Source organism: Arthrobacter hankyongi (assembly GCF_022012395.1).
In the GTDB taxonomy this organism is placed as follows: Bacteria; Actinomycetota; Actinomycetes; order Actinomycetales; family Micrococcaceae; genus Crystallibacter; species Crystallibacter hankyongi.
Map to the genome: position 1 here is coordinate 55,523 of NZ_JAKLTQ010000009.1, position 55,890 is coordinate 111,412.

The following is a 55,890-nucleotide window of genomic DNA, read 5'->3' on the forward strand; positions in this document are numbered from 1 at the left end:
CTGCGCCGCCTGAACCCGGAACTGTTCCCCAACTCCTTCGCCGGTTTCTCCGACCCCAAGGACGTGGCCCGGGTCGAGGACCGCACGTTCATCTGCTCCGAATCCAGGCGCGACGCCGGCTTCACCAATAACTGGATGGATCCGGGCGAGATGAAGGCGATCCTCAAGGACCGTTTCAACGGCAGCATGCGCGGGCGCACCATGTACGTGATCCCGTTCGTGATGGGTCACCTGGATGCCGAGGACCCGAAGTTCGGCGTCGAAATCACCGACAGCGCCTACGTGGTCGCCTCGATGCGCATCATGGCGCGCATCGGCACGGACGTGCTGCGCAAGATCGAGCAGACGGATGCGTTCTTCGTCCCGGCGCTGCACTCCGTGGGCGCCCCGCTCGAGCCGGGCCAGGCCGATGTGCCGTGGCCGTGCAGCGACGAGAAGTGGATCGTGCACTTCCCCGAGGAGCGCTCCATCTACTCCTACGGCTCCGGCTACGGCGGCAACGCACTGCTGGGCAAGAAGTGCTACTCGCTGCGCATCGCCTCGGTGATGGCCCGCGACGAGGGCTGGCTGGCCGAGCACATGCTCATCCTCAAGCTCACCAGTCCGGAGCAGAAGGTCTACCACATCGCTGCCGCCTTCCCTTCGGCCTGCGGCAAGACCAACCTCGCGCTGCTGGACCCGACCATCGACGGCTGGAAGGCCGAGACGCTGGGCGACGACATCAACTGGATGCGCTTCGGCAAGGACGGTGAACTGCGCGGGGTCAACCCGGAGTTCGGCCTGTTCGGCGTGGCGCCGGGCACCGGCTGGGGCACCAACCCCAACGCCATGCAGGCGATCGCCAAGGGCAACTCCATCTTCACCAACGTGGCGCTGACCGACGACGGCGGCGTGTGGTGGGAAGGCATGACCGAGGAGGTCCCGGCGCACCTGACCGACTGGCAGGGCAATGACTGGACCCCGGAGTCCGGCCGTCCCGCCGCGCACCCGAACTCGCGCTTCTGCACGCCGATCAGCCAAGTCGACATGCTCGCCGCCGAGTACAACGACCCGGAGGGCGTGGAGATCAACGCGATCCTCTTCGGCGGCCGGCGCAAGACCACGATCCCGCTGGTCACCGAGGCCCGCGACTGGACCAACGGCATCTTCATGGGCTCCACGCTGTCCTCGGAGACCACTGCCGCGGCCACCGGTGCGGTGGGCGTGGTCCGCCGCGACCCGATGGCGATGCTGCCGTTCATCGGTTACGACGCCGGCGACTACCTCAAGCACTGGATCACGCTCTCCGGCGAGGGCAACCAGGCCCGGCTGCCGAAGATCTTCCTGGTCAACTGGTTCCGCCGCACGGCCGACGGCGGTTTCGCCTGGCCGGGCTTCGGGGACAACTCGCGCGTGCTCAAATGGGCCATCGAGCGGATCGAAGGCAAGGCGGACGCGGTGGAGACCCCGATCGGCTTCATCCCGACCGGCGACTCGATCGACCTGACCGGCCTGGACATGACCCCGGCCAACGTCGAGGAAGCCGTGAAGGTGGATCCGGCCGAGTGGGTGGAGGAACTCAAGGGCATCGAGGAGTGGTACGCCCGCTTCGGCGGCTCGCTGCCGCAGGAGCTGGCCGACCAGCTCGAGGAGCTGAAGAAGCGCTTCGCCGCCTAGCAGCAAAGAGCTACCAACGGGGAGGGGTCCCGGCCGCACGGCCGGGGCCCCTCCCCGTCTCCGTCCGGTCCATAGCTCACGGCAGAACTGGTGGCTGAGGCTGTGTGGGATCCGGCGGCAGCGCTGTCCATCCGCTCCGGTTGCGCCGGCCTTGCTCCGGCGGTAGCAGCTTCTGCCGCCGGAAGTCGGTCGTGAGAGACTCGGTGCATGGCAAATTCCCCCACGGGTGATTCGGTCATCACCCGGGTGGTGCGCCTGATGAGCGCCTTCGACCGGGACCTGCCGTCGATGACCTTGTCCGGCCTGGCCCGCCGCGCGGACCTGCCGCTGACCACCGCCCACCGGCTGGTCGAGGAGCTGGTCAGGCACGGGCTGATCGACCGGCTGCCTGGAGGGGAGCTGCGCCCGGGCATGCGCATGTGGGAGCTGGCCGCCCGCGGCTCGCAGGCGCTCACGCTGCGCGAGATAGCTCTGCCCTTTATGGAGGACGTCCAGGCGGCCGTGCACCAGCACGCCACCCTGGCGGTCCTTGACCATGGCAGCGTGCTGTATGTGGAACGCCTATCGTCTCCCGATTCCCCCTTGGACGCAGCGCATATAGCCCAGCGGATGCCGCTGCATGCCGCCTCCTCGGGGCTGGTCCTGCTGGCCTACTCCTCGCCGGAATTCCAGCGCGAAGTCCTCGCCGGGCCGCTGGAAAAGGTGACGCCTGAAACCCTGACTGATCCGCAGTTGATCCGGAAGTATCTGGCCGAGATCCGGCAGCGCGGCTATGTGGCGCTGCCGGGCATCGGGGTCACCGAGTGGACCGGCATTGCGGTACCGGTTCTGGGACCCGGCAACGGGATTGCCGCGGCCCTGAATGCCATTGTGCCGCGGGCAGAAGCCAACGTCCCCTTTGTCGTTCCGGCGCTGCTCACGGCGGCCCACGGCATTTCCCGCGCACTCGGCGCAGAAAGCCGGCATCCGGCCAGACGGCCCTAGCCACCCCACTTCTTCCGTTCAACGGAAGCGTGCTGGGGCTGCGGGCAAACTGCCAGCATGCTTAAACGAGACGTGGATCACGTCATCGCGGGGCCGGCCGAGCCGGTACCCGTTTCCGCACAGACTCACCCATTCCTCCCTCAGGGCTGCCCTGCGCCTACTTCGGCGCGGCTGGGAACAGCCTGGAAAGCAGGACAACGATGTCTCTTACCACTACCGAACGCAGCGCGGTACAAGGGCTTTCCCGCCCCGGTCTGGACCGCGGCCTGCCCCCGTACTCCCATGAGTTGGCCTGGCCCGAGGGTCTGGAGCCCTTCAAGGTCGTCGACGACGGAAGCCAAGGCGATCCGTACGCGCACTATGCCTGGATGCGGGAGAACGCCCCGGTGCTCCGGGCCCACTCTCCGGTCTCCGATGTTTGGTTCCTCTCCCGCTTCGACGACGTGCGCAAGGCCATGCGTGCCCCGAAGGTCTTCTCCTCGCAGGTCGTTGATCCGGTGCCGCTGACCTTTTTGACGCTCTTCGACGCACCGAACCATACCCGGCTGCGCCAGGTAGTCGCCCAGGCCTTCACTCCCAAGGCCATCGCCAGGTTCGAGGACCGGATCCGCGACAACGCCAACCTCTACCTGGACCGGATGATCGCCCGGGGCGGCGGCGACGCGGTGGACGATTACGCGATCCCGCTGAGCATGTCCACGATCAGCGCCCTGCTCGATGTTCCCGCCGCGGACTTCGAGAAGATGAAGTTCTGGTCGGACGAGACCTTCAGCTACTTCGGCCGGCTGGCCCGCAACGCCCCGGGCACCGGGACGGATGAGCAGAGCACCTTCGAGTTCTTCGCCTATCTGCAGGACACCATGGAGCGGCTCTACGCCGAGGCGAACGAGTCGGTGGGGGGCCACATCGCCCGGATGTGGAAGGAGGGCCTGCTCAGTGAGAAGGAAGCGAAGGAACTGTGCGCCTTCGTCTTCGTTGCCGGCCACGACACCACCACGATCCTGCTGGCCAATGCCTTCCGCATGTACAGCGAGCAGCCGGACCTGCTGGCCAGGATCCGGCAGAGCCCTGAGGATGCCAACCTGTTCGTCGAAGAACTGGCCCGGTACCGTGGTACCGTCCAGCGCGTCAGCCGGATCACCACCGAGGAAGTCGAGGTAGCGGGCGTCACGATCCCGAAGGGCGCGATCGTGCGCCTGCTGCCGGCCGCAGCGAACCGGGACAGTGCCAAGTACCCCGATGGCGAGCAGTTCGACATCGACCGCGACACCAGCGGCCACCTGGGTTTCGGCCATGGCGTACATGCCTGCCTCGGCGCCCCGCTGGCCCGGCTGGAAACCCGCGTGACGGTGGAACTGCTCGCCGCCAGGCTGGGATCGCTCGCCCTGGACCCGCACCAGTCAATCGAGTACGTGCGTGGCAATAACCTGACCAATTCCGGACCGGAACACCTGCACGTCGTACTGGAGAAGTCCAATGGTTGAGCCCGGCATCACCGAACCCGTCGTCATCGTCGGAGCCGGCCACGCCGGCGTCGCCGTCGCTGCCGCCCTGCGCACCCGCGGCTGGAACGGAAGGATCCTGTTGATCGAGGCCGAAAAGGAAATTCCCTACGAGCGTCCGCCGCTTTCGAAGGACCTGCTCAAGCCCGGTGCGCCGGAACAAGCCAGCCCGCTGCGCACCGAGAAGTTCTACGTGGACAAGGGCATCGAGCGGCTCGCCGGGCTCAGCGTCGATTCGATCGACCGGGAGGGCCGGGCCATCCTGCTCGCCGACGGCAGCCGGCAGGGCTACTACCGGCTCGTCATCGCCACCGGCTCCCGGGCCCGGCCGCTGTCTGTTCCCGGCGCCCAGCTGCCCGGTGTCCTGGCCCTGCGCACGCACGACGACGCCGTGGAACTCAAGCGGTCCCTCATGCCGGGCACCCGGGTGGCCATCATCGGCGCGGGCTACATCGGTCTGGAGGTCGCTGCCGCGGCCGCGAAGATCGGCTGCGACACCACCGTGCTGGAGTTTCAGGACCGGGTGATGAGCCGGGTGACCTCCGCGCCGGTTTCGCGCTTCTTCGAGCGGCTGCACCAGGGCAACGGCGTGCGCTTCGTCTTCGGCGCCGCTGTCACCGCGGTGGAGGGATCCGGGCGGGTCGAGCGCCTGCTCACCGCTGACGGCAGCTCCTACCGGGCCGACGTCGTCATCGCCGGCATCGGGGTGCTGCCGGCCCAGGACCTGGCCGAAGCTGCCGGACTGGAATGCCGCGACGGGATTCTGGTCGACGACGCCTGCCGCACCTCCGATCCGCTGATCTACGCGGCCGGGGACGTCACCCGTTTCACCGGCAGCTTTGACGGCACCAGCCAGCGGCTGGAATGCATCCAGAACGCGCTGGCCCAGGCCGAGCGGGTGGCCGAGGATATCACCGGCAGCCCGGCCCGGAGCCCGGAAGTGCCTTGGTTCTGGACCGTCCAGCACGGAGTCCGGCTGCAGACCGCCGGTGTCCGCCATCCTGAGGATGAGGTGATCGTCAGGGGCACCCCGGCCGAGGGAAAGTTCTCCGTTGTCTACCTCCGGGACGGACGGCTGGCGGCCGTGGATACCATCGCCGGGCTGGCGGACTTCCGTCCAGCCAAGAAAATCATTGCATCCGGGGCCCAGATCGATCCGGCAGCCGCCGCCGATCCTGCCATACCGTTGGCCGACGCCGTCCGGGCCCCCATACCTGTCCGTTGAAAGGAACTGCCATGAGCAAGAACGAAGTCACCGTCATTGACCGCGAGGGTTCCGCACAGACCATCGCGTGGGAACCGGAACAGACGCTGATGGAAGCGCTGCGGGACAACGACCTGCCGGTCCTGGCATCCTGCGGCGGGACCGCCTCCTGCGCCACCTGCCACGTCTTCGTGGAGAAGGAGGTCTTCGACAGCCTGGGCGAGCGCAGCGAGGACGAACTGGAACTGCTGGTTGAAGCCGAAGGTTACCGTGAGTGCGGTTCCAGGCTCTCCTGCCAGATCGGGTTCGACTCCGGGCTCAGCGGGGTGACCGTCACCCTGGCTCCCGAAGACTAGGAACCGCCGGCCCCGGCGCAGAATCCGGCCGGCCGGCGCCTTGGCCGGGGTGCACGAAACGGCACTCCGGCCGCGGATACTGATCAATCCGCGGCCGGAAAGCCTAGACCGGTCTACTCCGAACCGTGCCTTGGCTCGCAGCCCGCCGGGGCATAGCGTGGAGGCAGCCGTGCACGCTCCGAGCCGCCGGGAGGCCAGATGTCGATGCAGAAGATCACCGGGAGGCTGGCGGAGTTCGGCGCCTCCGACCTGGCCCGGGCAGGCGGCAAGGGCGCCAACCTCGGCGAGCTGGTTCGCCGGGACTTCCCGGTGCCGGAGGGCTTCGTGGTCACGACGGATGCCTACCGGGCGCTGCTGGCGGGCACACCGCTGGGCCGGCAGCTGGAACAGGCGCTGGAGGCCGGGGCGGACGGGGAGCGGATCCGCCGGCTGTTCGCCGCAACCGCCATGCCGGTCCCGGTCCGGGACCAGATCAAGGCCGGCTACGCGGAGCTGGGCGGCGGGCCGGTGGCGGTCCGTTCCAGCGCCACCGTCGAGGACCTGCCCGGTGCCGCCTTCGCCGGCCAGCAGGACACCTTCCTGAATATCGACGGCGAGGACGCGCTGCTGCGCGCCGTCGCGGACTGCTGGGCATCGCTGTGGACGGACCGGGCCATCGCCTACCGGAAGCGGCAGGGCGTCGGCGAGCACGGGCTCGCCCTCGCCGTCGTCGTGCAGCGGATGGTGCCGGCGGACGCCGCCGGCGTCATGTTCAGCGCCAATCCGGTCACCGGGGCACGGGACGAAACGGTGATCGACGCAGCTGCCGGACTGGGCGAGGCGGTGGTGTCCGGGTCCGTGACGCCGCAGCATTACGTGCTCGACGGCGCGGGGCGGCTGCGCGCGGCGCCGGACGGGCCGGCCCTGCTCCCGCCGGCCCAGCTGCGCACCCTGGCTGCGCTGGCCCGCCGCGCGCAGGAGCATTTCGGCCGGCCGCAGGATCTGGAGTGGGCCCGCGCCGGCGGGCGCCTCTACCTGCTCCAGGCGCGGCCGATGACGGCGCTGCCGCCGGCGCCGCTGCGGCTGCACCGGATCCAGCGGCTGGTCGGGCCGTTCCTGGCCGAGATGTTCCAGCAGCGGCCGTATCCGCTGGATGTCAGCGGCTGGCTGGAACATGGCATCGGAGCGATGCTGCGGCGGATGGCGGGCAGCGTGGGGGTGCGCTTCCCGCCCATGGCCCAGCTGCTGCCGGAGGAGGACGGCGTGGTGGTCCGGCTGGTGCTGCCGGTGCCGCGTCCGACGCTGCGGGTGCTGGGGGCGCCGGCGGCCGTGGCCCGCCGGGCGCGGCGGTACGACCCGGCCCGCTGGCGGCAGGACCCGCGCTTCGCCGCCTTCGAGGACGCGGTGCGCCGGCTGCGGAGCGCCGACGTCGCGGCCCTGTCCTGGTCCGGGCTGCTGGCCCAGGCCCAGGACTGTTTCGCGGCCATGGCCCTGATTTCCGGGCTGCGGGTGAGCTATCTGCCCGGCAGCTTCGTCCCGCAGCTGAAGCTGCGCCTGCTGTTGCTGCTGCTCGGGCTGCGGCGGCTGGCTCCGGCGTTGATTGCCGGGGCCGAAACCCGCACCAGCCAGGCCAACCGGGCGCTCGCGGAGCTGGCCGCGCTGGCCGGCCGCGATCCGGTGCTGCGCCGCGCCGTCGAATCCCTCGAGCCGGCAGAGCTGCTGCTGCGCCTCGAGGCCACACCCCGCTTTGCCGGTTTCAACGCCCGGTTCCGGGACTTCCTGGCCGAATACGGGCACCGTGAGACGGTCAGCGTGGTGCTCTCCAGCGCGCCGACCTGGTCCGATGCGCCCGAGGTGGTGCTGGGGCTGGTCAAGGCCCTGCTGCACGGTCCGCCGCCGGCGGAGGAGCAGACGGGCACGGCTCTGCGGCAGCTGGGCGCGCATCCGGCACTGCGCTGGGGCTGGCTGCGGCGGCAGGTGCTCGACGCCGCCGGCCGATCGAAGACCGGGATGGGCTTCCGCGAGGACACCCATTTCCATGCCACCGCGGTGCTGCCGCCGCTGCGCCACGCGTATCTGGAGATGGGCGCGCGGCTGCACGCGGCCGGGGTCCTGGACGCGCCCGGCGAGGTGTTCCACCTGAGGCTGGGGGAGCTGGCCGGGGTGCGCCCGGACGGCGTCGGGAGATTGCCCGCTGCCGAGGTGGAGCGGCTGCGGACGGCGGTGCGGGCGCGGGCCGTCCGGCGGCGGGAACTGGCGGGCGTGCCGCTGCTGGATATCGCCGCTCTGACGGCCGGGCAGGATGCGGCGCCGCACGCGCTGGTGGCCGGCCGGGGCGCCAGCCGCGGTACCGCGTCCGGGCCGGTGCGCGTGGTCCTCGGGCCGCAGGAATTCGGGCTGCTGCAGCCTGGGGAGGTGCTGGTCTGCCCGTACACCAACCCGTCCTGGACGCCCTTGTTCCAGCGTGCCGCCGCCGTCGTGGTGGATACCGGCGGGATCGGCTCGCATGCGGCCATCGTGGCGCGCGAGTACGGGATTCCGGCGGTGATGGGCACCGGGGGCGGGACCACACTGCTGACCGATGGCCAACGCATCATCGTCGATGGGACGCGCGGGCTGGTGTTCAAGGCCGGCGGCGAGCGGTAGGGGACCGGCGTTTGATTCGGGTCTCCACGCGGCGCTGGCGCGTCTTGGCCGGCCGCCGAAGGGCCTTGGGCCACGAAGCGTTTTTCGGCGCCGCACGGACAAGGCAGGCCCGTGGAAGGCATGAGGGCTTTGACTTATGTCAAGTAAATTGTTCTGATGAAAGGGCGGCCCGCCGGCTGGCCCTTGTCCCGGCGGACCGCCCGTGACCGTCAGGACCCGCCGGAGCTCCTGTCCTGACAGGTTGTGGCTGCCCGATCCCGCGATGGACGCGGCCGAGCCTTTGCGCGGTGAAGTTGCCGCCGCCTGTTTGCCGTGATGGCACTGTTTGCTCGGTGGTATGGTCGGGGCGGCATCGGCGCCCACCGGCAGGCGCCGCTTTGCTACGAACGGAGCTCCATGATGAAGGAGTATTGTGACGCTACGCGTTGGAATTATCGGTGCCGGGCCCAGCGGAATGGCGCAGCTGCGCGCCTTCGAATCCGCCCGCAAGCTTGGCGCGGAAATCCCCGAGATCATGTGTTTCGAGAAGCAGCCGGACTGGGGTGGCCAGTGGAACTACACCTGGCGCACCGGCCTGGACGAGTTCGGCGAGCCGGTCCACTCCAGCATGTACCGCCACCTGTGGTCCAACGGACCCAAGGAGTGCCTGGAGTTCGCGGACTACACCTTTGACGAGCATTTCGGTCAGCCGATCTCGTCCTTCCCGCCGCGCGCCGTACTGTTCGACTACATCCAGGCCCGGGTGGCAAAGAGCGACCTGCGCCGCTACGTGCGCTTCAACACCGCGGCGCGGTGGGTCGACTACAACGAACAGATGCAGGAATTCACCCTGACCGTCGAGGACCTGGCCACCCAGACCACCGAAACCCACGTCTTCGACAAGATCGTCGTGGCCACCGGCCACTTCTCCACCCCCAACGTACCGGCCTTTGAGGGCATCGAGACCTTCCCTGGCCCGGTCCGGCACGCTCACGATTTCCGCGGCGCGGAGAACCTCGCCGGCCAGGATCTGCTGCTCATCGGCAGCAGCTACTCCGCCGAGGACATTGGCATGCAGGCCCACAAGATGGGCGCCAAGTCCATCACGTTCAGCTACCGCACCGCTCCGATGGGCTTCGGCTGGCCGGAATCGGTCGAGGAGCGCCCGCTGGTCAGCCGCTTTGACGGCCGAACGGCGCACTTCGCGGACGGTACGAGCAAGGATTTCGACGCGGTCATCCTGTGCACCGGGTACAAGCACAAGTACCCGTTCCTGCCCGACACGCTGTCGCTGAAGTCCCGGAACGTGCTCTACCCGGGCAACCTCTACAAGGGCGTGGTCTGGCAGGGCAACACCAGCCTGTTCTACCTGGGTGCCCAGGACCAGTACTACACCTTCAATATGTTCGACGTGCAGGCCTGGTTTGCCCGGGACGTCATGCTCGGACGCACTGCGCTGCCCTCGTTCGAGGCGCGCGAAGCGGATGTCCGGGACTGGCTGCAGCGGTTCGCGGCCCTGTCGACCCACGACGACGAGGCGGACTTCCAGACCGCGTACCTGAAGGACCTGATGTCCCACACCGACTACCCCGCCTTCGACCTGGACGCCGTGGCGGTCCTGTTCAAGCAGTGGATGAAGGACAAGGAAGAGGACATCCTGGGCTACCGCGACCGGATCCACCGCTCCGTCATGACCGGCACGATGGCCGTCAACCACCACACCCGCTGGCTCAACGCGATGGACGACAGCCTGGAGCGTTATCTCCACGGCCCCTCCGAAGATGTTGATACCGGCACGCTCGCCATGCTCACCGAGGGCGAGCGGCAGGTTTCCGGCAGGTAGCAACAGTCCGGGTTTAACCGCCAACGACGGCGCGGGCCGGGGGGGCGCCTCCCCGGCCCGCGCCGTCGTCGTTGGCCCAAGTCGTTGGTCCAAGTGGACTGCCAGCAGTCCGTGGACCGCTAGTTGGCGCCGGCGAGCCAGAGGTCGGGGCCGAAGACCTCGTAGTGGATGTTGGTCGCGGGCACGCCCGCGTCGATGGCCTGGCTTCGGATGGACTTCATGAACGGCAGCGGGCCGCACACGTACACGCTCGCGTTGGCCGGCAGGTCCACATCCTGCAGCGACATGAACCCGGAGTTGTGGCCCTCGGCCGGTTCCTCCAGCCACAGCTGCAGGCCGGCGCCGTCGAGCCGGTCGATGTCGGCGGTCATCTGCTCGCGCAGTGCCCAGGCCTCCAGGCTCCGCTCGGCGTGCAGCACCATAACCTCGCGGTCCGAGCCATGGTTGGCCAGTGCGCGCAGCGCCGAGGCCGAGGGGGTGCAGCCGATGCCGGCGGTGGCGAAGACCAGCGGGCCGTCGCCGTCGTCCAGGGTGACATCGCCGTAGGGGTTGGACAGTTCCAGGACGTCGCCCACCTGCACGTCGCGGTGCAGCACGGGGGAGACCTCGCCGCCGTCGTCGAGCTTGGTCGTGAACACGCGGCGCGCGGCGGACTCGGCATCGGCCGAAAGCGAGTACTGGCGGCACTGGCGCAGCCCGTCCGGCAGGGTCACCTTGACGCTGACGAACTGGCCGGGCACGCCCGGGGTGGCCGGGGTGTCGTCGGCCGGCTCGAGCACGAAGGTGGCGCAGCCGGCGCCGGCGAAGGTCTTGGCCACGACCTTCCACGGGGTCCACATCTTGTCATTGGCCTGCCGGGCGTACAGGCCCTTTTCGATCTTGATCAGGGCCTCGGCCATCAGCCAGTAGACCTCGGTCCAGGCCTCGGCGATTTCGGCGGTGATCACGTCCGCGAGCTCTTCGGCGATGGCCTCGAAGAGGTACTTGTAGACGATCTGGTACTGGTCCTCGGTGATGCCCAGGGAGGTGTGCTTGTGGGCGATCCGGCTGAGCACCTGCTCCGGCACGGTGTCGGGGTTGGCGACCAAGTGGGAGGCGAAGGCGGCGATGGACCCGGCCAAGGCCTTCTGCTGCTCGCCGTTGCGCTGGTTGGCGCGGCTGAAGAGCCCGTCCAGCAGCTCCGGGTGGGCGGCGAACATCCGCCGGTAGAAGTTGGGGGTAATGCTCCCGAGCCGCTCGCCGACCAGCGGCAGGGTGGCTTCAATGATGGGACGGGATTTCTCCGAGAGCATCGTTACTCCTTGAGTGGAAGGGGTGCTTACGCGCTCAAAAGTAGCATTTGAAATACTGGTTTAAATCCATGTTTCTACGGCGTGTAGAAAACTTCCTTGAACTGGCGCGGTCAGGCCGGCCGGCGGGTGAGCAAGGTCACAAAAACCGGCTCCATTTGTGACTGATGCGGCAGAGAGGAGACGACGAGATCGTCCAGTTCGTGGTAGAAGGCCTCGCGGGCCCGGCGCAGTGCCCCGCGCAGCCCGCAGTGGTTGTTCATCGGGCAGTCGCCGTTGGGGCTTTCGCAGTCCACCAAGTCCTCGCGCCCGTCCAGTTCGCGCAGCAGCGCGCCCACGGTCACGGCCATGCCGGCCTGGCTGATCCGCACGCCGCCGGCGCGGCCGCGCACCGCCTCGACCAGGCCGAGGGAGCGCAGCTTCAACACGGCCTTGCTGACGTGGTTGTAGGGGGTGCCGACGCCGTCGGCGATGGCCTGGGTGGTGAACAGTTCGCCCTCGGGTGCTGCGCAGAGCAGCATCAGTGCCCGCAGGCACACATCGGAGAAGGCATTGATCCGCATCAGTCAATTTTACCCGTACCCCAAACTTGGGCGGGATAGATGCTGTTTTCGGGCTCCAAAACAGCATCTATCCCGCCCAAGTTGCACGGAAAGGGGGCTGGGGCGGCTACAGGCTGCGCAGGGCCTGGTCGATCGGGGTGTCACCGTTGTTGAACGCGATGAACCTGCCCACGGTTTCGGGCATGTCCAGCACCGCGGCGGCAACGCGGGCCACGTCCTGGCGGCTGACCCGGCCCGGCGCCAGGTCCTCGCCCACCTCGATCCGGCCGGTGCCCGGGTCCAGGGTCAGCGCGCTGGGGCCCAAAATGGTCCAGGACAGGAAGGTGCCCTCCAGGTAGCTGTCCGCGGCGGCCTTGGCCTCGGCATAGGCATGGAACGGGTCCTCCCGCGGCACGCCGTGGTCCAGCCGGGCGCCGAAATAGGAGATCATCACGTACCGGGACACCCCGGCCTCCTGTGCCGCGTCCATCGAGCGGATGGCCGCGTCCCGGTCCACCGCGTAGGTGCGTGCCGGATTGCCGCCGCCGGCGCCGGCGGACCAGATCAGGGCATCGTGCCCCTCGATCCGGGTGGCCAGCTCCTCGATGCCCAGCTGTTCGACGTCGGCAACCACCGGCGTCGCGCCCGTCCCGGCGACTTCCGCGGCATGCTCCGGGTTCCGGATCAGCGAGCTGACCTGGTGCCCCTGGCCGGACAGCAGGCGGGACAGGTGCAGGGCCACCTTGCCGTGGCCTCCGATGATGGCGATGCGGCTCATGCGTGGTCCCCGGTTTCTGGCCAGACGATCCGTTCCTGCGGATCGAGGAACGGGTCGGGATAGTTCCAGTGGCCGTCGTCGTCGTGGTTATAGGGCTGCACGGCGGAGATGGCGGTGCCGTCCGCGTGCTCGACCGACATCTGCACGGCGTCCGTGTCCGAATCGGGCAGGAAGACGTCGCTGATCACCGCGATGGCCCGGAAGCCGTCGCGTTCCTGCCGGAGCACCGCGTAGAGTTCGGCGATCATCGCGTCCACATCCACCTCACCCACTTCGGCGGACTCGTCGTCCAGATCGTCCGGGGTGACGGCGATCAGCCGCAGTTCGCCGTCGACCGTGGTGGCCAGCGCCACCGGCAGGAAGGCTCCGTGTTCCAGCAGCTGTTCCTGCGCCATGCCCAGCGCGGTGCCGAACAGCGTGTCGATGTCCTCCAGCGTGCGGGGGTCGACGCCGTCCCGCCAGGAGCCGCTCATGCCTGCTGCCTGACCAGGGCCAGGACCTGGTCGCGGATGCGTTCCATCACGGCCTGCTCCTTCGCTTCGCCGTTGTAGCGCAGGTAGGGTTCGGTGTTCGACGGGCGCAGGTTGAACCAGAAGGACCCGTCGGTGGCGGCCACGGTGGTGCCGTCCACGGTCTGGATCGACACGTCCTGGCCCAGGCAGGCATCCAGCACCCGCTCGATGGCGGCGTCCTTGTCCGCGACGGAGGAGTTGATCTCCCCGGAGGCGAAGTAGGGCTCGTATTCCGCGGCCAGCACCGACAGCGGCTCCTCCTGGCTGCCGAGCGCGGCGAGCACGTGCAGGGCTGCGAGCATCCCGGTATCGGCGTTGAAGAAGTCCCGGAAGTAGTAGTGCGCCGAGTGCTCCCCGCCGAAGACCGCCCCGGTTTGGGCCATCACGGCCTTGATGAACGAGTGCCCGACCCGGGTGGCCACCGGCACCCCGCCGGCGGCCGCGACCGCCTCGGGCACCGCCCGGGAGGTGATCACGTTGTGGATGACCGCCGGATGCTCCTCGCCGGCGGCCCGGACCCGGGCGATCTCGCGCACCGCCACCAGCGCGGTGATGGCGCTGGGCGAGACCGGGGCCCCGGCCTCGTCCACCACGAAGCAGCGGTCCGCGTCCCCGTCGAACGCCAGGCCCAGGTCCGCCCCGTGCGCCACCACCGCCGCCTGCAGGTCGCGAAGGTTCTCCGGCTCCAGCGGGTTGGCCGGATGGTTCGGGAACGTCCCGTCCAGCTCGAAGTACAGCGGCACGATGTCCAGCGGCAGCCCGTCCCCGAGCACCGCCGGGGCGGTCAGCCCGGCCATCCCATTGCCCGCATCGACCACCACCCTCAGCGGCCGGATCCCGGACAGGTCCACCAGGGCGCGCAGGTGCCCGGCATACCCGGCCAGCACATCGGCCTCGCCCGCGGTGCCCGGCACGATCCCCGCCGCGGCCGGATCCGGGATCCCGCCGGCCAGGTAGGCCGCCGCCGCGTCCCGGATCTCATACAGCCCGGTCTCGGCCGAGACCGGCACCGCGCCCGGACGGGCCAGCTTGATCCCGTTGTACTGCGCCGGGTTGTGGCTGGCGGTGAACACCGCCCCGGCCGCAGCCCGGATGCCGCACGCGTAGTACAGCTCGTCGGTCGAAATCCGCCCCAGCATCACCGGGTGCGCCCCGCGCGCGGCCGCCCCGGCCGCAAAGGCCCGCTCGAATTCCGGCGAGGACGGGCGCGCGTCCCCGCCCACCAGCACCTCGGCCCCGGCCAGGCCCAGCACATCCACGAACGCCGCCCCGGTCGCCTCCGCCGTCGCGGCCGTAATCGTCTCGCCGACAATGCCGCGCACGTCGTAGGCCTTGAAGGCCGTCTGGAAGGAATCGATGAGATTGGGGCTAGTCACCGCACCAGTCTATGCAGGGCTGGCCTGTGGACAAGCCGCCCCGCTGTCGGAGCCGGCTGGGATACTGGGGGAATGGCCGATTTCCAGGACACCGCCCTTCAGGACACCACCGACGCCCCGAGCACCGACAATCCACTGCGGGCGGAGGCCACGCAGATCCTCCGGCGACTGGTCGGCAATGACGCGGCGCAGTTCCATCCGGGCCAGTTCGAGGCCATCGAGGCGCTAGTGGCCGGCGGCCGTAGGGCGCTGGTGGTGCAGCGGACCGGCTGGGGCAAGTCCGCCGTGTACTTTGTCGCCAGCCTGCTGCTGCGGGCCCGCGGCGCCGGCCCTACCCTGATCGTCTCGCCGCTGCTGGCGCTGATGCGGGACCAGGTGGCCGCCGCCGAGCGCGCGGGGGTGCGGGCCGCGGCGATCAATTCGGCCAACCAGCTGGAGTGGGACGAGGTGTCCGGGCAGCTGGCGGCCGATGCCGTGGACGTGCTGCTGGTCTCCCCGGAGCGGCTGAACAATCCGCGTTTCCGCGACGAGCAGCTGCCCGAGCTGGTGCGGCGCTCGGGACTGCTGGTGGTGGACGAGGCGCACTGCATCTCGGACTGGGGGCATGACTTCCGTCCGGACTACCGGCGGATCCGGGACCTGATCGGGCAGCTGCCGGAGAGCGTGCCGGTGCTGGCCACCACTGCCACGGCCAACTCCCGGGTGGTGCATGACATCGAGGAGCAGCTCGCCGGGCGGGCTGACGCGGGCGACGGCGGCGGGCCGGCGGGGCAGGGCGTGCTCACCATCCGCGGCCCGCTGGCGCGCGAGTCGCTGCGGCTGGGCGTGCTGCGGCTGCCCAGCCCGCGGGCCCGGCTCGGCTGGCTGCTGACCCATCTGGCCGAACTGCCCGGCAGCGGCATCATCTACACGCTGACCGTCTCGGCGGCCGAGGATACCGCGCGGCTGCTGCGCGAGGCCGGACACGCGGTGCTGGCCTACACCGGACGCACCGACCCGGCGGACCGGGAGCAGGCGGAGGCCGCGCTGAAGGAGAACCGGGTCAAGGCGCTGGTGGCCACCAGCGCGCTGGGGATGGGCTTCGACAAGCCGGACCTGGGCTTCGTGGTCCATCTGGGCGCGCCCAGCTCGCCGGTGGCGTACTACCAGCAGGTGGGCCGGGCCGGGCGCGGAACGCCCAATGCGGACGTGCTGCTGCTGCCGGGTACCGAGGATCGGGAGATCTGGGAGTACTTCGCCACCGCCTCGATGCCGGACGAGGCGGTGGCGCTGGCCGTGCTGCGCGAACTGCCGGCTCCGGGCACGGTGCTGTCCGCCGCAGCGCTGGAAACCCGGGTCAACCTCAGGCGTTCCCCGCTGGAACTGCTGCTGAAGGTGCTCTCGGTGGACGGCGCGGTGCGCCGGGTGGGCGGCGGCTGGGAAGGCACCGGCATGCCGTGGACGTACGACGGCGAACGCTACGGGCGGATCGCCCGCGCCCGGGTGGCCGAGCAGAACGCGATGCTGGACTACGAGAACACCGCCGGCTGCCGGATGGAGTTCCTGGCCCGCGAACTGGATGACCCCGCGGCGGCCCCCTGCGGGCGCTGCGACAACTGCGCCGGCGCCTGGTACCCGCAGGCCGTGGCCGAGGAGGCCACCCGCAGCGCCGACGCATCGCTGCACCGGGCCGGGGTGGAACTCGAACCGCGGGCCATGTGGCCCTCGGGCATGGACCGGCTGGGCATCGCGGTCAAGGGCAAAATCGCCGCGGGCGAGGCGCTGTCCGCCGGCCGGGCGCTGGCCCGGCTCACGGACCTGGGCTGGGGCGGGCGGCTGCGGGAGATTTTTTCGGCGACTGCGCCGGATGCGCCGCTGGACGCGGCCACGCTGCAGGCCTGCGTGCAGGTGCTGGCACAGTGGGGCTGGACCGAGCGGCCGGTGGCGGTGGTCAGCGTGCCCTCGCGCAGCCGGCCGCAGCTGGTGGAGTCGCTGGCCCGGGGCCTGTCCGGGATCGGCCGGCTGCCCTACCTGGGCGCCCTGGCCCCGGTCAACGGCGGACCGACGGGCGGTCCCGGCGGCAACAGCGCGTTCCGGCTGGCCGGGGTCTGGGACCGGTTCGCGGTGCCCGACGGCGGCGCGGCATGGTTCGCGCAGCACCCCGGACCGGTGCTGCTGGTGGACGACCTGGCCGACAGCCGGTGGACGCTGACCGTGGCAGGCCGGGCGCTGCGAACCGCGGGGGCCACGGCGGTGCTGCCCTTCGCGCTGGCGCTGAAGGCCTGAACAGCGGTCCGCTTTTCCTCAGCCGGGGCGGTCGTAGTGGGTGATGATGCTGCGCCCGGGGCCGGCGCCGCTGGCCACGGTGCTGACCCGCACGCCGTAGAGCGCGCTCAGGGCCGGTGCGGTGAGCAGCTGCTGCGCCGGCCCGGCCTGCACCCCGTCCGGGCCCATCAGCAGCACCGTGTCGGCCAGGAACAGGGCGTGGTCCGGATGGTGCGTGCTCAGCAGCAGCGTCAGCCCGTCCGAGGCCAGTTCGGCGAGCAGGGCCAGCACCCGGGCCTGGTTCTTCAGGTCCAGCCCGGTGGCCGGTTCGTCCAGCACCAGGACGGGGGCATCGGCGGCGATCGCCCGGGCAATCAGGACCAGCTGCTGTTCGCCGCCGCTGAGCGTGGGGAACGGCCGGGCCTGCAGTCCGGCCACCCCTACCCGCTCCATGGCCTGCAGCGCGGCCGCCCGGTCCGCGGCCGAGGGCGAACGGAACAGGCCCACCTGCCGCGCCCGGCCCATCAGCACCATGTCCAGGGCCGGGTAGGCAAACGTGCCGCCGCGGGCCTGGGGCACAAAGCCGACGGGACCGGCCCCGTGCACGGCACCTTCGACCGGGGTGAGCAGGCCGGCCGCGCAGCGTACCAGCGTGGTCTTGCCGCTGCCGTTGGGGCCCAGTACCGCGGTGGCGGTGCCCGCGGCCAGCACGCAGCTCACGCCGCGGAAGACCCAGTCCCGGCGCGGATAGTGGAAGCCGATGCCCGCCAGCTCAAGCACTGTCCCAGATCCGATCCCGGTTGCGGCGCAGCAGCAGGAAGAACACCGGGGCGCCGATCAGCGCGGTGAGCACGCCCAGCGGGATTTCCCCCGCTGTCAGGGTGCGCGCCACCGTGTCCACCGCGATGAGGTAGGCGCCGCCGAGCAGGAAGGAGACCGGCAGCAGCACCCGGTGGTCCGGCCCCACCCACATGCGCGCCAGGTGCGGGATGACCAGGCCCACCCAGGCCACCGCGCCGCTGACGGCGACGGCCCCGGCCACAATGAGCGCGACGGAGGCCAGCACCACCCAGCGCAGCGGCCGGGGCCGCACGCCCAGCGCCGCGGCGTCGTCGTCGCCCAGCGACAGCACGTTGAGGCGCCAGCGCAGGGCCAGCAGCACCGCGGTGCCGGCCAGGACGGGGAGGGCGGCCACCAGCACCTTGGCCGAGGTGGCCGCCGCCACGCTGCCCAGCAGCCAGAACACGATGGCCGGCAGGGTGGTGAACGGATCGGCCAGGTAGACCACCAGCGAGACCAGTGCGGAGAAGAAGGACCCGATGACCACTCCGCCGAGCACCACCATGAGCATGGGGGCGCCGCCCCGGCCGGAGGTGACGAGGAAGAGCAGCCCCAGGGCCAGCAGGCCGAAGCTGAAGGCACCGGTCACCAGCAGCACCGGGCCCAGTCCCAGCAGCAGGGCCAGCGCCCCGCCGAAGGAAGCGCCGGCGGAGACGCCGATGATCTCCGGGCTGACCAGCGGATTGCGGAACAGGGCCTGCAGGGCCGCCCCGCAGAGTGACAGTCCGCCGCCGACCAGCACCGCCAGCAGGACCCGGGGCAGGCGTACCAGGAGCACGATGTTCTGCTCGGTGCCGCTGACGGCAGGGTCCGCCGGGAGCAGCCCGGCGAGCAGGATCCGGGCCACATGCCCCACCGGGACGCCGTAGCGGCCCACGGCCAGGGCCAGCAGCCCGACGCACAGCAGCAGCAGGGCGGCGGCGGCGACCGGGCCGGCCACCCGCACCCGGGCGGCTGCGGTCCCGGCCGTCGGGCCCGACACCCGGGCCGTGGCCGGGACCACCGGGTCAGGCGGCACCGAACTGACCGTAGTTGGCCGAGGCGGCGTTGGCGTCCTGCTGCAGGATCCGGTCGATTTCCGCGTCGGTGGTCCGGTGGGCGTAGAGGAAGTCGAAGTAGTCCGCGACCGTGGCGCGCAGCCCGGACCGGTCCTGCCGCGGGAAGGCGATGTCCGTGAGCCAGTGCCACATCAGCGCCGACTCCTGGCTCGGCGGATCCCAGCGGTAGCCACCCAGCGGCACCTTGTAGACCCGGCGCGAGCGCACCGCCGACACCTGCTGGTACACCGGATCGGCGTAGAGGTCCGCCGGCACGGCGTCGTCGAAGTTGCCCAGCAGGATCACCTCGGGATCCCAGGCCAGCACCTGTTCCGCCTCGGTGCCCACCATCCCGGAGCCGGCCACACCCCGGTCCCCGGTGGCCGGATTGCTGCCCCCGACCAGCTTGATGTAGAAGTCGTTATAGGTGTTGTGCCCGGCCACCTTCAGGCCCTGCTTGAAGCGGTTGAAGTACAGGATGCTCGGGCCGGTGCGGCCGGCGGCCAGGGCCTTGATCCGGCGCAGCTCCGCGTCGCTGCGCGCCTTCATTTCGACGGCGCGTCCGGGCTTGCCCAGCATCGCGGCGAAGAGCGCGGTCCAGGCATCGACGTCCTCCTGCCGGCCGTTGTTCGTCAGGCTCAGCACCGTCAGCCCGGCGTTCTGCAGAGGCTCGGTCAGCGCGGATTCGTCCCACTGCACCACGACGTCCGGGTCCAGCGCCCGCACGCTCTCCACGTTCGGCGTGAAGTCCTCGGTCGCCACCTCGTGCGGGACCCGGAGCGCTGCGGGGAACATCTGGCCCATGATGCCGTCCTTCATGGCGGTCCAGGAGGCATGGTGCATGCCCGCGAGGTGCTCCGCGCTGCGGTCCACGGCCACCAGCAGCGAGGCGGCGGGCATCGGGATGGTCACTACCCGCGCCGCGGGCCGGTCCAGCTGCAGGGTGCGGCCCTGCTGGTCCGTCAGGGTGATGCCGCCGCTGGCCGCCGGTGCGGCGGTGCGGGTGCCGCCGCAGGCGGCCAGCGCGGCGGCGCCGGCGGTGGCCAGCAGGCCGCCGAGCAGCCTCCGGCGCGTTGGATCCTGATGCTCCATTCGCGTTCCTCCTGCGCTGGACCGGACCGGGCCGGCATGGGCGAGCTGCAACAGAATGCCCCCAGCTTCCGCCCGATGCCCGGACCTGTCAACGCATACCGGAGCAGGCTTTTCCTTGTCGGCCTGGGGGCGCGGTGCTATGGTCGGGACAAAATTCCCCGCGGAACGAGGCCGGCCATGGTTTCCGACGCTGCCAACGGCGCCCAGTTGTTTGTCCGCTACGCCTATCCGCCCAATGCCCGCGGCAGCTGCGGGCCGCCGGACAGCGACGCGCTGCTGCACTACGGGCAGTCCGGCGTCACCGACCCGGGGCTGCGCGAGCTGGCCAAGGGCTTCGCCGGCGCCTGGCCGTACCTGGAGCTCATCGCCGGCTCCACCGGGATCCCGGATCCGCTGGACCACCGGGTGGTCGAGGCGTACTGGGTCGGCAATGCCCTGCTCGACGCGGTGGGGGTGCGCCACCTCGGCGATTCCATGGAGGAGCGGTTCCGGGCCCGCACCGGCTGGCAGTTTCCGCACCTGATCGAGGGCGTGCTGGCCGGGGGAGTGCCCCACCACAGTTTCCACGTGTTCGAGATCTACCCGTGGACGGGCCTGCTCGGCGACGACCGCCGGCATGCCACGGCGCTGAACGTGCTGGACCGCTGCCGGATCCGCTGGGGCGAGGTGCTGGCGCTCGCCGGCGACGAGGCCGTGGTGCGCTCCCGCCCGCTGGCCTGGGACGGCAGCGCGCTGTCGCTGGGGCCGGCCGTGGTGGAGACGGCCCGGTATGCGGTGGATGGGACCGGTTTCGTGGCGGACCTGTCGGTGGGGGACGTGGTGTCGCTGCACTGGGACTGGGTGTGCGACCGGCTCGCCCCCTACCAGCTGCGGCAGCTGCAGCACTTCACCGCCAGGCACCTGAAGATCGCCAATACCGGCGTCGAGCACCGCGGCACCGCCATCGCCCTCGAAAAGTGAGCCGCCCGCCCAGACCCCCGCGACGGCGGCTCCGTTTTCATGGTGCTTGAACAGCACCGCCTAACCAGCACGGCCTCGTGCCGGACGGAGGGGCAGCCGGTTCCGCTGCCCCGGCTGCTTCGCTGGCCCTCGGACGGTACAGGAAGCCCTCTCGAACATCCGCAAGCACGTCCCCGGCGCCCACGTCGACGTCGAACTCCGTTGGGGGACCAGGACCGTCGACCTCTGGCTGATCGATCCCGGCGCCCCCGGCCCGGGGGAAAGCCGGACCGGGGGGCACCGGGATCGGCCTCCTCGGGCCGAACGGGCCGGCCTCGCCGGCGGCTCATTCGAGGCAGGCGCCCACGACGGCGGCTTCCGGGTCCACCTGTCCATCCCGCTCGACGGCGAAGGATACCGTACGCCGGCGCAGCCATCTGGTGTGCCCGCACCCCAGCCCGCCAATTGAGGAGCGCCGTTGTCCTGCGGTGCGCCGGGCTCGTCACGGCCATCGCGACCGGCAGCGCCGGCCTGCTCGCGCTGCTCTACGCCATCTCCTATGCCGGTTCGGTCCTGCCGGCACTGACCTCCGGCCAGCTCAGCCGCAGCGTCAGCCTCCTGACCATCACCATCGGCTACGCCGTCCTCGCCGGCGTGGCCTGCATCATCGCCCTCGCCCGCGCTGCTGCTCCCGGCCGCCGGCAGCGCTGAAAAACGGGGCGGCGCCGGGCTGCGGCCGCCCGCCGCACCACGCGACGGCCTCCCACCGCATTGGGACCAAACACACCCTAGGGTGCCTGGGGTGCGGCTTCGCCGTTGTCCTCCGGAGGCTTGAGCGCGGTGGCATCCCGGGGTTCCGAGGTTCCGGTGGGCCGGTCGGACGGGGCTTCGTGGGTTCCGGTGTCCTCACGCCCTGCCTCCTTACCCTCCTGCTTGATCACGTCTTCCCCGCGCCGCGTGGTGCTCTCACCCACTCCCGCAGGCGGCGCTTCCGCGTCGGCCGGTGTTTCGCCGGATCCGGGCTGGGCCGGTTCCCCGGCCGGCGGCTCACTGCCCCAGGCACGTGAGGTGCCCTCGGCCGGCTCATCCCGGCCGGTGGTCCGGCCCTCGTAAGGCGGGACGGCGCTGCCCGCCGTGTCCGTCTCGCCACCAGGTCCGGGATTGGTGCCCTTGTTGTAATCGCTGCCCAGCCGGTCGCCCTTCGGCGCGTTTGACGGGTCGGTCGGTTTGGACGCATCTGCCGGAGACATGGCGCCCTCCTTACTGGTCGTTGACTTGGTGGTGGTCGGGCCGGCTCTGGTCCGGCCCACGGTCCGGGTCCCGTGGCCGCCCCATCAGTTCCAGGCCGTCCATGGCCTGCCCGGCGCCGGCGGCATCCACGCGCTCCAGGGCGAATCCCATATGGATTAGGACCCAGCTGCCGGGCTCCGGCGGACCGTCGTCGAGCAGGCCGATGTTGATCCTGCGGTGCACGCCGGCAACATCCACCAGCGCGAGCTGGCCGCCGTAGCCGTCGACCAGGCCGATCACCTGGCCGGGAATCCCCAGGCACATGGCCCTGCCTCCTTCATCCGGCCGGTACCTGCCCGGCCAGCAGCTGTTTGACGGTCTGCATGGCCTGCGGAACGGCCGCCGCGACCGGGTCGGACAGGCCGATTCCTTCGGCCAGGTCGGCCGGCACGCAGCCGACGACGTAGGTGCGGGGCAGGTTCCCGCCGAGTGACCGCAGCCGGCCCAGGACCGCCGCCGGGTCCATGCCGTGCGGGTCCAGCGCGGCGGCCGGGTCCAGGTCGCCACGGCGCACCTGCAGGACCCGGAGGCTGCCCGGCGCGGCGCCCTCGGCCGGCACGGTGTCCACCAGCAGCAGGACATCCACCGGCTTGAGCAGGTCGTAGGCCAGATGCATCCCCCGGATGCCGTAGTCCACCACGCGGACCGCGGCACCTCCGGCAGGCACCCCGGCAGGGTCGGCGGCCAGCCGGCGCGCCACCTCCGGGCCGAAACCGTCGTCGCGCAGGAACATGTTGCCCACGCCGGCGACCAGGATACGGGCGGCCGGCGGGACGCGGCCGGCCACCGGGCCGGCACCGGCCAGGGACGTGCGGCGTCGGGCCATGGCCCCTACATGCTCCGGATCTTGAGGTAGCGCTGGATGTCCGGCAGCGAGCGGAGCCCGATGTAGACGGCGGCCAGGCCGGCGGCGATGAGCACCGCGGTGGTGATGGTTCCGACGACTTTCATGATGTGTCCTTTCCCTGCCCGGTAGCGGATCCGGCACTGTCCTGCGCGCCGGACTGCGGACGGTCCAGCGGTTCCAGTTCCTCGGGGGCGTAGTAGAACGACCGGCCGTAGCCTTCGTGCAGGTCCGCCGCGGGATCCCGTTCGAGCACCAGCCCCACGTGGGTGCTGCCGTCGACGTCGAAATGCACGCTGGTGACCCGGGCCGTTTGCCCGGCGAAGAACAGGTCCTGGGCGTCGGCGCGCCGCCGGGGATGGACCCGGACCCGGCTGCCGCGCGACACCGGCACACCGTCGATGACGACGGCGTCGGTATCCGGCCGCACGCTGGCATCCGCCTCCGGATGCCACCACGGCCTGCCGCCGCCGGGGTCCGGTCCGGCACCGGACCCGGCCCGCGGGTCGCGCAGCACGCCGTGCAGCTGCTGCAGTTCCTCGGCTGACAAGGCCTCGCACCGCTCGATCACCGCCGCGGCGCGCGGATCCGTGGCCCGGGCCTCGGCCTTCTCCTCGTCGGTCAGGGTCAGGACCCGCAGGGTGAGGATTTCGTCGATCTCCGTGGCGTCGTAGAGGGCCACCGGACTTTCCGGGGCGACGGCGGGGTGGTCATAGAGGATGATGGGCGAGACCAGCAGGACGTCGCTTTGGCCCTCCGGGCCGGCCAGCACCGGCCAGCAGCGGTGCTGGGCGCAGGCGCGGGCGACCTCCGCGGCCGCCTCCGGCGGCTCCAGCAGGGACAGGAAGTCCCCGTCCCGGAGGCCGAGCAGCAGATGGGTGCCGATGAACGAGGCGGCGATGGCGTCCGTCCGCCCGCCGGCGGTGGCCGCGCCGGTATTCGTGGCGGCGACCCGCAGCCGCAGCAGCGGTCCGGCCGGGCCCGTACCGGCGGCGGTGGCATGCAGCCGGACTTCACCGGAGAGGGCCCGGCGCCGGCGCACCAGCCGTCCGGCCACCGTCCCGCCGGGACCGGCCAAAAGTTCGGTGTCCCTGCCGCCGGGAACCGCCACCGGCACACTCAGCCCCTGCCGTTCCGGATCCTGCAGGTCCGCCAGCGGAAACGGACCCAGCACGATCTCCTGCTCGACGGCCTCGTCCCAGCTCAGCCAGTGCGAGGGACCGACCGTGAGCTCATCGACCGGCTCGAAGCCGCCGCCGCGGGCCTGTTCCACGGTCCGTGTCTGCAGCTGCAGGAAGCGCAGGTGCACTTCCACGCCGGCCCCGGGGCCGGCCGCGAGCAGGCAGTCGGCGGACATCCGGGCGTCCTCCCCGGTGCCGGCTGCGGCCGCCCCGGGCGGGCCGAGGATGCCGAACTGCCAGCGGGCCTGGTTCTTCACTGCCGAGGCCCGGTAGGGGTAGAGCAGGTACCCCTCGTAGAGGACCGCGTCCGCGACGGCCCGGGCGAGCAGCAGGTTCGTCTTCACGGCTGGATCCCGCCGGCCGGGGCGGTTCCGGTGGGGGCCGCGGCTGCGGCCTGCAGCAATTCTTCGACGGCGGCCTCCCAGGAGGTGTGGCCGCGGACCGACCTGTAGCGGGCCAGGGCGGCCAGTACCTCCCGGTCCAGCCGGAGCCAGCCGGCGTTGGGGAAGGTTAGGTCCATCAGCCGGCGCCAGACGGCCACCGGGAGCTGGTAGGACGCGGCCAGGTTCCACGGCACCTGTTCGACGCCGAATCCCTGCCGGCCCCGGGTGAACACGGTGCCGGAGAACAGCAGTTCCAGCGGGATGGCGCCGTCCCGGAGCGCATTGAGATACTTGGCGGCGGCCACGTCGAAGTCGAAGGTGCAGGGCAGCGGCAGGTCCGTCTCGGTGGCCGAGCTGAAGCCCTGCACCATGGTGCTGCATTGGAGCCAGAGGAAGGACTTGAGCGTCTCGGGCCAGCGGCGGCGCCCGCCGAAAAGGTCCAGCAGCCCGTCTTCCTCCGCCGGCGCATAGCCGCGGCGCTGCGGCAGGATGCGGACCTGGCAGCGCAGGGCGATGGCATGGACCGCGGTGCCGGTGGACTCGGTGATCCGCAGCCGGGCGGTCAGCTGCGGTGCCGCCGCGTAGGGCTCGGGCTGGATGTCCAGGACGCTGAAGGCCAGTTCCGTCATCGGACCGTCCCTTCGGCCGACTCGCCGCGGCGTGCCGAAACCGGCCTGCTGCGGCTGCCGATCTGCTCGAAGAACGCGGCCAGTGCCGTGCGCGCTTGGCCGCCGCCGTCGAACCCGTGCCAGACGCGCCGCAGCTGCCCCACCAGTTCGTAGCACGCGTCCACCGGCACCAGGTAGCACAGGGCCTGCGGAAGACCGGGGCCCGGGCCCCGGATAAGCAGGGCTTCGGTGTCGTCCGCGGCCAGGGACAGCCCGGGGTTGCGGGCCAGCACGGCGTCCCAGGCGGCCAGCGGCAGTTCGGATTCCGTCGCCCCGGCGGGTCCCGGGTAGAAGGCCACGCTGCGGTTGAGCGTGGAACTGCGGAAGAAGAACGCCAGGCCTACCGGAATCTCCAGCTCATCCCACTGTCCCGGTCCCAGTTCGAAGTCGGGGAAGGACAGATAGCGCTCCGGCACGGACCGGTAGCGCAGCTGCGCGGTGCTGTCGGTGAACAGCAGGTAGCACGGCCGGCAGGTGCACAGGATGGCCCGGCTTTGCAGGTCCACGACGTGCTGGTGCGGATCGGCGATGGCGGTGCCGCACATTTCGCAGCGTTCACCGGCGGCCGCTGCCGGTTTGGCAGCCGCGATGCGGCGCAGCAGCGCGATCGGCATGCTGCCGGGGTGGCCTGTCTGTCCTGGAGGCTGGTTCATCCGCGCCGCTGCCTCCTTATCCTCGGGATCCCGCCGCGGCCGGAACGGCCACGGACATCACGCCGCCGCGGACCAGCAGCGGCAGCGGGTCCAGGTGCATGTTCCGGTCCTCCAGGCAGACGCCTGCCTGCCGCACATCGAAGTGGCTGCGGCAGGTGGGGCAGCGCAGCAGCCCGCCGCCGGCCGGTGCCGCCAGTGCGCGCTGCAGCGTGGCCCCGGCCAGGGAGTGCGTGCAGCGCGGGCAATAATCCCGGTAGGCATACACATCCGGCCCGATCCGGCAGGCCAGCAGGGGGTAGCTGCCGATCAGGAACCCCGCAGCCTCCCCGGATTCCAGCCCGGCAAATTCGGGCACCGGTTCCCAGACGGCGCCGGCCTGCGCCGGCACGCCGCCCCCGGCCTGCCCGGGCGGCCTACCTTCCGGGCCGCCGGTTTGCTGGTTGACCCGGACCAGCAGCGCCTCGACCGGAATCACCGCCTGTGCGGCAGGCACATCCTCCTCCACCACTTCGATGCCGGTCACCTCGGGGGCCGCGGCTTCGATCGCGTCCTGCACGGCGAGCCGGAGGGTCACCGGGGAGGAGGGGCACCCGTGGCAGGTGCCCAGCAGCCGCAGCCGGACCACGCCTTCGGCGCTGATGTCCAGCAATTCGACATTGCCGCCATGCGAGCCCAGGTAGGGCCGGACGCTGTCCAGCGCCGCGGCCACCCGGGTTTCCACATCCTGCGGATGCAGGCCGTGGATCAGCAGGAGCCCGGAGACCAGGTCATCGGCCACCAGCGCCTGCCGGATCCCGCTGCCGGCGGCCCCGCTGCCGTCGAGGATGTCCAGGATCCGCTGCAGGCCGGCACCATAGAGGTCGGTCACCTGGCGCACCAGTTCCTCGGCGCGCTCGCGGGCCACCGGCCCGCCTGCCCCGAGCGCATCGAGGAGGGTGCTGATCCTCTCCCCGGCCGGGCCAAGCCGGTCCTCGCCGTGCACGGGCTACTCGCCGGTCAGGGACTGGGTCGGGGAGTGCAGCTTCTCCAGCGTCCGGCCGTTGCCCAGGTACATGTGGACGCCGCAGGGCAGGCAGGGATCGAAGCTGCGCACCGTGCGCATGATGTCGATGCCCTTGAAGTTCTCGCGGTCATTCTCCTCAAAGATCGGCTGTCCCTGGACGGCATCTTCGTAGGGACCGGAGACACCGTTGGAATCGGTGGGGCTGGCATTCCACGGGGTCGGCGGGTACGGGTGGTAGTTGGCGATCTTGCCGTCGCGGATCACCATATGGTGGGACAGGACCCCGCGGACGGCTTCGGTGAAGCCGCAGCTGGCCGCCTCGTCCGGCACCTCGAAGGTTTCCCAGGTCTTGGTCCGGCCGGCCCGGATCTCCTCCAGCGCCCGTTCGGCGAAATGTAGCGCGGCGGCTGCCGCGTAAGCCTGGAAGTAGGTCCGCGCCCGGTTGCGCTCAAGCGTGTTGCTCCACTGCGGGATCTTCCACTCGAAGCTGACCGGGCCCTTCAGGGCCGTCTTGGGCAGGTTGATCTGCACGCTGTGCCCGGTGGCCTTCAGGTAGCCGATGTCCACCAGGCCGGCCAGCGCGGTGGCCCAGAGCCGGGCCAGCGGGCCGCCGCCGGTGTCCAGCGCGAGGTTGCTTTCGCCGTCGAACCAGCGGGGGGACATGACCCAGCTGTACTTGTCCGCGAGGTCGCGTTTCTGCGGCTTCGGGTTGGTGTGCTGGTTCCAGGGGTGGCGCCGGTCCACCGGGTTGCCCAGCGGGTCGGTGGTGACGAACATTTCCTGGTCCGCCCAGTCCTCGTAGTAGGAGGAACCGAGCAGGATCCGGATGCCCAGGTTGATCCGCACCAAATCCGTGGTGACCAGCTTGCCGTCCACGACGACGCCGGGGGTGACGAACATTTTCCGGCCCCACTCGGTCATGTCCTTGTAGTCGAAGTTGCAGAAGTCCGGGTCCTGGAAGGAACCCCAGCAGCCCAGCAGCGTCCGCCGCAGCCCGACCTGCTCGTACCCCGGCAGCGCCTCGTAGAAGAAATCGAACAGGTCGTCGTGCATCGGCACGACCTTCTTCATGAACTCCACGTAGCGCATCAGCCGGGTGAGGTAGTCGGTCATCAGCTGGATGGTGGCCACGGTCCCCACGCCGCCGGGATAGAGGGTGGACGGATGCACATGGCGTCCCTCCATCAGGCAGAACATCTCCCGGGTGAGCCGGCTGACCTGCAGCGCCTCGCGGTAGAACTCGCCGGTGAACGGGTTCAGCGAGCGCATGATGTCGGCAATCGTGCGGTAGCCGTGCTCCGCTTCGTGCGGGGCACGGGTGTTCTCGGCCCGGGCCAGCACCGACGGGTTGGTCTCGGACACCATTTTCTCGCAGTAGTCCACGCCGACCAGGTTCTCCTGGAAGATGTTGTGGTCGAACATGTACTCCGCCGCTTCGCCCAGGTTCACGATCCATTCGCCCAGGTGCGGCGGCTTCACCCCGTAGGCCATGTTCTGGGCGTAGCACGAGCAGGTCGCGTGGTTGTCACCGCAGATGCCGCAGATGCGGCTGGTGATGAAATGGGCGTCCCGCGGGTCCTTGCCCTTCATGAAGAGCGAGTAGCCGCGGAAGATCGACGAGGTGCTGCGGCATTCGACGACCTGCCGGTTGGCGAAGTCGATCTTGGTATAGATGCCCAGACTGCCGACGATCCGGGTGATGGGGTCCCACGCCATCTCCACCAGGTCGTTGGGGGCGCTGCCCTGGTTTTCCTGGGACGGCATCGTTGAGGTCATCTGCTTGCCTCTCTGCAGGTACGGCGGGTTACCAGGTGCGCCTGGCGCCGGTGAGGAGCTCACGGCCGGGCCGGCGCCACTTCGGCTCCTGGTCCAAGGTGTGGACGGTGATCTCGCGCAGGGCACGGATCGACGAACCGTAGGCCCGGATGGCGGTGGTGGAGAGCTTGCCGCCGGGCGGTTCGTCCATGAACGGCATGAACTTGTCCGGGAAGCCCGGCATGGTGCAGCCGATGCAGATCCCGCCGACGTTGGGGCAGCCGCCGATCCCGTTCATCCAGCCGCGCTTGGGCACGTTGCATTTGACCACCGGACCCCAGCAGCCCAGCTTCACGATGCACTTGGGCGAGCCGTATTCGGTGGCGAAGTCGCCCTGCTCGTAGTAGCCGGCCCGATCGCAGCCTTCGTGCACCGTCTGGCCGAACAGCCAGGTGGGCCGCAGCGCCTCGTCCAGCGGAATCATCGGGGCCTGGCCGGTGGCCTGGTAGAGCAGGTAGGTCATGGTTTCGGACAGGTTGTCCGGCTGGATCGGGCAGCCGGGGACGCAGACGATCGGGATGCCGGCCTTGGACTTCCAGCCATAGCCGAGGTAGTCCGGCACGCCCATGGCGCCGGTCGGGTTGCCCGCCATGGCATGGATGCCGCCATAGGTGGCGCAGGTGCCGGCGGCGATGATGGCCGTGGCCTTGGGCGCCAGACGGTCCAGCCATTCGCTGGTGGTGATCGGCTGCCCGGTGTCCAGGTCGTTGCCGAAACCGCACCAGTAGCCGCCGGGGTCGTGCAGCTTTTCGTTGGGGATCGATCCCTCGACCACCAGGACAAACGGTTCGAGTTCGCCGCGGTCGGCCTTGCGGAACCATTCCAGGAAATCGTCGGCGCCTTCCTGCGGGCCGCACTCGAAGTCGATCAGCGGCCAGTGCATGGCGATCCGGGGCAGTCCCGGCAGGGCACCGAGGGCGATTTCCTCGACGGAGGGCTGGGTTGCCGCGGTCAGGGCGACCGAATCGCCGTCGCAGCTGAGCCCGGCGTTGATCCAGAGGACGTGGATCAGGGTCTCTTCGGCCTGAAGTTCGATGTCTGTTGGCATTGGGGCCTCCTCGGGAGCCATGCCGTCCCGGAACCGCTGTCAGCGGGCGTCTGACAGTGCCTCCGGCCTGTTGTGTGGCCGGTGCCCGGCCGTGCCTGCCGCCGGGGCGCCGGGTGTGTCCGTGAGCCAGCCGTACCAGCCGTCCAGGCCGTCGCCGGCGGTAGCCGAGACGACCAGGACCTCGACGTGCGGATTGAGCATCCGCGCCTGGCGGATGCAGTCCTCGACGTCGAACTTAACGTAAGGGAGCAGATCCGCCTTGTTGATCAGGATCAGGTCGGCGGCCATGAACATATGGGGGTACTTGCGCGGTTTGCCATCACCTTCCGTCACCGAGATGATCACGACCTTGGCCGTCTCGCCGAGGTCGAACAGGGCGGGGCATACCAGGTTGCCCACGTTTTCGATGAACAGCGTCGAGCCGGCCGCCGGGTCGAGGGCGTCCAGGCCCCGCCGGAGCATCTGCGCATCCAGGTGGCAGCCGGCACCGGTGTTGATCTGGACGACCGGGCGGCCCGCGGCCCGGATCCGGTCCGCGTCCAGGGATGTTTCCTGGTCCCCTTCGATGACCTGGATGTCCAGGTCGTCGCCGAGGTCCCGGATGGTCCGCTCCAGCAGCGTGGTCTTGCCGGCTCCCGGGGAACTCATCAGGTTGAAGGCCCGGATCCCGCGGCCCTCGAGCCAGCCGCGGTTGCGGGCGGCGAGCAGTTCGTTCTTGGCCAGCAGGCGCTCTTCCAGCGCAATCGTTTCGTGGCCGCCGCCGTCGTGGCCGTCTTGCCCAGGATGCTCATGCGGATGGCTGTGCGGGTGGTCGTGGTCGTGCGCGTGCCCGTGTTCCCCTGTCTGGACGCCGGCTGCGTCCGTGATCCTGACGCCGGCGTCGTCGCTGCATCCGCACGTTGAACACATAGCTCACACCACTTCCACTGAGGTGACCGCCAGCTCGCGCCCGCCGGTAATTTCGACGTCGGCGCTGCCGCACGGGCACAGCGGGATCAGGTCCGGCAGGGTGAAGTCCAGTCCGCAGCCGCGGCAGCGGCCCCGGCCCTCGGGCTCGTCGATCAGCAGTTCGGCCCCGGCCAGCGGGGTGCCGTCCGTGACCAGTTCAAAGCAAAAACGCATCGCGTCCGGCAATACCCCGGACAGGCGGCCGACTTTCAGGCGCACACCGGTCACCTGGCGCTCGCCGGTCCGGCCGACGACGGCGTCGAGAAGGCTCTGGGTGATGGAGAGTTCGTGCATCGGGCGCCGCACCTCGAATCAACACGCTTCCTAATACGGTAGGCCCGCCCGCGTCAAACCACAATACAAATCGGGCACCGGCCGACTGTTCCCCTCGGACCGGGGCGGACCTAGGATGTTCAGCATCAACGGCGACGCCAACTTCCAAGGAGGCACGGCCATGGCTGATTCCCCGTCCGGCCTGCGGACGAGGCACCAGCGGCGCAGCCTGATGCTGATGCTCCTGGTCATCGTCGCGCTCCACGTGCTGGGCTGGGGCCTGTTCGTGCTGGCCGTGCTGCCGGGAAACTACCGGCTCGGCGGGACGCATGCCTTCGGCCTTGGGGTGGCGCTGGCGGCCTATACGCTGGGCATCCGGCATGCCTTCGACGCCGACCATATCGCCGCCATCGACAACACCACGCGCAAGCTGGTCGAACAGCACGGGCCGGCGCGGCCGCTGGGCGTCGGCTTCTGGTTCGCGCTGGGCCACTCCACCGTGGTGCTGGTGGCCGTGGGCCTGCTGGCCGGCGGCTTCAACCTGCTCGCCGCCCAGCTTGCCGACGACCAGTCGCCCTTCCTGCGCGCGGCCGGGCTCTGGGGCGCCTTGGTCAGCGGGCTCTTCCTGCTGCTGCTGGGCGGGACGAACCTTGCCTCGCTGAACAACATCAGGAAGCTGCTGGCCGGCTACCAGCAGGGGACCTACCTGCAGGAGGAGCTTGAGGAGACCCTGCGCCGCCGCGGGATCCTCAACCGGCTGCTCGCCCCGGTGGTGGGCATGGTGGACCGTCCGGCCAAGATGTATCCGGTGGGGCTGCTCTTCGGCCTCGGCTTCGACACCGCCACCACCATCGGCCTGTTCGTCATTGCCGGCGGGGCCGCCCTGACGCTGCCGTGGTACGTGGTGCTGGTGCTGCCGCTGCTCTTTGCCGCCGGCATGGTCACCTGCGACACGGTGGACGGGCTGCTGATGCAGCGCGCCTACCAGTGGGCCTTCGACCATCCGCTGCGCCGCTTGTATTACAACCTGGTGGTGACCTCCGTTTCCGTCGTCGTCGCCTTCCTGGTGGCAGCGGTGGTCCTGTTCGGTGCCCTCTCCGAGGGCCTGAACCTCACCACGGGCCCGGTGGCGTGGGTGGCCGGGCTGGACCTGGAGAACTTCGGCTTCATCGTCGCGGCGGCCTTCCTGCTTATCTGGGCCGCGGCGCTGGCGTACTGGAAGTTCAGTGCGGCCGGGCAACGGCAGTCCGGCAGCTGACGCCGCCAGCCCGCCGCGGACGACGGCGCCTGGCCAGGGCGCCACACGGTCCTCGGGAATGTCGACGGCGATCTCCTCGAGGCCGGCGCCCACGATGATCTGGCAGCCGAGCCGGGAGCGGCCGGTGCGGTCGGCCGTGGCGGCGTCGAGCATCTCCTCCTCGTGGGCGCTGATCGGCGGCAGGGCGTGCATGTATGCGGGCCGCACGGAGACGTGGCAGGTGGCGCAGATGGCCTGGCCGCCGCATTCGCCGAGGATGCCATCTACGCCGTTGATGACGGCCACGTCCATCAAGCTCATGCCGTTGTCGGCTTCGCGCACTCAGTTACTGATGAGACAACGCCTCCAGCAACTGGCGGAACGCGGCAAGGCGGCGTGGGGCCGTGGAAGGATCGCGGGAGGTATCGATTCCTGCCTCGCGGATTGCCCCGACGAGGAGTGCCGCGATCGCTTCGATGTCCAGCCGTGATGACACGTCGCCGGCCTCCTGGGCGTGGCGCAGTTCGGCGATGATGGCATCGAGCGTCTGTTGCGATCCGCTGCCACGGCGTTTGATTCCGACGAGCTGCGGGCCGGAAACGTTGTAGAAGAGGCCGAGTTCGTGCTTGGCGGCCAGTTCGAGCATCGCGCTCGGGTAGGCGCAGAGCCGGTCGATCCAGGTTCCCTGGCGGGCGGCGAGGATTGAGGCGGCGTCGACGAGGTCGCGGCCTAGGGTCTGGTACGCCTCGGCCAGGAGGTCTGCACGGCCGCCGGGGAAGTGGGCATACAGCGTTGCACGCGATGTGCCGGCGCGGCCCGTGATCCGATCAACCGTGGCGGCACCCAGTCCATTGGCGGCAATGACTTCGATCGCTGCCCGGATGAGGTCCTCGCGGGTGCGCAGCCGCTGGCGGACGCGGAGGGAGGCAGCAGGGGCGGACGGTTCGGTCACGGTGCCCGGCTCCTGGGCGGGCGGGCGGCGGATCTGGTCCGGGGATGCAGGAGTGACGGTCATTGGTGTGTTCCCACGGTGCGGGTCTCGGCGGCGAGCGCCGAGTCGAGAGTGTCGATGACGTGATCGAGCTCGTCCCGCTCGATCACGAGGGGCGGGCGGATCTTCAGGACGTTGTCGTTGGGGCCGATGCGGCTGATGAGGATCCGTTCGCGCACGAGCGCTTCAACGAGCCGCTTGGCCAGCGGGCTGTCGGGGTTGCCGTCTTCGTCGACGAGGGCCAGCCCGAAGAACAGCCCGCGCCCCTTGGCCGCAGCCACGCGGGGCTGGCGGGCGGCGAGCTCCCGGAGGCGTCCGGCCACGTGGCGTCCGAGTCCGCCCGTGCGGGCGAGGAGGTCCCGGTCCTTGAGTTCGTCCAGCACGGCTTTGCCCGCCGCGGCGGCGGCGGGGGTGCCGGCGAACGTGTTGAAGTACATGTTCGCGCTGCTGAAGTCCTCGAGGACCGCCTGGGTCGTCACCACCCCGCCGAGCGGGTATCCGTTGCCCAGCGGTTTGCCGAGGGTGACCATGTCCGGGCTGATGCCGGTGGCCTGGTGGCCCCACCAGACGTCGCCGAGGCGGCCGAGGCCGGCCTGCACCTCGTCGGCGATGACGAGGCCGCCGGCCGCGCGGATGCGTTCGACGAGTCCCGGCAGGTATCCCTCCGGCAGGCGCGGGAGGCCCTCGGTGGAGAAGGCCGGCTCGATGAGCAGCGCAGCGAGGCCGTGCCCGTCCTTCTCGAGCGAGGCGATGGCCTGGTCGATCTCGGCGAACGCGGCGGCGAGCTGTTCTCCGGGGTCGGCCCGTCGGGGATCGTCAAGGTCGGGGATGTTGATGGTGCGCACGTGCTGGCCGAAGGGTTCGGAGACGGTTAGTCCGGTCGTCAGGGAGGCCAGGGCAATCGTGTTGCCGTGGTAGCTGTGGTCGGTCACGATCACGCCGCTGCGGCCGGTCCGGTGCCGGGCAATGCGCAGCGCCAGTTCATTGGCCTCGGATCCGCTGTTGGTGAAGTAAACCCGGTCGAGGGGAGCGTCGAAGGTGGCCAGCAGTTGTTCGGCGTAGTCGACGACAGGCTCGCTAAGGTAGCGCGTGTGGACGTTGTAGGTGTTCAGTTGGGCGCATACGGCATCCGCGACGCGGGGGTTGGCATGCCCGACATGCGGCACGTTGTTGTAGGCGTCGAGGTAGCGCTGGCCGTCCGCATCGGTGAGCCACACGCCGTCGCCCGATACGAAGTGCCGTGGGCGGTCGTAGAACAGCGGCGAGTAGGGGCCGATGGTCTTGGCCCGCCTCGCCAGCAGCTGTCGGTCGCGGTCGGGAAGGGGGGCTGGAGCCGCGCTGGGGGCCGGCCCAATGAATCCGCGGCACAGGTCCAGGACGACCGGCAGGACCTCGGCGCGCAGGAAGGCGCTCGTCTCGTCCCCGGGCCGGTCGGCTGCCCATCCCAGGTAGGTAAGACCCCGGGCCAGTACCAATGCGTTCAGCGCTTCGGCGGCACCTTCCGGGATCTTGGCATGCCGCTCGTAGCCCTGCAGCAGCGCCTCGCGGTACTCGTTGGCGCGGGGATGGCGGTGGTACCAGAACAGGACGGTGGCCAGGTCGAAGAGCCACCAGCCTTCCCCGAAGTCGTCGAAGTCGATGAGCGTGAGGCGTCCTTGCGAGGTGAGGACGTTCTCGGGGGTGAAGTCGGCGTGGATGACGCCGTAGACGTCCGGGCCGGTGCCGAGATCCTTGAGGGTCCGGCGGATGCCGGCGAGGGCTTCTGCGATGGTCGCACGGTCCTTTTCCGTCTCGGCCAGCCGGCGCGGATCGCCCCATAGCGGATCCTGCCCTGCCAGGCCATCAGCGTCCCAGGCCTGCCGCGAGTAGCCCGGAATCCGGCCGAGGTCGCGGACGGTTGTGTGGAGCCGGCCGCAGAGTTCGCCGAGCTGCTCGAATGCCTCTGCGCTCAGGCCGTCCTTCCCCGCCCAGGCTTCTGCCGCGTCGCCGAGCGGAACCGAGTCCTCGACCCACCGCTGGACGTCCACGTGGTGCCCGCGGCCCTGCTCGTCGGGGACCACCGCGAAGAGCCTGCCATCAAGGGACGGCACAACTTCGGGGACCGGCAGGCCGGCTGTGCCCAAGGCGGCCATGTAGGCGTTCTCCGTATGCACCTCGGCATCGCTGCGGTGCCCAAGGCGGTGAATGCGCAGCGCGTAGGAGCCGCCGGCGTCCGAGACCCGGAAGACGACGTTCTCGCGGTGCTTGACGAACTCGATGTCCGCACTTGCGGAGATTCCGAACGAATCAAGGGCGCGCCGCGCAAGTGCGAGGGCATCCTCTCGGGAGAGGTTTGACATCGTGCTGGTTCCTTCCATCCGGCCACGTTTATGGACTGCAGGTCTGGGAAACATCCTTACACTCCGATGCAGGCATCTGGAATACCAGTACGGTAACCATACTCAGAGTCTGGAAATCAGACGGCTATTCCATGCGGCGCACCTGCGTGAGTACATTCGCTGCACCGGTCCGCGAAGGCCGGGGCCGAGCACTTTCAAGACCGGAGCAGATGTGATGACGGAACACGACAACGGGGGGCTCCCCAAGCGGGTAGTAGTAACCGGCGGGTCCTCCGGGATCGGCTTCGCCGTGGCGAAATACTTCCTGGAGTCCGGCACGAGCGTCGGCATCATCGGCCGCGATCCGGCCAGACTCGAAGCCGCTGCCGAGGAGCTGGGCCGATCGGCCCACGGAAGGATCGAGGCCGCCTGCGCCGATGTCCGGGACGAGCAGCGGATTGGGATGGTCATCGACGAACTCGCCGGCAGCATGGGCGGCATCGACACCCTTGTGGCGGCCGCCGGCACGGAGGGCGAGATGGGGGCGGCCTGCGAGGACGTCACTGCAGCATCCTTCCGGGATGTCCTCGACATCAATGTCGTCGGCACCTTCCTGGCGGTGCGGCACGCACTGCCGCACCTGAAGCGGGCCGACGCCGGAAACGTCGTGATCGTGGGCTCGGACTCGGGCTTCGTCGCGGTACCGGGGATGTTGGCCTACAACGCGTCAAAGGGTGCGCTGGTCCAACTCACCCGTGCCCTGGCGGTCGAGCTCTTCGACGTCCACGGGATCCGGGTCAACAGCGTATGCCCGTCGATCGTGGACACGCCGATGGCCCGCCGCGGACTGGGTGTCGACTCCTTCACCGACGCGGCATACCCGGTCCAGGAAGCGGCAGACATCGCCTGGAGCGTGGGCTACCTGTCGTCCCACCGCTCACGTGCCATCAACGGCGTGAACCTGCTGTCCGATTTCGGCTACACCGGCCGCTCCTCCTTCCCTGCATGACCTCTCTTCTGCGAAAGGCAGACCGATGACAGCCCCAGCCACCACCAGCCAGCATGACGCCCTGTCGAGGAACTCCCTCGGGGTCTTCGGCGTGGCTTTCCTTGTCCTGGCCGCCGTCGCACCCCTGACCGGCATCGTCGTCATCACCGCCATCGGCATCGCCCTGGGCAACGGCGGCGGCATGGTCGCGTCGTTCATTGCCGTGACGGCGGTACTGTTGCTGTTCGGCACCGGCTACGCCCGTATGTCGAGTGAACTCGTCAACGCCGGCGGCTTCTACTCCTTTGTGCTCCGGGGCCTGGGCCGGCCCGCCGCACTCGTCACCGGGCTCGTGGCCATGATCGGCTACAACTTTTTCGTTGCCGGCGCCGTAGGCACGATCGGCTTCTTCGCGCAGACCGTGATCGCGCAGCTGACCGGACTCGACCTGCACTGGTATATCTGGGCGGTCATCTCTGTGGTCGCAGCCTTCGCGCTCAGCCGCCAAGGCATCGGCTTCAGCGCAAAGGTGCTCGGAGCCTCGCTGGTCTGCGAAGTGCTCATCCTCCTGGTCTTCGACTTCGCGGTGCTCTTCACCCACGGGTTCGACCTTGACGTCTTCAAGCCCGACGTCGCGTTCTCCGGCGCGGTGGGCATCGCATTCCTCTTCGCCTCCAACGCCTTCGTCGGCGTCGAGGCCACGGGCCTCTTCAGCGAAGAGGCCCGTGATGCCAAACGCACCATCCCGCGCGCCACGTTCGTGGCCATCGGCTTCATCGGCGTCTTCGCGGCCTTCACCACCTGGGCCATCGTCAGCGCCACCGGCGCCGCACAGGCCCAGGACGTTGCCTTGGGGCATCTGGAAGCGGGCGACCTCGTCTTCTCCCTCTCCAGCAGCTACCTTGGTGCCGCCCTCACTACCGTGATGATGGCGCTTCTCCTGGTCAGTCTCTTCGCCGCGCTCATGGCCCTGCACAACTCCGCAACCCGCTACATCTACTCCCTCAGCCGGGCACGCATTCTGCCGCAGAGCCTCAGCCGCACCCGCAACAACGGAGTCCCCGAGCGCGCCTCGATCGTGCAGTTCGTCTTCGCCACCGCCGTGGCCGGCCTTTTCGCCCTGGCCGGGCTCGACCCCATCACGTCCCTGGTGCCAAGCATGACCGGTTTCGGCACCCTGGGCATCATCACCCTCCAGCTGCTCGCCGCCGTCGCCATTGTCGTGCACTTCCGCCGTACCCGGGATCGGCGGCTCTTCTCCACCCTCATCGCGCCAGGCATCGGGCTGCTTGGGCTCCTGGTGATCGTCGTCCTGGCCATCATCAACTTTCCCGTCCTGGCCGGCTCCGACGCGCCGATCATTGCCGGCCTGCCCCTGCTGCTGCTCGCCGCCCTCGCAGGGGGGCTCCTGTGGGCCGCGTATCTGCGCAGGAACCGGCCTGAGGTGTACGACGGGCTCAACCACGACCTCGAGCGCTTCGAGGACAACGTCCCCGAGGCCCACCAGTAGGACTCCCCGTGGCGGGCACCCTTTTCGCATCCATGCCGAGGTGCAGAAGTTCAGATTCGAAAATCAAGGAGTGAACATGGCAAAGGATTCCCCGATCGATTTCATCGTGACCGGTGGGCCGGTCTACACGAGCGACCCGGACCATGAGTGGGCAGAGGCCTTCGTCGTCTCCGGGGGCAAGATCAAGGCGGTCGGTACGGAGGCCGAGCTCCGGGCCCTGGCAGGCGGTTCCGTGCCGGTCCTGGACCTTGAGGGACGGCTGGCATTGCCCGGTCTCGTCGACGTGCACGCCCATCTGGGGCTCGGGGGCCGCCAGCTGGCCTTCGAGTTGCCGCTCCTGCCGACCGACTCGACCGCTGAAATCTTTGCGAAAGTACGCGCCTGGGTGGAGCGGCTCGGCCCGGAAGAGTGGGTCGTCGGGGGCATTGTGGGGTCGACGGTCATGGACGACATCACCGTCCAGGATCTTCAGCTGCTGGACGAGGCAGCCCAGGGCCACACCGTGATGCTGCGCGACGATTCCATGCACAATCGCTGGGTCAACTCCCGCGCTCTGGAGGTCATGGGCGTTACTCGGGATTCACCGAATCTCGAGGGCGGGACCTATGTCCGCGACGACGCAGGAAACCTCACCGGCGTCCTGCATGAGCTGGCCGGCGGCCTCGCCGAAGCCGCCGCGGCGGCCTCCATCAGGGACCTGGACCAGTACAACGCCGTGGCACTCAAGACGGCGATCCGTACGTTGAACTCCTTCGGCATCACCTCCGTCCAGGAGGCAGCGACCATGGACTACGCCCTCAAGACGCTCCACCACCTTGACGGACAGGGGGAACTGACCGCGCAGGTCGTCGCCTCCATGCCGTCGCGCACCTTCATCGAACCGGGCATCACCGGCCCGGACCTCTACGAGATCGGGTCGAAACACCGCAGCGAGCATGTGCGCCCGGACTTCTCCAAATACGTCCTCGACGGGGTCCCGATGACGCGGACCTCCGCCATGCTCCATCCCTATATCTGCAGCCACCCCACCCACGAGCCGGACTTTACCGGCGAGTCATTGTGGGAGCTTGCTGACCTGGTCAGGTCCTTAGAGGATCTGGTCGACCGCGGGCTGCACGCCAAGCTCCACGCCACCGGAGATGCCGCCGTCCGCCGGGTGCTCGACGCCGTCGAGGCGGTCCGCAAGAGCCGCGGCTATGGGGCCATCTTCCAGATTGCCCACGTCGAGTACATCGATGACGCAGACCTCCGCCGCTTCGCCGAGCTGCAGGTCGTGCCGGACGCCTCGCCATACCTGTGGTTCCCCTCCGTCATCCAGGAAAGCATCGCCAAGCAGATCCCTGCCGAAACCTTCGACAAGTCCTGGCCTCTGCGGGACCTGTTCGAGGACGGGGCCCTGGTTTCCGGCGGATCGGACTGGCCGTGCGCGGCGCCGACTCCGGACCCGTGGACAGGCCTGGAAACCATGGTCACCCGGCGCAGTCCCGATCCCTCGGTCGCCGGCGAGCTCAACGCCGGCCAGGGTATCGACCTCCGGCAGGCTGTCGCCGCCTTCACCCGCAACCCTGCCGCCGCCATGGGGCTGGGCGAGGTTACCGGCATGCTCAGGCCGGGACTCGCTGCGGACTTTATCGTCCTTGACCAGGACATCTTCCGTGAAGATCCGTCCGCCATCCACAAGACCAAGGTCCTGCAGACGTACTTTGAAGGCCGCCTCGTGTACGACGCCGGCGATGCTGACGGCTCCGCCCATACCTCGGACATGGTTCGCAGCAGCAGCTAGGAAAATCTGCGGGCGGCGCCCATGATCCGGCCGCCGACAGCGGAATGAACCACCAAGCCTCCGCGTCGCAGCCCTCCCCGTTCGCGGCCTACCCCAGGCGCTCCGCGCGCGGGAACCCCGGGCCGCTCTCTTAGCTCGCTTCGCTCGCCGCGGCGCTAGCTGGCCAGCACGGCGCGGTCGCGGCCCTGGGACTTCGCCTTGTACAGGGCGCCGTCGGCGGCGGCGATGACCGCGGCCAGGTTGTCGGCGCCGGGATCGATCGCCGCGATGCCGTAACTGGCGGTGGGCATGCGGAAGCCGTCCTGCGGCTGCCTCCGCCGGTGGCTGAGGCTGATCTGCCGGGCCACGTCCTTGGCCTGCCCCGGCTCGGCCCCGGGCAGCAGCAGGACGAACTCCTCGCCGCCGTAGCGGCCGACCAGGTCGGTGGAACGGACGGTGGCGGTGCAGGCGGCGGCAAACGACTGCAGCGCGGCGTCGCCTGCCGCATGCCCGTGCCGGTCGTTGATGGACTTGAAATGGTCCAGGTCGGCCAGGATTAGCACCCCCGGGGTGCCGGTCCGCTGCAGCCGGCGCAGCTCGTCGTCGGCCAGGTCCAGGAACGCGGTGCGGTTGAGCAGGCCGGTCAGCCCGTCGAGGCTGGCCCGGGCGCGCAGTTCCCGGGTGACCTGCTCGTGGCTCAGGGCCGCCATGCTGAAGGAGACGACCACCAGCAGCATCATGTGCAGCAGCGTGGTGGGAACCGTGCCGAAGAAGGCCAGGAAGATGCGCCCTTGGGGTCCGTCGGCCAGGAACGCCAGGCACCGGCCGCCGTAATAGAGCGCAACGAAGCCGGCGGAGAAGGCCAGGGGCCTCCGCAGCCAGGTGTAGTCCGGCGGCAGGCGCCACAGTTCGACCGCCGACAGGCCGATCAGCAGTGCCATCAGGGCGAGGAAGAAAGGACCGCCGGCCCAATTATTGGTGGCCGGATGATCCAGCACCGAGGGTACGGCCACCACCGCCGGGCCGGCCGCCAGCTGCCACAGCTTCGGTGTCGCCGCCCGCAGCGTGCGCGCGCCGGCCCAGACGCAGGCGGCCCCCAGCACGGTCAGGACATTGCCCACCGGGTTGGCCCAGAACTGTTGGGCGGTGCCGTTGAGCAGGTAGGCCGAGGACCCGGTCAGGAACAGGGTGATGGCCGCGCACCACCAGCCGCTGTAGGCCGAGCGGGTGCGGCGGTAGGTGACCAGGTAGAAGAGGATGAACAGGGTCAGTGCCACCACGGCGAAGGCGACCCGCAGGGTTGCGGTGTCGAGGGTCATATCCAGGTCCCACCGGTTAATCGATATATGCCGGGTCCAGTATCGCAGCAGCACCGCCTGTATGTCCGGCACGCCACGGGAGCGCACGACGGCGGCACCGGGGCGCGGTGCCCGGGCGCCGCCGTCGTGCCCTTGACGGGCCCGGCGCCGGGGACAACGATGCCAATACCACCACCCGCCAGTGCTGCCACAATGATCCGGAAGGCAGGAGTCCATGGAAGCCGTCACCTGGTTCGCCCCCATTCTCGATGGCAAGCTCGAGGCTTGGCAGGCCTTTACGCAGGAGTTGATGGGCGCGCGGCAGGCCGAACACGTCGCCTCGCGGCGGCGCATGGGCATGGTCCGGGAAGTAGCCGGCCTGATGCAGACGCCCGCGGGCGACTTCGTCTGCCTGTTCCATGAGGCCGAGGACCTGGACCGGGCCTTCGCGATCCTGGCCGGATCGGAGGACCCGTACGATGTCTGGTTCCGCGCACAGATCACCGAACTGCACGGCATTACTTCCGACCAGCTGAAGCGTCCGCCGGCCACCGTCTATCTGGACTACCACCAGCGCTGACGCCGGAGGACCCGGACGCCCAAGGGGCACTCAACGCAAAAGGCCCCCGCCGTTAAGCGGGGGCCTGACGCGGAGACGGGGGGATTTGAACCCCCGGTCGAGTTTAACCCCGACCCTTCATTAGCAGTGAAGTCCATTCGGCCGCTCTGGCACGTCTCCATTTATGCTGTTTCCAGCCCACCTAGATTACCCAGAAGTGCCCCCGAAGAGCAAAACCCGCCGGGCTATTGCCCTGTCCGTGCCGGACGTGGCGGCCACCGGACCAATACCGGACACGACGGCGCCCCGGCCCCGGCCGCGGGGCGCCGGCTGCGCCCGCGGCCGGGTGGGGGCGGGGCGCCGTGCCCCGGGTCAGTGCCTGACGGCCTGCAGCTTCAGCATCCGCGCGATCACCTTGTCCAGTTCGGAGTCGTCGAAGATTTTCTTCCAGTCGTCCTTGATGAGGGTGTCCCGGCCGTACTGGATAGCGATTTCGCACGCCTCGGAGAACGGGTTGGAGCCGCGCAGGGCGTTGGTCAGGGCAATCTGGACGTGGCCGAAGAGCATGGCCTTGGCGGCTTCCTCCGGGACCCCCACGGTGTGCACGGTTTCGTGCAGGGCTTCATTGAGCAGGGTGCCGATCATGCAGGCCACGGTTTCGACCAGGGTGGGTTCGAGCACGGCCAGCTGCTTGACGGTGACCCAGTGGACATCGATCACCGGCGCGTAGATGACCCGGATCACGGCCTCGGCCCGGGCCCGCACGGCCTCGGCGACGTCCTCGTCGATGGCGGCCACGACGTTCTGCGGGGCGCCCTGGCCGCCGAAGGTGTCGGCCCATTCCTCCTTGGTGGTGCGTTCCAGGAACACGGACGGGTGGCAGGGATGGGCCACAGCCTGGACCACGTCCTCGCGCCGGGCCAGCAGGCCGGCGTAGGCGGCGGCCGGGTCCAGGGTGAGCAGGATGGCGCCGGACTTCAGCTGCGGCACGACGCCTTCGGACACGACGCCCAGGACGATGTCCGGGACGGCGAGGATCACGACGTCGGCGTCCTTGACGGCGTCGTCGGTGCCGGTGACTTCCCGGCCTTCGGCGCGCACACGCTCCTGCCCGGCGGGGGAGTTCTCGGCGTAGAACACGGTGTGGCCGGACTTCTGGAGGTTCGCGGACACGCGCATCCCCATCTTGCCTCCGGCTCCGATGACGGCGACGGTCAATTGTGCTGCGGACATTTCATTTGCTCCTGAGGAAATCGAGGCTTTGTGCGGTCCACTGGTTTTCCAGCCGGATGGTCTCCGCTTCGGAGTCCTGCCGGGGCAGCCAGTGTTCGACGATCTGGTTGATGTTTCTTTCCTGCGGCTGCAGCTTCCGGACCATGTAGTCATAGTCCAGCAGGCCTTCGCCGAGCGGTGCGCCGGAATACGTGAACCCGACCCATCCCTCCTTGCGGCTGAACGCAAAGTCTTTGATGTGCATGTTGAGGACATAGGGTGCGACGGCGTCGATCACCTCGCGCGGCATCTCCAGCGCGGCCACGGTATTGGCCGGATCGCTGCAGACGCCCAGCGAAGGGCTGGCCACCCGGCGGATGACCTCGAGCACGTCTGCGGTGGGCACCTGCTCGTAGGTTTCGACGGCGACCTTCACCCCGGCTGCCTCGAAGGCCGGCAGCATCCCGGCGAGGATCGCGGTGGCCTCGTCCACGGTGGGGGAATGCCCGGGAACCTTGAACATGGTCCGCAGCAGCGGGGCGTCCAGGATACCGGCGATGTGCAGGAACTTCTGCAGGTGCTCCGGACGGATTCCCTTGGTGCCCAGCTCCAGCGCAATGCCCAGCGAGTCCGCCGTGGCCCGCACGGCCTTCAGCTCCCGGTCCGCCATGGACTCCAGCGGGGCGTAGTCGCAGATCTGGAACAGGTCCACGCCCAGGCCGGCGGTCCGCTCCAGCACCTGGTGCAGGTCCAGCGGGGCCGAAACCTTATCGGAGAGCTGCCAGAAGAAGGCATAGCTGCTCAGGCCGATGCCGCTCACCGGCGGGCTCCCGATTCGGTCAGGACGGGGGACGGGCCGGTACTGTCCGGGCCCGCCTGGCCGGTGCGGCTGAGGACGACCATGAGGAGGGCGGAGAGGAGCATGAAGCCTCCCACCACGAACATCGGCGCGGTGTAGCTGCCGGTCCAGTCCTTGAGCCAGCCGGTGATGTATCCGGCGCTGAAGCCGGCCAGGTTGCCCACGGTGTTGATCAGGGCGATGCCGGCTGCCGCGGCGGCCCCGGTCAGGAACTGGGTGGGCACCGTCCAGAAGTTGGGCAGCGCGGCGAAGATGGCCATCGCCGTGACCGTGATGACGGCGATGGTGGCCGCCGGCGATCCGGCGAACAGCGCCAGCGGGATGCTCAGCCCGCCGATGAGGGCCGGCAGCGCGATATGCCAGGTGCGCACGCCGCGCCGGGTGGCGTCCCGGGACCAGAGGTAGAGGGCCACGGCGGCCGGGAGGTAGGGGATGGCGGTGATCAGGCCCTTCTGGAACACGTTGAACGTGGTGCCGTACAGGTCCTCGAAGCCGGTGATGATGGTGGGCAGGTAGAACGCCAGCGCGTACAGGCCGTAGATGAAGCCGAAGTAGATCGTGGCCAGCATCCAGACCCTGCCGTTGCCGAAGACGGTGCGGATGCCCACGTGCCGGTGGGCGGTGGTGGTCGCGGACTTTTCCCGCGCCAGCGCGCCGGTGAGCCAGGTCTTTTCCGCGGCCGTGAGCCACTTGGCTTTGGCGGGGGAATCGGCCAGGTAGAACCAGGACACGACGCCGATGAGGATGGCGGGGATAGCGACGCCGAAGAACATAAAGCGCCAGCCCTCCAGCCCGAAGATGCCGTGCTGCTGCATCAGGGCCCCGGCCAGCGGCGCTCCGATCACGGTGGTCAGGGGCTGGGCCAGGTAGAACAGGGCCAGGATCTTGGCCCGGTGCCGTGACGGGACCCAGAGGCTGAGGAAGAGGATGGCCCCGGGGAAGAATCCTGCCTCCGCCACGCCGAGCAGGAAGCGCAGGATGTAGAGGTGCTCCATGCTGCCGACCCAGGTGAACAGCAGCGACACGATGCCCCAGCTGACCATGATCCGGGCCAGCCAGCGCCGGGCGCCGAACCTGTGCAGGGCCAGGTTGCTGGGCACCTCCAGGAGGATGTAGCCGATGAAGAAAACGCCTGAGGCGAAGCCGAACTGTGCCGCGGAGAGGCCCAGGCCGTCGTTCATGCCGCCGGGGCCGGCGAAGGCAATGGCGGTGCGGTCCAGGTAGTTGATGAAGAACATTACGGCGACAAACGGCACCAGCCGGAGGGCCACTTTCCGGATCGCGGATTTTTCAATTGCTGAGGGGGTGGTGTCCACATTGACTCCTGGTGGTTGCTGTTCCGCCGGCCTGTGGCCGGGGATGCCGGAGTGCGGGTGCCGTGGGGCGTGTCCGTGGGGGATTCCCGCCGTACGTGTGACCTACACCATAGTTGGTAATCGTAAATTGGTCAACCGGTTGACTGATTTATCGGGGAGTTTGGAGATTTCGCGTCAGGCGGGACCGGTTGGCGCTGCGGGACACTTCCGCGGCCTGACCGGGAAGCTGCCGATGTCCCTGACTGATCGGGGCGATGATAGAGGCACCCGTCCGCCGGCGCGGGCACGCCGCCTACCACCGGCCGGGTGTGCCCATGGCTAGTGGTTGGGCCGCGCCGCCCAGGAAAGGAACCGCCATGTCCGACTCCGTCGTCGAAGCGACCGCACGCTCCTACATCCAGGCCGTGGGCTCCCACGATTTGGGGGCACTTGAATACCTGCTCCAGGATGATCTCACCGCCACTTTCGCCGGCGCGGCTTTCGATAAGGTCGCCTGGACAACCGCCCTCAAGCGCCTTCTCCCGGTCCTGGTCCGCAACGAGATCCGGGAGGTCTTCACCGCCGGGGACCGGGCCTGCGTGGTGTATGACTTCGTCACCGACACGGCTGCCGGTGCGGTCAAGTGCATCGAGTTGCTCACCATCAATGCGGACAGGATCCGCGAAATCGAACTGATCCTGGACCGGATCGACTTCGCGCCGGTGAACAAGGCGCTGAACGAACGGCTGCCGCGGTAGGGCCCCTTGGTCCGGTGCATGGTGCGATGGCCACGGCGGCAGGTATTCAGGGTTTCCCTAGGGCTGGCTGCAGGCGGCGGGATTGCTAGGCTGTGAAGGTGTCCGCAGAATCCGCCGCCGCATCGGCCAAGATCAGTGCCGCACTGGGTTCCGTCGGCCAGGGCTCGGTGGTTTCCGAGGTGGCCGAACGCCTGCTGGCGTACTTCACCAGCGGGGAGATCGCGCCCGGAACGCGGCTGCCCGCCGAGCGCCAGCTGGCCGCCTCGCTGGGGGTGGGCCGGTCGGCGGTGCGCGAGGCGCTGGCTGCCCTGGAGATCCTGGGCATCGTGGTGGTCCGGCCCGGCTCCGGTACGTACCTGCGCGACGGCGCTTCCGAGCTGCTGCCCCGGACCTTGAGCTGGGGGCTGATGCTGGGCGAGCCCAGGACGCGGGAGCTTGTCGAACTCCGCGGCGGCCTCGAGGTGCAGGCCGCGCAGCTGGCGGCGCTGCGGATCACCGACGCGGCCCTGGACCGGATGCGGGCGAACCTGGCCACCATGGCGGAGAACCTGGGCGACCTGGCCGTCTTCGTGGAGGCCGACGCCGCGTTCCACCGCGAGATTGCCGCCGGCTCCGGAAACCAGGTGCTGCAGGAACTGCTGCAGAGCATCCGGTCCCTGCTGCGGATCTGGGTGGACCGTGCCCTGACCGACCAAGGCCACGCGGCCGCGGCCCTGGCCGAGCACCGGGAGATTTTCCAGGCCCTCGAGGCCCGCAGTGCCGGCGCGGCTGCCGGCGCCATGCAGTCCCACATGGAGACGGCGGCCCGCCGCCTGCTGGCGGGATTCGACGCCGCCCGGTAGCCGCCGGCAGCCTCCCCAGGATTGGTCAACCGGTTGACTTGCAGGGGCGGCACTCCCATAATCGGTATGGTCTGAGTCACAGAACCCCGCCAGGGGAACCTGCACCCACTACGCCCGGAACCGCCGCCGAGCGGGCCCCGGCCCGGCAGAGAGCAGCGACGTGTCCTCCCAACAGCCGGCCCCAGCCTCCAGCCAGCCCGCGCCCCGTGCCGCCCGGGCCGTAAGCTCCCGCCTCGACCCCGAGGTGCGCACGCTGACCGCCGGGCCCTGGACGGTGGACCTCGTCGGGGACGAATTCGGGCCGATAGCCTACCGCGGCCGCACCGTTCTCCGGGCGGTCCGGGCCGTGGTCCGGGACCATGACTGGCGCACCCTGGAGCCCTCGGTGCAGCACCTGGAGATCACCGGGAACGGGGCCGGCCTGCAGGTATCCTTGCAGGTCGGCTATGCCGGCTACGGCGCCCGGTACGCCGGCCGCCTCACGGTCCGTCTGGCGCCGGAGGCGGTGGAGGTCCACTTCGACGGACACGCCGTGGCCGGGTTCCGCAGCAACCGGATCGGCCTGGTCGTCCTGCACCCGCCCGGCGACGCCGGACGGGCCGTGACGGTCATCGGCACCGACGGCAGCGCGGTGCCCGCGCACTTTCCGGTGGAGATCAGCCCACACCAGCCATTCCTGGACATTGCCGCCCTGGAATGGGCCGACGCCGGTACGGTGTTCACGCTCTCCTTCACCGGCGACGTGTTCGAAACGGAGGACCAGCGCAACTGGACCGACGCCAGCTTCAAGACCTACAGCACGCCGCTGTCCCGGCCGTTTCCGGTGTCCGTGGGCGCCGGCGACCTGGTCCGCCAGGGCCTGAGGCTGCAGGCGGCAGCCGGCAGGGCCGCCGCCGTCGAAACCGCCTTCGGCGGATCCGGCAGGGCGGAACCGGCCGCCATCGGCGGCGCCGTGTCCCGCGTCCCGCCGCTGGCCCTCGCGGCCGGCGAGGGTGCCGGCGTCGGCGCGAACCACGAGGCACTGCCTCCGCTGCCGGGGCTGGACGCCATCCTGGTGGAACTCACCGGGCCCGAGGACCAGTGGGAAACGCGGCTCGACGCCGCCGCCCGACAGGCGGCACGCCATGGCGCCGCCCTGGATGTGCGGGTAGTGACGGCCGCACCGGAACGGACGGCGGCCGCCCTGGCGGACTGGCCCGGCCGCATCGCCCGGCTGGCGGTCTTCGACCCGGCCAGCCACGTCACCGAGCCAGGAGCCTGGCCGGCAGCCAGGTCCGCCTTGCTGAGGGCCGGCTTCCGCGGCCAACTGCTGGCCGGTACCCGGGCCCACTTCACCGAACTGAACCGCAACAGCGGCCGGCTGCCGACGGCTGCCGACGCCCTGACCTTCAGCATCACGCCGCAGATGCACAGCACCGAAGTCCGCCACCTGGTCGAGACGGTGCCGATGCAGCGGCTGGCCGCGCAGCAGGCCCTGCGGCTGGCGGCCGGCCGCCCGGTGCATGTCGGGCCGGTGACGCTGCGGCCGCGCTTCAATGCGGTGGCCAGCTCCGGAAACGGTCCGGCCGCGGAGAGCGACGAACTGCAGGCCGAGCCGTTCACGGCGGCCTGGACGCTGGCCAGCATCGCGGCCCTGTCCCTCGACGGTGTGGCCTCGGTGTGCTACTTCGAGACCGCCGGGCCGCGCGGCATATCCGCTGCGGACGGCACCCTCTACCCCGTCGGGGAACTGCTCCGGCGCCTGGCCGCGCTGCGGGGCGCGCCGGTGCTGGCGGTGCCGGCCACCGGTGCCGTGACCCTCTACCCGGTCCGCACGCCGGAGGCCATCCTGCTCTTCGCCGGCAATCTCTCGCCGCGGCCGGCCGAAACCGAGGTCCTGCTGCCGGCCGGCAGCGACGCCGCCGAGGCAACGGTGCTCGGAGCCGGCGCCGGCTCGTCGGGAACCCTCACCGCCCGGGACGGCCGCCGGCTCCGCCTCGCCCTGCAGCCCTGGTCCACCATGCTGGTCCGGATCGGCCGGGGGGCCGGCTGAGCGGCCGGGCCGGACCAAGTCGCGCGGCGTGCCACGGCCCGCCGGCAGCAACCGAGAAGGAGAACCAATGGAAGGGCGTCTTGCAGGAAAAACCGCGCTGGTCACCGGGGCCGGATCGGGGATCGGGCTGGCCGTGGCCCAACGTTTCGCGGCCGAAGCGGCACGGGTCTATTTCGCCGACATCAATCTCGACGCTGCCCGGCAGGCCGCCGCGGCCGCCGGACCGGGCAGCGCCGCGGCCCTGGCGATGGACATTTCGGACGAGGCCAGCGTCCAAGCGGCCTATGCCGCCATTGCCGCGGACGGTCCGCTGGACATCGTGGTGGCCAACGCCGGCGTCCAGCTGTTCGGGCAGGACGCCAAGGTCGGGGACCTGGACCTGGCGGTCTGGGAGAAGACCGTCGCCGTCAACCAGCGGGGTGCCTTCCTGACGCTCAAGCATGCGGTCCGCGCCCTGGCGGGCCGCGGCGGTTCCATCATCTGCACCGGAAGCCCGACGGCGGTGGTCGCCTGCGGGCAGACCTTCACCGCGTATTCCAGTTCCAAAGCCGGCGTGCACGGGCTGGCCCGCGTCGTCGCCGCCGACTATGCCGCGGAGGGCATCCGGGTCAACACCGTGGTTCCCGGCTACACCGAGACGCCGCTGGTGCAGGCGATCGCCTCCAACCCGGCCAGCCGCGCAGGGCTGGTGGACGCCACCATGCTGGGCCGGCCGGGCACGGCCGCCGACGTCGAAGGCATCATGGTGTTCCTGGCCAGCGACGATTCGGCCTATGCCACCGGGGGGCTGTTCACCGTCGACGGCGGCCTGACCGCCCTCTGAATCCGCCCGCCCGGACCGGGGCCCCGGGAGCGGCCTCCCATCCTTTTCCCAAGACCCCGGCAGCAAGATCACTGTGTCGGCACCGGGCACGGCAGCGGGGTAGCGGGTGGGGAGATGGACTTGCACGATGCACAGCAGGCAGCGGAAGCCGGCGCGGACGGGATCGCCGCCCCGGTGCTTTCCCGCCGCCAGTTCGGCCTACTGATCGGCGGCGGCGCCGTGCTGCTGGCCGCCGGGGGCGCCTTCGGCATCTACGCCAGGACGCGCACCGGCGCCGCAGCAGCTGCCGCCACATCCTTCGGGTCGCTGCAGCTGCTGCGGGCCGGCCGGCTGGCCCGGCTGGGGACCGACGGGCGTCCGGCCTTCGCCTCCGGCGAGTCCGCCCTGGCCTTACTGACGAAAGGGCCTGCGGCCGGACCAGCCGGCGGGGCGGGCGTGCGGGAGCCGTCGGTCCATGACCATGCCGGCGGCGTGTCCGGCCACAGTATTCCGGGGACCCGCTGGCCGCCGCCGGAAAACCACACCTGGGGCGACGTCGTGATCGTCGAGCTCCAGGTGCACAACGCCGGTGCCGGGCCAATGCTGTTCTCGCCCGGCCAGCTCCGGCTCAGGGCAGGCCGGGCACCGGCCACGATCACACCCCAGGATGCAGGCCGGTCACCAGGCGCCATCGGCCCGGGGGAGACGGTGCTGACCTGGGTCAGCTATCTGGCGCCGCAGGAGGCCACCGAATTCGAGCTGGACTTCACCGATCCGTTCGATGACGCGGCCATTGCCTTGCCGCTGCCGGCCTTCGCCGCGATCAGGGAGCACGCATGAGCCCGCTGCAGATCCACATTAACGAGGGATTCCTGCCGATGGTGGACGGGGCGTTGGTCTACCACCGCGGCTTTGGGGACCGGCCGACCTCGGTCCAGGACCCCAAGCCGAGCCTCGCGGTCAAGCCGCGGGTCTTCACCGCCGACGGGCGGATCGTGGCGAGCCGGCTGTATCCGCTCAATGCCGCCGCGCCGCCGAAGGGTCGGCCCGAACCGGCCCTCCAGGATCCGGCGAATCCCGGCCAGTTCCTGGTCCGCCGCCGGTTCTGGGCCAGCTACTTCCCGGAACGGACCCTGATCGCCGAATCCGGCAGCACCATCAGCCTGCGGGTGACGAACAACCTGGCCCAGCCGCACGTGCTGCAGTTCCTCGACGTCGGCGGGACGGGAGTGCACCGCGGCACCGGCAGCATCGCCCCGGGCCGGACCTCCACGCTGGAGTTCGAGGCGCCGGCACCGGGCACCTACGTGTACTGCGATCCTGGGGCCGATCCCAAGGATCCGAACAAGGATCCGGTCCAGCGGGTGCTCGGGCTGTTCGGTGCCCTGCTGGTGATGGATCCGCGCCAGGCCTGGCGCAGCCACGCGGCCGGCCCCGAATTCGAACGGCAGTGGGTCTGGATCCTGCACAACGTGGACCCGGCCTGGGCGCGGATCGCCTCCCGCCAGCAGATCGTGGACCCGCAAAAGACCCCGGTCTTCCCGCGCTACTTCACGCTCAACGGCCGCAGCGGCTTCCAATCGCTGGGCATCAGCACGGACAAGGAGCTGAACCGGATCCGTGAGGAGGACTCCCTGATGTCAGGCTCCGCCCGGCAGGTCGACGTCCGGGACTTCAGCCAGGTGACGACGGCGGACACGCTGCGGACCGGACAGCTGATGCGCTTCGTCAATGCCGGCGTCGTCCACCACCAGCTCCACTTCCACGGCAACCACATCTGGACCGTGCGGCGCAACGGGCAGGACTTCCCCCGCAGCGGCGGTTTCGTGGACGCCGAAGGGCACGTGGTGCTGCAGCAGTGGGAGGACGTGGTGGAGGTCCATCCGCTGGACCGGAAGGACTCCGTGCTGCCGGTCCGGCGCCCGCCGGAGACGACCGACGCGGTCTGGAACGCCCGGCGGGTCGACTGGGACTACCCGATGCACTGCCACGCCGAGCCGTCCCAGGTGGCGGTGGGCGGCATGTATCCGGGCGGGCTGGTCGGACACTGGACGGTTGCCGCACCGGTCGACGTGCCGGAAGCCGGCCATGTCCATGAGCTGTACCGCAGCCAGGTCGATTTCAGCTCCGACCAGATCCACGAAGGCCACCCCGAAACCGAATTCCGGCAGGACCCGGACGTGGCGCTGGACTTCAAGTTCTTCAACCGCAAGATGGTCTTCGACGACCGGGGCGAGTTCGAGATGTGGACCTTCGAGACGGAGGATTCGGGCCGCATCTTCCCGGCGCCGCTGGTCCGCCTGACCGAAGGGGACGTATTCCACGGCACAGTGCACCCGAGCAAGCGGGTGCACACCATCCACTGGCACGGCATCGAACCGGATCCACGCAACGACGGGGTGGGGCATACCTCCTTCGAGGTCTCCGGCCAGTACACCTACCAGTGGCAGCCCGACGTGGGCCGGCCGGGCAACCCGAACTTCGGCGCCTCGGGCACGTACTTCTACCACTGCCACGTCAACACCACGCTGCACGTGCAGATGGGGATGTTCGGTCCGCTGATCATCGACCCGAAGGTGCATCCGCGCTTCCCGGCGTCTGCCGGGGCCAGACGTGCCTTCGTCGACGGGCCGGAATACGACATCGACACCGAAACCATCCTGGTGCCCTATTCGGTGGACCCACGCTGGCACCAGCTCAATCACGCGGCCGGGCTCTCCGGCGACGACGCCGGCCTGGACCGGTTCCAGCCGCGCCACTTCTATTTGCTCGGCGGGGAATTCGCGCATCCGCAGAAGAAGGAAGGACCCCAGCTGCTGTCCCGGATCCGGGCCAACGTGGTGCCGCATCCGGTGAAGAAGCCCACGCTGCTGCGGCTGCTCAACGCCAACTACTTCCCGGTTGACGTCCGCTTCACGGATGCAGCCGGCCGGCCGGCCGTCATGGCCGAACTGATCTCCCACGACGGAAGGCCGTTCCGCGACACCTCCAGCCCCACGGGGGCGGCGCCGCCGGTGCGGCTGATGACCAGCAAGCTCAACTTCGGCGCGGCCGAGCGCTACGACATGCTGCTCAAACCCCCGGGGCCCGGGACCTTCTGGCTCACCGTGACCCTGATGGACTGGATCACCCGCAGGGTCCTGTTCACCCGGCGGATCCCCATCACCGCCCAGTGAGTCCCGGTGCCCCGCCGGCGGGGCACCGGGGCAGGCTCAGCGGGTCAGCGCCTGCCACAGGAACGCATTCGACAGCGCCTGCAGCCGTGCCGCCTGCCGGTTGTCGCTGGCCCCGGCATGCCCGCCCTCGAGCGCCTCGTGGAACCAGACGTTGGCCACGCCCAGGTCCTGCATCCGCGCGGCCATCTTCCGTGCCTGCACCGGCCCCACCCGGTCATCCGAGGTGGCGGTCCAGATGAAGGTTTCCGGGTAGTCGGTACCGGCCTGCAGCAGGTGGTACGGGGAGAAGGTGCGCAGGAACTCCCAATGCTCGGGGTTGTCCGGATCCCCGTATTCGGCGATCCAGGAGTAGCCGGCGGAGAGCCTGGTGTACCGGCGCATGTCCAGCAGCGGCACCCCGCAGGAGACGGCGCCGAACAGGTGCGGGTAGCTGGTGAGCATGTTGCCCACCAGCAGGCCGCCGTTGGAGCCGCCCGAGCAGCCCAGGTGCTCCCGGGAGGTGATGCCGCGGTCGATCAGGTCCTGGGCCACCGCGGCGAAGTCCTCGTAGGCCCGGTGCCGGTTCGCCTGCAGCGCCGCCCGGTGCCAGTCCGGCCCGTACTCGCCGCCGCCGCGGATATTGGCCAGCACGTAGACCCCGCCGCGGCCGTCCGCGGTGCGCCGCTCCAGCCAGCTGCGCCCCACGGTGCCGCTGTAGGCCGGGGTGCGCGAGATTTCGAAGCCGCCGTAGCCCGAGAGCAGCGTGGGGTTGGCGCCGTCGGGCACCAGGCCGCTGGGCCCGACCTGGAAGTAGGGGACCCGGGTGCCGTCCTTGGAGGTGGCGAAGTGCTGCTCGACCCGGTAGCCGGAGGCGTCGAAGAACGACGGCGAGGCCTTGACCGGCACGGTTCCGGCCCCCTGCGCGCCGTCCCGGGCCGGGCGCAGGCCGCCGCGCGAGAGGGTGGAGGGGGTCAGGAAGCCGGTGGCCACCAGCCAGTAGTCGTCCCCGTCCTCGTCGTCGACGCCGGTGGCCTCCACCGCGTGCAGCGGCGGGCAGTCGGCCAGTTCCCTGGCCGCCCAGCCGGCGGCCGGGTCCAGCACCAGGATCCGGGAGGAGACATCGGAGAGCAGGTTCAGCAGCAGGTAGTGCTCGGTCCAGCTCCAGGACTGCAGCGAGGTGCGCTCGTCCGGGCGGAACAGCACCGCCGGTTCGCGTTCACCGGCCAGGAACCGCTCCAGTTCCGCGGCCAGCAGCGAGCCGGCCGGATAGGTGGTGCCGCCGAGGATCCAGTCGGTGCGCGGGCGCAGCAGCAGCCAGTTGCGGTGCAGGTCCACGTTCACGTCCGTCGGGACGTCGATGGCGGCCCATTCGCCGCCGCGGCGCAGGTACGTGCGGGAGTTGAAGAAGTCGATCATGTCCACGGCCACGTCCCGCTCGAAGCCTGCGGTGGCGTCGTGGCCGGCAAAGGCGAGCATGTGGTCCGCGGGCACCTCGAAGTACTCCTCGGCCGCCGCCGCTGCGGTACCGCGGCGCAGGATGCGGCTGCTGCGCGGGTAGGAGGAGCTGGTCAGCGAGCCGGGGCCGAAGTCCGTGCCGAGCAGGATGCTGTCCGCATCCAGCCAGGAGACGTAGCTCTTGGCCGCCGGGATGTCGAAGCCCCCCGCCGACGGGTCGACGAAGGCGCGGTCCTCGACGTCGAACTCGCGGATGCGCACCGCGTCGCCGCCGTCGGGGGAGAGCCGCAGCAGCGCGCGGCGGTACTCGCCGGGGCCGTCCGCATCCTGCGCCGGGCGCAGGAACACGGAGCCGGCGTAGACCCACTCGATGCCCTCGGCCGCGGCAAGCGCGTCCACGTCCAGCAGCACCTCCCAGTCGGGCGTGTCCTGCCGGTAGCTTTCCCAGCGGGTGCGGCGCAGCAGCCCGCGCGGATGGGCGCGGTCGCGCCAGAAGTTGTAGTACCAGCCGCCGCGCTTGGCGACCATGGGGATGCGGTCCTCCGAGTCCAGCACCTGGAGGATGCCAGCCTCCAGCTCCGCGAACTGCTCGTCCACCAGCTTGGCCTCGGTGCGGGCGTTCTGTTCCCTGACCCAGTCCAGCGGGCCGGTGCCGTAGATGTCCTCGAGCCAGATGAACTCGTCGTGCGGTTCGTGCGCGGTGTCCTGGGTCATGGTCACTATCCTACGAGTGGGCAGGGACGGAGCCGGATACGCTGGCCGCATGCGCTCCACACCGACCACGAAGGGCCATCTCACCCCGGGTCCGTCCGCTGCCGTCACGAGGCTTCCGGTGCCCGGGGACCTCGCCCACCTCGTCCGGCAGGTCTGGATCCCGGAGTGGGACCTGCCGGCGGGGGAGCAGGTGGAGCAGCTGGTGCTGGGCTACCCGGCCAGCAATGTCGTGGTCGAGCCGCACGGGACCGGGCTCTACGGGCCGACCAGCCGCGCCTCGGTGAAGGTCCTCGCCGGGCGCGGCTGGGCCGTCGGTGCCCTGCTGCGCCCGGCCGGGTCCCTGCTGTTCAGCGCGCGCCCGGCGGACCTGCTGGACCGGACGGCGCCGGTGGATGCTCCCGGGCTGCACCGGGCCGTGGGCCAGGCCATGGCTGCCGCCGGAACCCCGGGTCCCGGCGGGCACCGGGCCCGTGCCGCGGAGCTGCTGCTCGGGTACCTGCGAACCCTGGCCGCCGGTCCGTCCGGCGAGGACATCGCCCGCGGCGGAGCGCTGGCCAACCGGATGGTCGACCTCATCGACGACGGCGACGTCCGCTCGGTGGCCGGGCTGGCCGCGCGGCTGAACCTGTCGCAGCGCAGCCTGCAGCGGCTGGCCTCGCGCTACGTGGGCATGTCCGCGGTGCTGATGCTCCGCCGCCGCCGGCTGCAGGATGCCGCCGAGCGCGTCCGGACGGATCCGGGGACGGACCTGCGCGAGCTGGCCGCGGAGCTGGGCTTCTCCGACCAGGCGCACCTGACCCGGGAATTCCGGCTCGTGCTGGGGTTCACTCCGCGGCAGTATCCTGCCCCGGGGCCATCGACTTCGCCCACGCGGCGACCCGGCGTGCGCTCTGGGCGTCGGACAGGTCCTCCACCCGCGTCATGACCGACCAGCGGACGCCGTAGGGATCGCGGATGCTGCCGAACCTGTCCCCGGAGACGAACTGTGCGACCGGTTCGCGGACCACCGCGCCGGCAGCCAGCGCGCGTTCCACCGTGGCGTCGACGTCCGGGACGTAGAGGCCCAGCGAATAGCAGTCGTCCTCCCCGGCGGGCGGACCGACCAGGTGGAATGCCGGGTTGACCTCGCCGACCTGGAGCCGGCCGCTGCCGAAATCGAGGGTGGCGTGGACGACGACGGGGGTCCCGTCCGGCCCGGG

50 protein-coding genes, 1 tRNA gene and 1 pseudogene (2 of these 52 only partly in view) are annotated in these 55,890 nt (G+C 70.0%); 22 read left to right on the plus strand and 30 right to left on the minus strand.

Annotated features, from left to right (window positions below; genetic code table 11):
- The 7 genes from LVY72_RS13220 to LVY72_RS13250 form a co-directional block, all read left to right on the plus strand.
- On the plus strand, window positions 1-1,656 hold the 3' portion of the coding sequence (locus LVY72_RS13220) for a phosphoenolpyruvate carboxykinase (GTP) (RefSeq protein WP_237821580.1). Its footprint begins 186 nt before the window's first position; only the last 1,656 of its 1,842 coding nucleotides appear in the window; the start codon falls outside the window, past its left edge; it ends in the stop codon at window positions 1,654-1,656.
- 207 nt (window positions 1,657-1,863) lie between these two features.
- Window positions 1,864-2,640 carry an IclR family transcriptional regulator gene (locus LVY72_RS13225; protein ID WP_237821582.1) on the plus strand — a complete coding sequence of 259 codons (777 nt, stop codon included), beginning with the start codon at window positions 1,864-1,866 and terminating at the stop codon, window positions 2,638-2,640.
- A 200-nt stretch (window positions 2,641-2,840) separates the two neighbouring features.
- The gene (locus tag LVY72_RS13230) at window positions 2,841-4,124 is read left to right on the plus strand and encodes a cytochrome P450 (RefSeq protein ID WP_237821585.1); all 1,284 of its coding nucleotides are present in this window, start codon (window positions 2,841-2,843) and stop codon (window positions 4,122-4,124) included.
- Window positions 4,117-5,367 (plus strand): NAD(P)/FAD-dependent oxidoreductase, encoded by a 1,251-nt coding sequence (locus tag LVY72_RS13235; RefSeq protein WP_237821587.1) that lies wholly within the window; start codon window positions 4,117-4,119, stop codon window positions 5,365-5,367. Before LVY72_RS13230 ends, LVY72_RS13235 begins: the two co-directional genes overlap by 8 nt.
- Before the next feature lie 11 nt (window positions 5,368-5,378).
- The gene (locus LVY72_RS13240; RefSeq protein WP_237821589.1) at window positions 5,379-5,702 is read left to right on the plus strand and encodes a 2Fe-2S iron-sulfur cluster-binding protein; all 324 of its coding nucleotides are present in this window, start codon (window positions 5,379-5,381) and stop codon (window positions 5,700-5,702) included.
- 198 nt (window positions 5,703-5,900) lie between these two features.
- Window positions 5,901-8,327, plus strand: a complete 2,427-nt coding sequence (locus tag LVY72_RS13245; protein ID WP_237821591.1) for a PEP/pyruvate-binding domain-containing protein — start codon at window positions 5,901-5,903, stop codon at window positions 8,325-8,327.
- A 412-nt stretch (window positions 8,328-8,739) separates the two neighbouring features.
- Window positions 8,740-10,149 carry a trimethylamine monooxygenase gene (locus LVY72_RS13250; RefSeq protein ID WP_237821593.1) on the plus strand — a complete coding sequence of 470 codons (1,410 nt, stop codon included), beginning with the start codon at window positions 8,740-8,742 and terminating at the stop codon, window positions 10,147-10,149.
- A 119-nt stretch (window positions 10,150-10,268) separates the two neighbouring features.
- On the opposite strand, the gene LVY72_RS13255 is transcribed toward LVY72_RS13250, so the two are convergent.
- The 5 genes from LVY72_RS13255 to LVY72_RS13275 form a co-directional block, all read right to left on the minus strand.
- Complete coding sequence (locus LVY72_RS13255; RefSeq protein WP_237821595.1) at window positions 10,269-11,441, minus strand: globin domain-containing protein; 1,173 nt, start codon at window positions 11,439-11,441, stop codon at window positions 10,269-10,271.
- Between the two features lie 110 nt (window positions 11,442-11,551).
- Entirely contained in the window at window positions 11,552-12,001 is a 450-nt protein-coding gene (locus LVY72_RS13260; RefSeq protein WP_237821597.1) for an RrF2 family transcriptional regulator, read from the minus strand.
- Window positions 12,002-12,107: 106 nt separating this feature from the next.
- Window positions 12,108-12,758 (minus strand): SDR family oxidoreductase, encoded by a 651-nt coding sequence (locus tag LVY72_RS13265; RefSeq protein ID WP_237821599.1) that lies wholly within the window; start codon window positions 12,756-12,758, stop codon window positions 12,108-12,110.
- Window positions 12,755-13,231, minus strand: a complete 477-nt coding sequence (locus LVY72_RS13270) for a hypothetical protein (protein ID WP_237821601.1) — start codon at window positions 13,229-13,231, stop codon at window positions 12,755-12,757. The genes LVY72_RS13265 and LVY72_RS13270 overlap by 4 nt, the downstream gene beginning before the upstream one ends.
- Window positions 13,228-14,646 carry a phosphomannomutase/phosphoglucomutase gene (locus tag LVY72_RS13275; RefSeq protein WP_237821603.1) on the minus strand — a complete coding sequence of 473 codons (1,419 nt, stop codon included), beginning with the start codon at window positions 14,644-14,646 and terminating at the stop codon, window positions 13,228-13,230. Before LVY72_RS13275 ends, LVY72_RS13270 begins: the two co-directional genes overlap by 4 nt.
- Before the next feature lie 72 nt (window positions 14,647-14,718).
- Here LVY72_RS13275 and LVY72_RS13280 point away from each other — a divergent pair, with 72 nt between their 5' ends.
- A complete protein-coding gene (locus LVY72_RS13280) occupies window positions 14,719-16,911 on the plus strand; it encodes a RecQ family ATP-dependent DNA helicase (protein WP_237821605.1) in 2,193 nt (730 codons plus the stop codon).
- Between the two features lie 18 nt (window positions 16,912-16,929).
- Here the strand turns inward: LVY72_RS13280 and LVY72_RS13285 are convergent, their stop codons facing one another.
- The 3 genes from LVY72_RS13285 to LVY72_RS13295 are packed head-to-tail and all read right to left on the minus strand — an operon-like array spanning window position 16,930 to window position 19,859.
- Window positions 16,930-17,670: an ABC transporter ATP-binding protein gene (locus LVY72_RS13285; protein WP_237821607.1), complete on the minus strand. Its 741-nt coding sequence runs from the start codon at window positions 17,668-17,670 to the stop codon at window positions 16,930-16,932.
- The gene (locus LVY72_RS13290) at window positions 17,663-18,748 is read right to left on the minus strand and encodes a FecCD family ABC transporter permease (protein ID WP_237821609.1); all 1,086 of its coding nucleotides are present in this window, start codon (window positions 18,746-18,748) and stop codon (window positions 17,663-17,665) included. Before LVY72_RS13290 ends, LVY72_RS13285 begins: the two co-directional genes overlap by 8 nt.
- Window positions 18,738-19,859, minus strand: coding sequence for an ABC transporter substrate-binding protein (locus LVY72_RS13295; RefSeq protein ID WP_237821611.1), 1,122 nt, complete (start codon window positions 19,857-19,859; stop codon window positions 18,738-18,740). The genes LVY72_RS13290 and LVY72_RS13295 overlap by 11 nt, the downstream gene beginning before the upstream one ends.
- A gap of 177 nt (window positions 19,860-20,036) precedes the next feature.
- Between LVY72_RS13295 and LVY72_RS13300 the strand changes: the two genes are divergently transcribed.
- Window positions 20,037-20,819, plus strand: a complete 783-nt coding sequence (locus tag LVY72_RS13300; protein WP_237821613.1) for a DUF6390 family protein — start codon at window positions 20,037-20,039, stop codon at window positions 20,817-20,819.
- Window positions 20,820-21,263: 444 nt separating this feature from the next.
- Window positions 21,264-21,509: a hypothetical protein gene (locus LVY72_RS13305; RefSeq protein WP_237821615.1), complete on the plus strand. Its 246-nt coding sequence runs from the start codon at window positions 21,264-21,266 to the stop codon at window positions 21,507-21,509.
- 77 nt (window positions 21,510-21,586) lie between these two features.
- Here the strand turns inward: LVY72_RS13305 and LVY72_RS13310 are convergent, their stop codons facing one another.
- The 12 genes from LVY72_RS13310 to LVY72_RS13360 are packed head-to-tail and all read right to left on the minus strand — an operon-like array spanning window position 21,587 to window position 30,925.
- A complete protein-coding gene (locus LVY72_RS13310) occupies window positions 21,587-22,048 on the minus strand; it encodes a hypothetical protein (protein WP_237821617.1) in 462 nt (153 codons plus the stop codon).
- A gap of 10 nt (window positions 22,049-22,058) precedes the next feature.
- Window positions 22,059-22,352, minus strand: coding sequence for a HypC/HybG/HupF family hydrogenase formation chaperone (locus LVY72_RS13315; protein WP_237821619.1), 294 nt, complete (start codon window positions 22,350-22,352; stop codon window positions 22,059-22,061).
- 13 nt (window positions 22,353-22,365) lie between these two features.
- Window positions 22,366-22,914 carry a hydrogenase maturation protease gene (locus LVY72_RS13320; RefSeq protein ID WP_237821622.1) on the minus strand — a complete coding sequence of 183 codons (549 nt, stop codon included), beginning with the start codon at window positions 22,912-22,914 and terminating at the stop codon, window positions 22,366-22,368.
- Between the two features lie 5 nt (window positions 22,915-22,919).
- On the minus strand, window positions 22,920-23,039 hold the full coding sequence (locus LVY72_RS24905; RefSeq protein WP_372463709.1) for a DUF6893 family small protein: 120 nt from the start codon (window positions 23,037-23,039) through the stop codon (window positions 22,920-22,922).
- Window positions 23,036-24,457 carry a hypothetical protein gene (locus LVY72_RS13325; RefSeq protein ID WP_237821624.1) on the minus strand — a complete coding sequence of 474 codons (1,422 nt, stop codon included), beginning with the start codon at window positions 24,455-24,457 and terminating at the stop codon, window positions 23,036-23,038. The genes LVY72_RS24905 and LVY72_RS13325 overlap by 4 nt, the downstream gene beginning before the upstream one ends.
- Window positions 24,454-25,125, minus strand: a complete 672-nt coding sequence (locus LVY72_RS13330; RefSeq protein ID WP_237821626.1) for a DUF6084 family protein — start codon at window positions 25,123-25,125, stop codon at window positions 24,454-24,456. The genes LVY72_RS13325 and LVY72_RS13330 overlap by 4 nt, the downstream gene beginning before the upstream one ends.
- Window positions 25,122-25,817, minus strand: coding sequence for a DUF5947 family protein (locus LVY72_RS13335; RefSeq protein WP_237821629.1), 696 nt, complete (start codon window positions 25,815-25,817; stop codon window positions 25,122-25,124). Before LVY72_RS13335 ends, LVY72_RS13330 begins: the two co-directional genes overlap by 4 nt.
- A 16-nt stretch (window positions 25,818-25,833) precedes the next feature.
- Entirely contained in the window at window positions 25,834-26,799 is a 966-nt protein-coding gene (locus LVY72_RS13340) for a NifU-related iron-sulfur-binding protein (RefSeq protein ID WP_237821631.1), read from the minus strand.
- Between the two features lie 3 nt (window positions 26,800-26,802).
- The gene (locus tag LVY72_RS13345) at window positions 26,803-28,596 is read right to left on the minus strand and encodes a nickel-dependent hydrogenase large subunit (protein ID WP_237821633.1); all 1,794 of its coding nucleotides are present in this window, start codon (window positions 28,594-28,596) and stop codon (window positions 26,803-26,805) included.
- A gap of 28 nt (window positions 28,597-28,624) precedes the next feature.
- Window positions 28,625-29,683, minus strand: coding sequence for an NADH-quinone oxidoreductase subunit B family protein (locus LVY72_RS13350; protein ID WP_237821634.1), 1,059 nt, complete (start codon window positions 29,681-29,683; stop codon window positions 28,625-28,627).
- A gap of 39 nt (window positions 29,684-29,722) precedes the next feature.
- On the minus strand, window positions 29,723-30,592 hold the full coding sequence (hypB, locus tag LVY72_RS13355; protein ID WP_237821636.1) for a hydrogenase nickel incorporation protein HypB: 870 nt from the start codon (window positions 30,590-30,592) through the stop codon (window positions 29,723-29,725).
- 3 nt (window positions 30,593-30,595) lie between these two features.
- The gene (locus tag LVY72_RS13360) at window positions 30,596-30,925 is read right to left on the minus strand and encodes a hydrogenase maturation nickel metallochaperone HypA/HybF (RefSeq protein WP_237821638.1); all 330 of its coding nucleotides are present in this window, start codon (window positions 30,923-30,925) and stop codon (window positions 30,596-30,598) included.
- 160 nt (window positions 30,926-31,085) lie between these two features.
- Between LVY72_RS13360 and LVY72_RS13365 the strand changes: the two genes are divergently transcribed.
- Entirely contained in the window at window positions 31,086-32,162 is a 1,077-nt protein-coding gene (locus LVY72_RS13365) for a HoxN/HupN/NixA family nickel/cobalt transporter (protein ID WP_237821641.1), read from the plus strand.
- A 102-nt stretch (window positions 32,163-32,264) separates the two neighbouring features.
- On the opposite strand, the pseudogene LVY72_RS13370 reads toward LVY72_RS13365, so the two are convergent.
- The 3 genes and pseudogenes from LVY72_RS13370 to LVY72_RS13380 form a co-directional block, all read right to left on the minus strand.
- Window positions 32,265-32,483 (minus strand): annotated as a pseudogene (locus LVY72_RS13370) (2Fe-2S iron-sulfur cluster-binding protein); the annotation flags it as partial.
- A gap of 4 nt (window positions 32,484-32,487) precedes the next feature.
- A complete protein-coding gene (locus LVY72_RS13375) occupies window positions 32,488-33,156 on the minus strand; it encodes a TetR/AcrR family transcriptional regulator (RefSeq protein ID WP_237821643.1) in 669 nt (222 codons plus the stop codon).
- Window positions 33,153-35,471, minus strand: coding sequence for an aminotransferase class III-fold pyridoxal phosphate-dependent enzyme (locus LVY72_RS13380; protein WP_237821645.1), 2,319 nt, complete (start codon window positions 35,469-35,471; stop codon window positions 33,153-33,155). The genes LVY72_RS13375 and LVY72_RS13380 overlap by 4 nt, the downstream gene beginning before the upstream one ends.
- Before the next feature lie 214 nt (window positions 35,472-35,685).
- On the opposite strand from LVY72_RS13380, the gene LVY72_RS13385 reads away from it, so the two are divergent.
- The 3 genes from LVY72_RS13385 to LVY72_RS13395 all read left to right on the plus strand — a co-directional run bounded on the left by LVY72_RS13385 (window position 35,686) and on the right by LVY72_RS13395 (window position 39,731).
- Entirely contained in the window at window positions 35,686-36,459 is a 774-nt protein-coding gene (locus LVY72_RS13385; protein WP_237821648.1) for an SDR family NAD(P)-dependent oxidoreductase, read from the plus strand.
- A 25-nt stretch (window positions 36,460-36,484) separates the two neighbouring features.
- Window positions 36,485-37,948: an APC family permease gene (locus LVY72_RS13390; protein WP_237821650.1), complete on the plus strand. Its 1,464-nt coding sequence runs from the start codon at window positions 36,485-36,487 to the stop codon at window positions 37,946-37,948.
- A gap of 76 nt (window positions 37,949-38,024) precedes the next feature.
- Window positions 38,025-39,731: an amidohydrolase gene (locus LVY72_RS13395; protein ID WP_237821652.1), complete on the plus strand. Its 1,707-nt coding sequence runs from the start codon at window positions 38,025-38,027 to the stop codon at window positions 39,729-39,731.
- A gap of 155 nt (window positions 39,732-39,886) precedes the next feature.
- Here the strand turns inward: LVY72_RS13395 and LVY72_RS13400 are convergent, their stop codons facing one another.
- Window positions 39,887-41,029, minus strand: a complete 1,143-nt coding sequence (locus LVY72_RS13400; protein ID WP_237821654.1) for a GGDEF domain-containing protein — start codon at window positions 41,027-41,029, stop codon at window positions 39,887-39,889.
- 214 nt (window positions 41,030-41,243) lie between these two features.
- Between LVY72_RS13400 and LVY72_RS13405 the strand changes: the two genes are divergently transcribed.
- Window positions 41,244-41,588 (plus strand): DUF6176 family protein, encoded by a 345-nt coding sequence (locus LVY72_RS13405; RefSeq protein ID WP_237821656.1) that lies wholly within the window; start codon window positions 41,244-41,246, stop codon window positions 41,586-41,588.
- A gap of 70 nt (window positions 41,589-41,658) precedes the next feature.
- Here the strand turns inward: LVY72_RS13405 and LVY72_RS13410 are convergent.
- The 4 genes from LVY72_RS13410 to LVY72_RS13425 form a co-directional block, all read right to left on the minus strand.
- Window positions 41,659-41,747, minus strand: a tRNA-Ser gene (locus tag LVY72_RS13410).
- A 192-nt stretch (window positions 41,748-41,939) separates the two neighbouring features.
- A complete protein-coding gene (locus LVY72_RS13415; RefSeq protein WP_237821658.1) occupies window positions 41,940-42,800 on the minus strand; it encodes a phosphogluconate dehydrogenase C-terminal domain-containing protein in 861 nt (286 codons plus the stop codon).
- A 1-nt stretch (window position 42,801) separates the two neighbouring features.
- A complete protein-coding gene (locus LVY72_RS13420; protein WP_237821661.1) occupies window positions 42,802-43,599 on the minus strand; it encodes a sugar phosphate isomerase/epimerase family protein in 798 nt (265 codons plus the stop codon).
- The gene (locus LVY72_RS13425; RefSeq protein WP_237821663.1) at window positions 43,596-44,954 is read right to left on the minus strand and encodes an MFS transporter; all 1,359 of its coding nucleotides are present in this window, start codon (window positions 44,952-44,954) and stop codon (window positions 43,596-43,598) included. The genes LVY72_RS13420 and LVY72_RS13425 overlap by 4 nt, the downstream gene beginning before the upstream one ends.
- A 356-nt stretch (window positions 44,955-45,310) precedes the next feature.
- Here LVY72_RS13425 and LVY72_RS13430 point away from each other — a divergent pair, with 356 nt between their 5' ends.
- From LVY72_RS13430 to LVY72_RS13455, 6 genes are all read left to right on the plus strand, one after another.
- The gene (locus tag LVY72_RS13430; protein WP_237821666.1) at window positions 45,311-45,691 is read left to right on the plus strand and encodes a nuclear transport factor 2 family protein; all 381 of its coding nucleotides are present in this window, start codon (window positions 45,311-45,313) and stop codon (window positions 45,689-45,691) included.
- Window positions 45,692-45,789: 98 nt separating this feature from the next.
- Window positions 45,790-46,533 carry a FadR/GntR family transcriptional regulator gene (locus tag LVY72_RS13435; RefSeq protein WP_237821668.1) on the plus strand — a complete coding sequence of 248 codons (744 nt, stop codon included), beginning with the start codon at window positions 45,790-45,792 and terminating at the stop codon, window positions 46,531-46,533.
- 160 nt (window positions 46,534-46,693) lie between these two features.
- Complete coding sequence (locus LVY72_RS13440; protein ID WP_237821670.1) at window positions 46,694-48,565, plus strand: D-apionate lactonase family protein; 1,872 nt, start codon at window positions 46,694-46,696, stop codon at window positions 48,563-48,565.
- A 67-nt stretch (window positions 48,566-48,632) separates the two neighbouring features.
- A complete protein-coding gene (locus LVY72_RS13445) occupies window positions 48,633-49,388 on the plus strand; it encodes an SDR family NAD(P)-dependent oxidoreductase (protein WP_237821672.1) in 756 nt (251 codons plus the stop codon).
- 114 nt (window positions 49,389-49,502) lie between these two features.
- Window positions 49,503-50,207 (plus strand): DUF4352 domain-containing protein, encoded by a 705-nt coding sequence (locus LVY72_RS13450; RefSeq protein ID WP_237821675.1) that lies wholly within the window; start codon window positions 49,503-49,505, stop codon window positions 50,205-50,207.
- On the plus strand, window positions 50,204-52,543 hold the full coding sequence (locus LVY72_RS13455) for a multicopper oxidase domain-containing protein (RefSeq protein WP_237821676.1): 2,340 nt from the start codon (window positions 50,204-50,206) through the stop codon (window positions 52,541-52,543). Before LVY72_RS13450 ends, LVY72_RS13455 begins: the two co-directional genes overlap by 4 nt.
- Before the next feature lie 36 nt (window positions 52,544-52,579).
- Here LVY72_RS13455 and LVY72_RS13460 read toward each other — a convergent pair whose 3' ends face one another.
- A complete protein-coding gene (locus tag LVY72_RS13460; RefSeq protein ID WP_237821678.1) occupies window positions 52,580-54,691 on the minus strand; it encodes a prolyl oligopeptidase family serine peptidase in 2,112 nt (703 codons plus the stop codon).
- A gap of 49 nt (window positions 54,692-54,740) precedes the next feature.
- On the opposite strand from LVY72_RS13460, the gene LVY72_RS13465 reads away from it, so the two are divergent.
- Complete coding sequence (locus tag LVY72_RS13465) at window positions 54,741-55,616, plus strand: helix-turn-helix domain-containing protein (protein WP_237821680.1); 876 nt, start codon at window positions 54,741-54,743, stop codon at window positions 55,614-55,616.
- On the opposite strand, the gene LVY72_RS13470 is transcribed toward LVY72_RS13465, so the two are convergent.
- Window positions 55,516-55,890, minus strand: the 3' portion of a protein-coding gene (locus tag LVY72_RS13470) for a VOC family protein (protein WP_237821682.1). 162 nt of this gene lie beyond the right edge of the window; the window shows 375 of its 537 coding nt (coding positions 163-537); its start codon lies beyond the right edge, outside the window — the gene reads right to left on this strand; its stop codon occupies window positions 55,516-55,518. The two genes, LVY72_RS13465 and LVY72_RS13470, sit on opposite strands and share 101 nt — an antisense overlap.

Excerpts from the sequence above, each read along its gene's own strand:
- LVY72_RS13375 (WP_237821643.1), bottom strand. The coding sequence starts at position 33,156 with ATGACCGTCACTCCTGCATCCCCGGACCAGATCCGCCGCCCGCCCGCC.
- LVY72_RS13395 (WP_237821652.1), top strand. The coding sequence starts at position 38,025 with ATGGCAAAGGATTCCCCGATCGATTTCATCGTGACCGGTGGGCCGGTC.
- LVY72_RS13235 (WP_237821587.1), top strand. The coding sequence starts at position 4,117 with ATGGTTGAGCCCGGCATCACCGAACCCGTCGTCATCGTCGGAGCCGGC.
- LVY72_RS13390 (WP_237821650.1), top strand. The coding sequence starts at position 36,485 with ATGACAGCCCCAGCCACCACCAGCCAGCATGACGCCCTGTCGAGGAAC.
- LVY72_RS13445 (WP_237821672.1), top strand. The coding sequence starts at position 48,633 with ATGGAAGGGCGTCTTGCAGGAAAAACCGCGCTGGTCACCGGGGCCGGA.
- LVY72_RS13460 (WP_237821678.1), bottom strand. The coding sequence starts at position 54,691 with ATGACCCAGGACACCGCGCACGAACCGCACGACGAGTTCATCTGGCTC.
- LVY72_RS13280 (WP_237821605.1), top strand. The coding sequence starts at position 14,719 with ATGGCCGATTTCCAGGACACCGCCCTTCAGGACACCACCGACGCCCCG.
- LVY72_RS13335 (WP_237821629.1), bottom strand. The coding sequence starts at position 25,817 with ATGAACCAGCCTCCAGGACAGACAGGCCACCCCGGCAGCATGCCGATC.
- LVY72_RS13455 (WP_237821676.1), top strand. The coding sequence starts at position 50,204 with ATGAGCCCGCTGCAGATCCACATTAACGAGGGATTCCTGCCGATGGTG.
- hypB (WP_237821636.1), bottom strand. The coding sequence starts at position 30,592 with ATGTGTTCAACGTGCGGATGCAGCGACGACGCCGGCGTCAGGATCACG.
- LVY72_RS13330 (WP_237821626.1), bottom strand. The coding sequence starts at position 25,125 with ATGACGGAACTGGCCTTCAGCGTCCTGGACATCCAGCCCGAGCCCTAC.
- LVY72_RS24905 (WP_372463709.1), bottom strand. The coding sequence starts at position 23,039 with ATGAAAGTCGTCGGAACCATCACCACCGCGGTGCTCATCGCCGCCGGC.
- LVY72_RS13300 (WP_237821613.1), top strand. The coding sequence starts at position 20,037 with ATGGTTTCCGACGCTGCCAACGGCGCCCAGTTGTTTGTCCGCTACGCC.
- LVY72_RS13240 (WP_237821589.1), top strand. The coding sequence starts at position 5,379 with ATGAGCAAGAACGAAGTCACCGTCATTGACCGCGAGGGTTCCGCACAG.
- LVY72_RS13245 (WP_237821591.1), top strand. The coding sequence starts at position 5,901 with ATGTCGATGCAGAAGATCACCGGGAGGCTGGCGGAGTTCGGCGCCTCC.
- LVY72_RS13320 (WP_237821622.1), bottom strand. The coding sequence starts at position 22,914 with ATGGCCCGACGCCGCACGTCCCTGGCCGGTGCCGGCCCGGTGGCCGGC.
- LVY72_RS13270 (WP_237821601.1), bottom strand. The coding sequence starts at position 13,231 with ATGAGCGGCTCCTGGCGGGACGGCGTCGACCCCCGCACGCTGGAGGAC.
- LVY72_RS13405 (WP_237821656.1), top strand. The coding sequence starts at position 41,244 with ATGGAAGCCGTCACCTGGTTCGCCCCCATTCTCGATGGCAAGCTCGAG.
- LVY72_RS13450 (WP_237821675.1), top strand. The coding sequence starts at position 49,503 with ATGGACTTGCACGATGCACAGCAGGCAGCGGAAGCCGGCGCGGACGGG.
- LVY72_RS13385 (WP_237821648.1), top strand. The coding sequence starts at position 35,686 with ATGACGGAACACGACAACGGGGGGCTCCCCAAGCGGGTAGTAGTAACC.
- LVY72_RS13365 (WP_237821641.1), top strand. The coding sequence starts at position 31,086 with ATGGCTGATTCCCCGTCCGGCCTGCGGACGAGGCACCAGCGGCGCAGC.
- LVY72_RS13465 (WP_237821680.1), top strand. The coding sequence starts at position 54,741 with ATGCGCTCCACACCGACCACGAAGGGCCATCTCACCCCGGGTCCGTCC.
- LVY72_RS13400 (WP_237821654.1), bottom strand. The coding sequence starts at position 41,029 with ATGACCCTCGACACCGCAACCCTGCGGGTCGCCTTCGCCGTGGTGGCA.
- LVY72_RS13380 (WP_237821645.1), bottom strand. The coding sequence starts at position 35,471 with ATGTCAAACCTCTCCCGAGAGGATGCCCTCGCACTTGCGCGGCGCGCC.
- LVY72_RS13225 (WP_237821582.1), top strand. The coding sequence starts at position 1,864 with ATGGCAAATTCCCCCACGGGTGATTCGGTCATCACCCGGGTGGTGCGC.
- LVY72_RS13415 (WP_237821658.1), bottom strand. The coding sequence starts at position 42,800 with ATGTCCGCAGCACAATTGACCGTCGCCGTCATCGGAGCCGGAGGCAAG.
- LVY72_RS13350 (WP_237821634.1), bottom strand. The coding sequence starts at position 29,683 with ATGCCAACAGACATCGAACTTCAGGCCGAAGAGACCCTGATCCACGTC.
- LVY72_RS13360 (WP_237821638.1), bottom strand. The coding sequence starts at position 30,925 with ATGCACGAACTCTCCATCACCCAGAGCCTTCTCGACGCCGTCGTCGGC.
- LVY72_RS13310 (WP_237821617.1), bottom strand. The coding sequence starts at position 22,048 with ATGTCTCCGGCAGATGCGTCCAAACCGACCGACCCGTCAAACGCGCCG.
- LVY72_RS13230 (WP_237821585.1), top strand. The coding sequence starts at position 2,841 with ATGTCTCTTACCACTACCGAACGCAGCGCGGTACAAGGGCTTTCCCGC.
- LVY72_RS13345 (WP_237821633.1), bottom strand. The coding sequence starts at position 28,596 with ATGACCTCAACGATGCCGTCCCAGGAAAACCAGGGCAGCGCCCCCAAC.
- LVY72_RS13260 (WP_237821597.1), bottom strand. The coding sequence starts at position 12,001 with ATGCGGATCAATGCCTTCTCCGATGTGTGCCTGCGGGCACTGATGCTG.
- LVY72_RS13255 (WP_237821595.1), bottom strand. The coding sequence starts at position 11,441 with ATGCTCTCGGAGAAATCCCGTCCCATCATTGAAGCCACCCTGCCGCTG.
- LVY72_RS13295 (WP_237821611.1), bottom strand. The coding sequence starts at position 19,859 with ATGGAGCATCAGGATCCAACGCGCCGGAGGCTGCTCGGCGGCCTGCTG.
- LVY72_RS13265 (WP_237821599.1), bottom strand. The coding sequence starts at position 12,758 with ATGAGCCGCATCGCCATCATCGGAGGCCACGGCAAGGTGGCCCTGCAC.
- LVY72_RS13430 (WP_237821666.1), top strand. The coding sequence starts at position 45,311 with ATGTCCGACTCCGTCGTCGAAGCGACCGCACGCTCCTACATCCAGGCC.
- LVY72_RS13315 (WP_237821619.1), bottom strand. The coding sequence starts at position 22,352 with ATGTGCCTGGGGATTCCCGGCCAGGTGATCGGCCTGGTCGACGGCTAC.